Consider the following 57,671-nt stretch of genomic DNA (forward strand, 5'->3'; position numbering starts at 1 on the left):
AACTATTCATTTAATGGATGGAATGCGCAATCGGAAGATGGAGAGGTAAGAGTATTGTTTTGATTAGATTCACGCTTTCGCGAAAGCGAGATAAAAACAAAAGAGCAGCTTTTCTTTCTAGACAAACTGCTCTTTCTATACAACTAGGTAAGACTATCTTTTAATAACCTTTCCAGTATTTTTATTGCCTTGATCATCGGTAATGGTATAAAAATAAATGCCATCTATCTCTCTACTTAAGTCAATTTCCTTGGTAAGATCATCTCCGTGAAACACCACTTTTCCTGAAGAATTAGCTATTGTGAGTTTATAATTTTTGCCTTTTTCAAATCCTGAAAACTTGATTATAGAATTGGTAGGATTTGGATACGTCTTAAATTCTATCTCCTCAAAGTCATAACCATCTGTACCGCATACTGGACCTCCTTTAAATCTGTGGGTTGTAGTATCACTACATGTTTGTGTTCCGTTAGTTCCTGTAACAGTTATTACAGATTGAATCACTCCATTTTCACAATCTACTGGAATTAGATCAGTTTGTGGATTCCCCTCAGAATTTAAATATCCTGAAACATTTAAAACAGTGCCGTCTTGAAAAGTTAACTGAATCGAAATGTTGGTTACACTCCAGCCTGGGGCCAAATCCAAAGGTGCCACAAAAACTAAATTTATATCTGTTAGCAAATTCAAATCCTTTGCTGGTCCAACTTCTATTCCACAGGTGTCTACAGGTATAACTGTGAAAGTCTCACATGATTGAATACACTCTCCATTAATAAAACGAGTAAGTCTCACATTTACACTACCTACGGTTGAAGTCACATTGATGCTTCGAGAAGTATTGGCGCCATCTATTGAAGCTGTGGCATTACAATTTTCAATTGTCCAATAGTAAGCCTGAGCACTTGCGGCAGTGAATGTTCCATTTCCATCATGAGTGATATCGTTTAGTGGATCATCACAATTTGTGCATTGACCGTATGTTATTGAAGTCACTCCTATAAAAAGGAATAGGGTCATTAAAAAAGTGTTTTTTAAATACATAATAAAATATTTCAAATTTCCTACTCATTCGCTTTTCGGTTACCGCGGTAGATAATTACTTAACTACAGGACAAACTTATAGGTTAAGCAAGGACCGGTTTGAGCATATTCAAATTAACCAGTGTTGCTTTCATATTTGGTAATTTTGTTTTCAAAAAAATGAAGTGTCAATATTCTAGACAAACAAAAAAAGTACGTTTTGTAGTCAAGACAATGACACTGTTACCTAAAATAAAGTAATGGTACTAAAAAAAGACCCAGTGGTAAAACCACTGAGTCTAATTAAATAATTTGTAATGCATTAGATAAATTACAAAATGAATTATTTACAATTTGGAAAGGTTAGTATTTCCTAAATTAGATAGAAATGTATTTACGTCAAAGTTGACATAGGAATATGGATTTCCATTGGATAAGTTAGGTCTAGATAATACAATTGCACGATTATTATCTACCGTACTATTGTCTACAATAACTTCTTCTGAGTAAACTGCGCAGCGCTGTGAACGTTTGCCCCTAGGAATATAAATTGTTGGCGTGTCATAAATAAAGGTTCCTAAATTAGAAGAATTAGCATTTAATGGATGGCCGACTGTATATATATCCTCTGGATTTGGAGAGGCTTGAATTACAATTTCAGTATTGTTAAATATTAAATTATTGATTAAAGATAAAACCATTGGAGAAGTTTGAGCACTATCTGTTTCTGGTGCAGGATAGGGAACAGGAGTCTGTCTAGGAGGCCATGGTTGACTGTCTGGAGTTGTAACTGTCTCAAAAATATCTCTACATCCTTCATAATTTATAATTGCATATTGTGCAAGGTACTTATAGTGTCTTAAAAACATACTAGAATTTTGACCTGTAAACAAATCACTCATTAAAACAGAGTTTGTTGAGCTGTTTAGAGAGCTAAATACATAGTTTTTATCGTTACTATCTAATCTCATTAGTTCTCCAACAATAAAAGAATTCCTAGCTAACATTTCTTTATGGTCTTGATAATTCAATAAGATTCCATTATTTGCTCCTCTTTTTGAAACGTTATCTTCAAGAGACGCCTTGTTATCAATTTCTTTTATTTCATCCGTTTCACAGGAGAAAATAAATAACAATGCTATAAGCGGTAAGTAAAATTTCTTTTTCATAACAATTTTTAATATGATAACTAAAATAAAACCTATTTCCTTCAAGAAACTTTTGTTTTCAAATACACAAGAAACACTTTCAAATTTGCAGGAACTCAATTCATTTTTGACATCACTAGTTTTAAAATAGCATCTTTATTTCTTCCAGAAACTGGAATTTCAATTTTATCTTGAAGAATTATGGTTCCTGATTTTAAAAACTTGGTTACGTAATTTGTATTTATAATATAGGATTGCTGACAACGTACAAAATTGAGTTCAGGCAGAAGTTCTACCGCATATTTAAGTGGTTTAGAAATCAATACAGAAGATTGACCATTAAGATAAAATGTAGTGTAATTGCCCTCAGATTTACAATACATCAACTTATCTAACTTCACTAAATGTATGGTGTCAGAGGTTTTTAAAACAATATGTTCTTTTTGTTCTGTCTTATAAAAGTTAGAAGCAACACCAGCCATCATTGTAGAATCAGATTTTGCTTTTGATTTGATATTAGTTAGCGCTTTATTTAAAGCTTCTTCTAGTTCCTCTTCATCAATGGGTTTCAATAGGTAATCTAAAGCACCAAGCTTAATCGCTTTTATCGCTTTATCGTCAAAACCAGTTATAAAGATGAGTTCAAAGTTGATGTCATCTAATTGATCTAATAACTCAAAACTAAAACCGTCTTCTAGTTCTATATCTAGTAGAACAATATCAGGTTGAGTTGACTTAATTAATGCTAATCCTTCTTTGATGGATGTCGCCTCACCTACTACCTTAATTTCTTCATTAAACTCTGCTCTAATCTGTTCTATTAAAAAATCACGGATGTATTTTTCGTCGTCTATTGTTATAAGTGTATATGCCATAATTAGTTGGTCGGTATTTGAAATTCAACAACGGTTCCTGTACTATTTTCTTGATCGAGAAAACTAATGGAAAGCTCGCTACCTGTAGCTTTTTTAATAAAGTTAGAAATCAACTTTACTGAAGCTGATTTCTTAGATGAATCTTTCTTGATGGCATAACCAGTTCCGTTATCCATAATCTTACAAAGCAGCACCTTACCTAATTTAGAAGAGTTATTAGACAATTGAATTTCAATCCATCCACGCGACTCTATTCCTTTAAATCCGTGCTCGATTGCATTTTCTACAAATGGCTGGATCAACATAGGAGGTATTTTGATCGTACTATCATCAATACCTTCATAAAGTAGTAATTGATAATCAAAAAGCTCTGGAAACCTCAATTTTTGTAAATCTAAGTAGTTTTTAAGCACCATTATTTCATCCTCTAAAGGCACGTAATTTTCCATAGAATTTTCTAAAACAGTACGTAATAACCTTGAGAATTTAGTAATGAATCGAGCAGCAGATTTTGCATCATTTCTCACTAAATTTTGAATGCTACTCAACACATTAAATATAAAGTGCGGATTCATTTGCGCTCTTAATAAGCGTTGATGAATTTTCAAATTAGCGATTTCGTGATCCCTTTTCTGTTTAAAAGTAAAAAAGAGGATCCCTAGTAAGCCGATTATTAAAATCGAACCAATAAATAAAACTTTGTTTCTAAAGTTGAGCTTTTCAATTTCGGTTTGTTGTTTTTCTTTAAGTAATTGTTCTGATTTTTGTTTTTCATCGACTAGCAACTCCAGATCTTTAGTAAATCTATTTTGATAAAAAAGATCTTGATCCTTTTGTGTTTTATCAATTAAATCTTCAATTCGTTCATTTGAAATTTGAAGGGCTCTTGCAAGTCTCAATTCATATTTAAAGACACTGACTCTTATATCATTTTCGACCTTTTCTTGTTTAATACTTTTAAAAGAATCAAGATAAACACGAGCTTGCTCATAATCTTCAAGTTCAATATAAGCTTCAGCAATATTGGCATAATCGATAGCAACGGCATTATACTTGCCATCTTGATCTATTTTCTTATTAAGATTTAAAGATCTTTTGTAGTAATCAATTGCATCTTTAAAATTGCCTTGATAAAATTTTTGAATCCCTATTTTAATAAACAGTCCTTGCTGTTGACCAAAATCTAAATCATTTCTTTTTTTAAGGTCGTCAAGTATTTTATTTGCTTCTTCAAGTCTACCTAACTTAAAAAGAATATCACTTTTCAAAATCAACGCGGTTATAATACTACAACTATTTTTATTGTTTTTTAATAAATTATAATATTCTTCGTTTGATTTTAAAGCCTCATTATATTGACCTGAAGCTAAATAAAGATATTGCTCGATATTTATGATAGTCAAAATATGTTCTTCGACTGGCTTTAAATCTTTCTCTTCGTATTCTTTCAGTAAAGCTAGTGCATCGCCATATTCATCCTTCATACGATGAATTCCTATCAAACTGATGTAATATTGAAAATAATCACTAGACTTATTAGAATTACAACGGTCGATGGCTTCTCTGTAGGCATTCTTAGCTTTTTCTAAATCACCATTTTCATAAAATTTTATTCCTTCCTGATAATACTTTTCAGAAATAGGAATACTATCCGTTTGTGAGCTAGCTGGGTTCTCGTTATTTAAAACAGACGTAGCCTTATCACAACTGGATAAACATAAAATACCTAAGAAGAATAACAGAAATTTCAATTTATGAGAACGGTTTGATTGGTAAATCTACAACGCATCACTATTTATAGCAAAATTTGCCTACTGATATAACCTGTGTATTTCATATTCATTTAACAATCCCGCTTTCGCGAAAGTGATAACAAAAGTTAGTTTTTTTAGGATGACGAGATAAACTTTCATCTAATCAGAAACTGTTTTCAAGGAATCAACTCTACCACTTAACAAAGCCTTGTTTAGAAAACCTTAACATAGTTTCATATTAGATTTTTAATAAAGGGGAATGAGGATAATTTATCCTGTCTACGGACTACCCTTAGAAAATCTAATTATGGGTGTTCTTGTTACTAGATTACAAATTTTACCGGTCTTATTTTGTTTTATCCTGACCGTAAGCTACGCACAAAAGGAAGAACAAAAAAAGTTACCAGTACAATTAACTGGTAGTATAGGTTTTAATTATGACTATTATTCCTTTTATCAAGAGAACTACTCCAGTTTCAGACCTCGATTTCCTGAAAATTTACTTCGACTTAATGCTCAAATGAGCATCAATTTTGGTAAACATTTTAGCATTCCTATAAGTGTTAACGTTACAAACCAAGAGGTTCTTTACAACTTACCAAGTGTTCCAGATGAGAGTCCGCTAGATTATATTCAAAATCCAGCAAACAACCTAAGTATCAATCCTAAATATAAATGGGCTCAAGGATTCTTTGGTACGCAAACACCTCAGTACACACCGTTAACAACAGGAGATATCCCCATGTTTGGTTTAGGAATGGAAATAAATCCTGGTAGTTTTATATTATCTGCTGCCTTTGGTACATCGCAACGTGCAATAGAACCTGATATTTCTCTCAACATTCCTGGCGCCTATGAGCAAAGTATAACCATGGCTCGCATAGGAGTAGGAAAACTAGAAGGATCTAAATTTACGGTAAATGTGGTACGTGTAAGGGATCATATAAACTCTGTAACGATCGATCCCATAGGAATTGAACCCATTGAAGGTATAACTGTCTCACCTTATGCAGAATTTAAGCTATTTAAAAAACTCCAAATTAGAACCGAGACTGCTGGATCTATATTCACCAGCGATCTTTTTAACAATGGTACTATTGATGAAGATTATGTTACAGCCGTTGAGGATGTTATCACAATAAATGCCAGTTCTACGGCAGATTTTGCTCACAATTCTCGTATAGACTGGAAAGGAGATAAATTTCAAATAGGTGGTGAAGTGCAGTATATCGGGCCAGGATTTTTACCGGTAGGTTATCGATTTGTAGAACGTGATATATTGGATTATAAAGTAAACACTGGTATGAAACTCTTTAAGGATAAACTTAATCTTACAGGTAGTTTTGGAATACGCACTAATAACTTAAACAATACAAAATTATCTTCTTCTGAACGTGTTATTTCAAATGTGAATGTTTTTGCACAAGTAACAGAGTCGTTTTCATTGAATGTGAATTATAGTAATTTTGGTTTTAATAATGATGCCAATATTTTAAACCAGCGCATTGAATTAATAAATAATTCTATCACGGTTTCTCCTTCTTACACCATTAAAGGTGAGAAATACCTGCATTTAATATCCGGTAATGTCGCATTAAATAGTTTTGAGCAATTTGATGTTGTTAGTAACGCTTTCGCGAAAGCGGAAAACTCCACCTACTCTCTCAACTATAATATTTCCTTCTTACAAATACCATTAAATATAGGGTTACAGAGCATTTATCTAGAAAATCAATTACCTACCGGAGATTTTAACATGCTCAATTATGGCCTAACAGCTAGTTATAAATTGCTAGATAAAAAACTTACTCCTTCTATTGGATTCAATTATGCCCATGTAGATGTTCCAGGATTTACAACCGACAATAGAAGTAATTTCAACTTAAAATTAGGTTATAAACTCACTAAAAAACTACAGTGTAAACTGCGGTATCGATATACGAATTTTAGTTATGGAAACTCAAGACCAGGAGGATTTCTAGGTCAGAACAGAGTTCAATTTTCTATTCAACAACGATTTTAAAATACAGGATTATGAAAAATATATTATTAGTGCTAGTATTTATTACTTCCTGCAACTGGACAGAAGCACAGTTACAAGCAACGCTTAATGTAGATTCAAATCCTACACCAGAATTAAGTGAATGGACTAATCGTAATAACCTAGCGATCCTTACGGTAACTAATCCTTCCGCTGGATCTACTATAGATTATCGCATCAAAGTAAGTTTATTACTAGATGGAGATTTAAAAGTAGTGACAGACGATACCGTGCCATTAATGATGGCTGACTTTGGAACAGAAACATTCCTCGCAGACGAATTGATCCCTTATAACGCCGTACAATTTGTTGACCCTAGTTTTAGAGATCAATTATCTCGTACAGGTATGTTGCCGCCAGGTTCTTATAGTTTTTGCGTAGAGTTAGTAGGTAGTGATGGTCGCAGTCTTACGCAACCAGAACAAATATGTCGTCCTATGATCATAACTGATTATCAAATGCCAGAATTGTTATCTCCTATCGGTGGTATGGAAATAGATCCTTTATTGATTAATAGCCTGATGTTTCAATGGACACCATTAGTCCCAATACCAGACGCTATGACTGGTATTACCTATTTAATCGCAGTTAGTGAAGTTCAAGCTGGACAAACTCCTAGCCAAGCTTTTAGTATCAACTACCCTATTATAGAAGAAGAAGTTACCATAGGAACTCAATTTACATGGCCGCTGGACATTCCTGCACCAGATGAAGACCAGCAGTATGTTTGGGGAATCAAACCTATGACACTTGAAGGCAATACCTATAGAGCTCAAAATAATGGATTTGCGGATTATGGAGTTTTCAACATACGAGGCACAGATAATGGAAATTCTACAACTCGTTCCAGCGAGCAAACAGTAATAAATTGTAATATAAACCCAGTAGACCTAAGCGATGATTTATTTTTTATTGCAAATAGTAGTCTAACTACACTTGATTTAAATGGATTGAGCGTAATGCAAAATAGATTTTGGCTACAAGCAGCTGGAATCATTGATCCTACTAAGTATGAATTGATAACCACTATTAGTTGGGGTTGCAGCCATCAAATGGAATTTATCAATTTCAATACTACATCAATATTACACGATTATAATACAACTCAAGACAGCAGCTTTAATATTCCGCCAAGTATAAGCATTAACATGGAATTGCGTCCATTAATTGCTGGCCTCACTTCCTGTAGTATTGAGGTAGTAAAGGATGTAACAGCAACAACCATATATAATGAAGAATCTTGCAACTTTCCATCTCAAAGTGATTTTGAAAGAACTATAAGCTTTATAAATTCTACCTCAAGTGCTGATCCTTTGAAAATTGAATTAGCTGATGTAGCTGCATTTACCTCGCTGATAGAACAAGAGTTTTTAACTCAAGGAACCAACAGAAGTATTGATACTGAGCTATTAATTAATTACGATAATGGAATTCACTCTACACCACAAAATAGCTTCAATGGAAGCACTATAAATGTGGATCATACCTATACGATTAATTGCTTTGATGGAAGTGAATATCCTACTGAGGTTTGTTTTACCTATGTTACAGAAAGAAGGATCAACGGAGAACGATTTACTTGTGAAAAAACATATTGTATCCAATTACCAGATGAAACCATAATGGCATTAGACGATTTAGGTAATCCTGAAGATGTTGGTGAACTAGATGACACAGCTGATGTTAATCCAAATGCAGGAGAAACAGATCAACAATGTGAATGCTTAGATGGTAATGTGGTATCCATACCGAATCTTGAAATAAGACATACTCAAAGTGTTTCAGATGAAAATAATCATGTAGTTTATATTCCAACTGCTCAAGCGGAATTAGATTCTATTATAGAATGTATGACCACAAAAAAGAATTTTGATGGGATAGAAAATATGGATGGAGATCCTGAATACGGTTTACAATCCCAATTTTTTATTGGGACAATTTCTTATGACTGGCAAACCCAAAATACTACTGATAATTTTTCAAATATTCATACCTATGAAACTAGTAATGGCGATACCAGTGTCATCCCTACTAGCATAACGGTTACCTTCCATATTGTAAATACGAATGCAAATATAGATTGCTATTTCACGCAAGAGGTTGCTGTTCCCACTTTAATCAATTCTACCGATGAGACAGAAAACGTTGAAAGCACGGAAGAAGAAGCAGATTGTGATTGCGATCTTACACCATTAGTGGAGCCCATAATTGAAATTCAACAATTAGAGCCCAATAATTATCCGCGGAAATTAAACCTGATTAATGTAACAGCTTTAAGGGATTATTTAATAGGTTGCAAATCTACGTACAATTCAAATCCTGAAGACTATACTATAGAAACAACGATTAACTGGGATAGTGATCATTCTGAAACTGCTATTCAAGGCAACAATGCGTTTGAACATCAATATAGTGCAATATCCCATGAAATTCCAGAGGAAATTTGTATTACATATACTATTAGCCCTAAACATGGGATTGAGAGAGAAACTTGTGTTAAAGAATTTTGTATTCCTGTCCCTCAAAATTTGCAAGACCTGAATCAAGGAGACACCGAAACTTCAACTGTTGCTGTAGGTGATATTATTCATGCTGGATTCTCACATGAATTTGAAGTAGAAGTGACAGAAGTTTCTGTAGATTCAACAAATCAGTTAACAGGTAAAGGTCATGTTTTTGTCGATTGGATAGCAGCTCGTGTAGCAGTAAAATTTACTGACATTACCGTCGATACTAATAAAAATTTACTGACAGGTAAAATTTTAGGCGAAGTTTACGATGCACCAGCACCGGTATATCCGCAGGCATGGGCAGAAGAAATAGTATCTAATAGCTCACTAGCTAATAACACAGCAAACTCTGTTGCAAACTGGGGAAATGATATCGTAGGAGATGTAATAGACTGGACTAATGATACATCTGGTGACGCCGTAGATTGGGTAAATAACACAGCTGGAACTGCTATTAATGCTCCTAATATCGGACAGCAATCACCGATTCCGACTGGACCATTAAATCAAAATACGTCTCCTGTAAAAATGCCGTTAGGCGTTAATTATGCAAATGGAGATCAGTTTGCCATGACAGAAATAGTCTTCAGACCAAATTTGTCGGAATTTAATCTAGTAGCTGCAAAAAACACACCTCCTAGCTGGCAAGGTCCTGGCGAAGATCCTCAACTTATTGGATTTATCGCAAAGAATATAAAATTTCACCCTACGAATGTTGAAACGCCACCGGGACGTTTAGAATTGTTAGAAAATGTTACAGTAGGTAACATGAATAACAAAATTACTTTTGAGTTTATTAGTCCTGCAAATAATCCACAAGGTGGTTGTTATATAGAATGGGATGAAAACGGTTTCTCTCAATTCGGTATTGAACTAGAGACCACTTTTACTAGAGATTGGTTAGTACCTGTTCCAGATGATGGAAGTTCTCGTACTGCTGCAAATTTTCAAGCAATTGTTCAAGACTGGAACGATATGGTGTTAACTGGAAACCTAGAAGAGTGTGAAATTGTAGATTCTCAAGGAATGACCATTCTCGCAGGTAATATTTCCTTTGACATGTCAGATACCATTAACCCTAATAATCTTCAATCTGCAAGCGATTTTCCTTCTAATTATACGGGAGAAAACACCATCCTGTTCAGAGGTTTTCACATGGAACAGCTTACTGTAGGAATGCCTACATCATGGCAAACTAATTTAAATGGCGTACCTCAACTTTCCATATATGATATGATTATAAATGATACTGGTGTGACTCTAGTTGCTGAGGCAGAAAATGTAGCTGGTTTCAGAGATGCAAGCGTGGCTGACTTAATTGCCAGTATCGATACTGTAAGAGTGGATATAAGAAGTAGTTCTTTTCATGATGCTTATGTAAAAGGACGAATAGGACTGCCTGTTAGTAAAGGAGATTCCATTCAAAATCCATTAAAATATAAAGCCTTATTTACCACAGCGACTTCACCTTCTTCGTTTCAGTTAACCATTGAACCTACAGGACCGATAAATGCAAACTTATTAAAGGGAACGATGGAGTTAACTCCTACTTCAAACATAGTCGCTTTGGTGGATAAGAACAAGAAGACTTTTGACATAGATTTACATGGTAATTTTGTTTGGGATGATGTAAAATTAGGGCCTGTGAAACATGTCAATATGGATCTAGGGTTTCAAGGAATTAAGATGAATTACGATTCTAGTTTATCCAGCAATAAATTTGATTTTGAGCCAGGTACTTGGGCATTTGCGAGTCCGCAAAAATTCTTATCTAATTTTCCAGTGACTATTTCAAATATTGATTTTGAAACTAAAACAAATACAGGTAATCAATTGATTCACGGTGATCTAAAGTTCGATGTTATTTTTAATCTTACAGAAGATATAGGTGGACAAACGAAAATGGCTGTAGAGGTTGCTATAGAAGATAATCAAGGTAACTCAACGAGTAAATTCAAACCTACATATATCAGTACTGGAATAGACGATATCTCTATTTATGCTCATTTACCAGCAGTATCTATTGATGGTACCATACAATTTAGAAACGATGATGCTGTTTTTGGAAATGGATTTAAAGGAACACTTGAAGCCTCTTTCAAAACGCCAAGTATAGGAATATCTGCCTTAGCAGAGTTTGGCAATACAAGTTATCAAAACAATGGTACAACCTATAGATACTGGCGTGTTGAGGCAGCTGCAAAATTTTCTCCTGGATTGCCGTTTTTACCAGGTTTATCATTTAACGGTTTTGGCGGTGGCGCTTACAAAAATATGGAGAGTACTTTAGTCCCGACCGCTGGTGCGGTTCCTGCGCATTACACCTTTTCTCCTAAACCTAGTAATCTTGGTTTCATGGTAGAGGCGACCATCGCTAACTCTGCAAGTCCAGACTCTTTTAATGCAGATGTTGGTTTAAATGGCCAGTTTTCCCAATCTCAAGGATTAATAAATATAGGTTTCACTGGTGATTTTTATATCGGTGGTCCAATAACGCCACAATCTGAAAGAGATAAGGCACAAGTAAAGGGTAGTGTTTTAGCAGACTATAATTTTCCAGATAAACACTTTACATTAAATGTAGATGCAAACGTGAATACAGAGAATATTTATACACCATATCCTGCAAACCTTAATGTGGATATAGACGGTAGTACTAATTTATGGCATTTTAAATTTGGGCAACCTTCTGCATTAAATACCGTAAATGTCTTCGGGATCTCTTTATATGAATATTTGACATTTGGAAATAATATAGAATCTCCAGATGGATTTACTCCAATTTTTAAAAATGGATGGGCAGGAGTTTTTAATGGAGGCCAGCCAGGTATTCCAGTTACTAGTGGTGTCGATGGGAATTCTGCCTTAGGAAAGGGTTTTGCTTTTGGGATAGGTTTTCAATTTGAAAAGAATATTAACAAAAATATCGTAGGCAGCTATGATATCAATCTAGATCTTGCTGCTGGGGCAGAAATTAACCTAAGCATGATGAAAAAACTAGATGTTAATTGTGCTGATTCCAGTAAAGACTTTGGCCTTAATGGATGGCGTGCTAGAGGATCACTTGGATTTTATGCCTCAGTTGATGCTTATGTTTCTAAAAATTCCAGTAGATGGGATTTGTTAAATGTAAAAGCTGGTGGATGGCTAGATGGAAAATTCCCTGGACCTACTTACGTTGTAGGCGAGGTACGTGCAGAAGTGAAAATAGGTGGAATTACTAAACGCGTGCACAATATACAAGGAGATTGTGGAAGATGTAGAAACGATGGTAATCATGTTAATTACCTACATTCATGGTCACATGGAAAAATTGGTAGGCCATTAAAAACATGTCAACACTGGGAAACTATATATTTAGTAAATAGAAGTTTTCAATCTAATTTTGAATGGGGAACAGATTGTAATGGCAGTGTTCCTGTGCCAACTCAATCTTTTGATCAAGAAGATGCCGCTGGAGATCAAGCACAAAGATTGATCACTTACATACATCCTGATCCTCCTACGGTTACTTATAACTTCCCAGTTGATCAGCCTATTGCTATAAAATTTGGTTTAAGCCCTGAAGATGAATTTGATGTTGGGGAACAACAAAGTACAGGTGCTGTTGTGAATAGAACTTTTAAACTCGAACGAGAAGTTAAATTATATATTGATGCTCAAGATAACAATACTTTTGTTGAAGTTCCTAGAGCTAGCACGTTTGGAGGGAATGCAAATCCTACTGGATGGATAAAACATGATAATAATTTAGGAGAAGAACTTTATGTAGTAGGGACTTTATCTGCTCAGTCAGTAAATGGTACCATTAATCAAAGTCTAGCTCCTATTCAAAATTCAGTGATACCTTCAGGAAATTCCAATAATGGAACTTCATCAAATAGTGCGATGCAAGTTGCTAACATGTCCCTAGCAACTATGGGAAGTTCGGGACTTAATACCGGAGCTTTTAGTAATAATACATTAGCGAGTACAAATTCTGGGCCAGCAGTTATGTATCCTGCTCCACCATCTACATCTGGTCCGGCGATCACTCCACCACCATCAGGTGGAAGTTCTGGACCTGCAAATTATGGAACATTACCACCGGCAGCACCACCAGTTACAAATGACCTACAGGTAAACAAGACTTATAAAATAGTAGTCGTAGCAACGTTAAAAGAAAAAATCAATAATAATTGGGTCAACGCTACCGATTCTGATGGCAATGCGGTTACAGAGACTAAAGAAAAAACAGTAAGAACTGGACCTATGCAAGTTGTAAGTGTTACTGCGAGCGCTACTAATTCTAATATGAATGTAATGGCATCACCTGGCGGCACATCTGGACCAACTACTAATTCTACTCCATCTGTATTTTCTAGACCTAGAGCAACAGCGGTAAATAGAAATGTACTCGCTAGAAACAGAGCTATGTTAAGACGTAATTAAAAAGTTCAAAAGATCACAATTTTTCAATTAAAGAAAAAACTATGAAAAAAATTATAATATTATTCTTATTTGCGTTGACTTCATTGCCTTGTCTAGCGCAATTTGAAGAAGAATTAAATCCATCTAGCACCATCAATGTAATAGGTAGATATGTAGATAACGCCGTTGAATTAATTTATTTTCCTGATAAAAATAAAGCGCTCTATCAAGGTTTGAAAAAAGGGTTTGTTATTGAAAGAGCAGATTTTAATGAACTCAATGATACTTTAATCTATAAAAAAATTGCAGAGGTTTTTCCTTATCAGGAAAATGAGTGGTCTAATTTATTAAGTAGCACTACAGAAGATTTGAAAAAAGATGTAACTCTAGCCAAAGAATTCTACGATAAAAGAGATGAAAAACGAGGTGGAAAATTTTCTTTTGATAAAGGTATTAAAGAAATGCAAGAGCAAAAATTCAAAGAAGATTTTGAATACATCATTTTTGTAATGAATGCTGTAAAAAATAATAAGGTTGCTCGCGCTTTAGGATTATCCTATACTGACATAACTGCTCAGGAAAATCAACAATACGTTTACCGCATTTCTTTAAAAGAAAAGATTACAGATTATACCGTAGGTGAAGGTATGTTTCTTATGGAAACCATTAAAGAAAGTCTAAAAACTGAAAGAGACATTTACGTTAAAACTTGGGATAAAAAACTGACTTTCATTTGGGATGAGAATGATATGATCACCGGTGCGCACGTGGAACGTAAGAATAATTCGACTGGTGAATTTGAGTTGTTAAACAGCAAGCCAGTCTTGAAGTCAGACCCTACTTCTACCAGAAATAGTTATACTGATGAAAATCTCATCAATTATACAGAATATACCTACCGTTTTTATGGTTTCAATCCTTTTGGAGAAAAACAATATTTTGGAACAGCAACAGGAATGCCAGTCGACTTAACACCACCAGTAAACCCATCCATAATTAGCGGTAAAAACGATCAACCAGAAGAGGTGAATATTAGGTGGGAAATGCCCGTTATGGAACCAGACTTAAAAGGATTTGTTGTCGCACGATCTATTAAAAACAAAGGTGATTTTAGAGTTTTACATTCTAATTTACTACCTAAAAATACGACCAGCTATACCGATAAAACGTACAGTAAAGAAAAAGACAATTATTATGTGGTGCAGGCGATAGACACTACAGGTAACATAAGTTCTTCAAGTCCTTACTTTGTTACTATCATAGATTCTATTCCTCCAGTAAAACCTAGTTTTTTAAAAGGTAAAATAGATTCTTTAGGAATTGTCACTCTTGATATTGAACTTAATAAAGAAAGAGATTTAATGGGGTATCGATTATTTAGATCTAATGCTGCAGAGCATGAATTTTCTGTAATTAGTGAAGGTTTTCATGAAAAGGATACCATCTATACAAAAGCAATTACCGTTTTTAAAGATACAGTGACTTTAAAATCACTAACACCGTATATCTATTATAAAATCAAAGCACTCGATTATAATTTTAATCAGTCCGATTATTCTGATGTATTAAAAGTGAAAAGACCAGATTATATTGCTCCTGAAACACCAGTATTTAAAAATGTAAAAGTTGGTAAAAAATTCATAGAGTTAGAGTTTATTTTGAGCAGTAGTGAAGATGTCGTGGCACAAACTTTATATAGAAAAACAGATATTAAAGAGCCTTGGGTAAAGTATGCAGAATTACAAAATGATCAAAAGAAATATATCGACAAAAAAGTGATAACCGGAGTCAAATATTATTATAGTTTACAGGCGATAGATGACAGTGATAACCGCTCTAATTTTTCAATTCCAGTGATGGGAAAACCCTATGATGATGGTATGCGCCCTACTGTGCAAAATTTAAGGTTAATTACAGATAAAGATCAGGTATTATTAGAATGGGACTATAAAGAAATGAATGAGCAAACCTATTTTGTAATTTATAAAAAAAATAAAAAAGGACAATTTGTACAGTATAAAAAAAGTGATGTGTTACGCTTTCGCGAAAGCGAGAAAAACAAAAGCACCTATGCTATTAAAGTTTTTACCACTGATGGTGGCCAGTCCAAATTAAGTGAACAAGTAAGCTTTAAATAGTACATTAGTATTTATGTTAAGATTTTGGGTTATAATAGCTTTCTTCTGCACCATTAACTGGTGTGCCTCCCAAACGACCATTAACTATTCTGAAAAAGATGGACTACCTAGTAATCATGTATATAAAATTACACAAGATATACATGGGTTTATATGGATCGCAACTGATGAAGGCCTAGTTAAATTCAACGGGACAGATTTTAAGACATTCACAACTAAAGATAGATTACCTACAAATGATATCTACAATCTATTTCCTGCTAAGGATGGGAAATTGTGGTATGTAGCAAAAAGTACCAGTTTAGGGTATATTTTAAATGATATTGTTTTTGATTTCAAAAACGTTAAAGAAAACATAGGAATGAATCCTTTTTTTCCAGGTTTTACAGGAAACGATCTTATAGCGTCGAGTTCTAATACCTCTCATATTATAAACAATGATAAAAAATGGGAAAATATGGAGTATAATTCTAATGAAGATTATATAAATCAGGCCTATTTAATTCATCCTAAATATAAAGGAGTAGTTGTTCTTAAAAACGATATTAACAAGTTAGCAGTTATTACTAATGAGGATAAGTTTATTACTGTTGATGATGGTAGCTTTAACTATCTGAGTCACTTAAGAATGCAACTTACTGATAGTCTCTTTATAGCGTTTACAAAGCACCATTATGGATTTTTAAATTTAAATAATTTAGAAACAAAAATTTACTCTTATGAAGACCTTTTAGACACATCTACTATTAAATATTGTCGCATTCATTTAGTAAATAATTCTTTGCAATTGTCTGGGGAAAATATAGTAGCCTTATTAGATCAAAATTTAAAAGTAAGTAAGGTGATTAATATTCCTAAAAAATGGAAATCACACTTCTCATTTATCGATCGAGAAAACAATGTCTGGTCGGCGTCATTCACAAATGGTATTTTTAAATATTCTATAAAGGAAGAGTCAATTATTAAGGAATTTAGCGATTCTAAAATAAATGATATTAAACGTGTAGATGATGATATAATTGCTCTTGTTAGTGGTAAAGGTTTTTATAAATATAACTTAAAAATTAATCGTTTTGTGCCTCACATCTCTACCAGTCATTTTCTTCATGACGCTCAATATTTAGAAGAATTAAATTGTTCTTACTTTATTACTAGACAAAAAATTTATAGCAATAATCAAGAAAAGAAAACAAGCCAAACCACGAATGAAGTATTAAGTGAAATAAGCCGTTCTATGGATTATCATCAAGACTATATCTATAGTCATGTTTCTGGTGGAATAAATAAAATAGACCCTAACAATTTAGAAAACAGAAAACTCTTAGAATTAAATAATGTACGTTGTGAAGTGTCATTTCAAGGAAAACTTTTAGTAGGAGTATCCAACGGATTATATGAGCTTGCGGATGAAGAATTTAAAATAGTCCCATCGCTCTCAAATTTTAAGAAACCTGTTATAGATTTATTACCCATAAATCAAAAATCCATAATATTATGTACTGGCGGATATGGTGTTTATATTACCGATTTAAACAATATAGAACTATTAGAAGGAAGTGAGTTTCTCAAAACTAACCATCCTTATTTTGAAGATAATCATCTTTATTTGCCTAGTAATAAAGGAATTTATCATTATGAATATGTAAATGATAAATTCCTACTTAAGAATATATGGAATAATACTAATGGATTGCCTACTAACAAAATTAATGGTGTGGAGAAGTTAGGTAATTTACTACTTATAGCTACTAATCAAGGTATAATACATTTTCCTTTAGATTATCAGCCTGAACAAGGTTTACTAGACATTTATGTAGAAAACATGGTGTATGCAAATAAAAATTTGAATAAAGGCTCTGAAATCAAATATCAGTCAAAAGGTGATTTACAAGTCGTAGTAAAATCTATAGATTTCAGAAGTAATTCAAAATTAAATTACGAGTTTCAATTATCACCTACTCAAAAAAATTGGACTGAAACTTCCTCAGCAAATTTGCGGTTTTCTGACCTGCCTCCAGCAGATTATGAATTAACTCTAAAAAGTGAAGGTATTGTAAACTCCTTTTGCTTTTCGATAAAACCAATGTGGCACCAGTCCTTATGGTTTTATATTCTCCTACTTTTAGGCAGTATAACTTTGATAATTTTTACCACTAAAACAGTGACCAAAAATCTTGAGGAAAAGAAGAACAAGGATGCGTTGCGATCACAACAATTATCAGATCTACAGTTAAAAGCATTACGTTCTCAAATGAACCCACATTTTGTATTCAATTCACTTACTGCAATACAGTATTACATAAATGAGAATGATTTTGAAACGTCCGATATTTATTTAGTCAAATTCTCCAGATTAGTTCGAGAATTTTTTGAACTAAGCAAAGAGCAATGGATTAATATTGAAAGAGAAATTTCATTACTTAAAAACTATCTAGATCTAGAAAAACTACGATTTAAGAACAAATTGAATTATGAAATAATAGTAGATCCCGATTTAAACCTGAAAGAGAAACTACCTTGTATGCTGTTGCAACCCATTGTAGAAAATGCAGTTAATCATGGTGTCTTTAACAAAGATATTCCTGGTAAAGTAACTATCCGATTTAAAAAGTTGAATTCACAGCATATTCAAATTTATGTGCAAGATGACGGAATAGGTTATTCTTTAAATAAAGAAGATCAACGCTATAAATCTTCTACAGTGTTAGAGGATCGTTTAAGATACCTAAATGACTCTAGAGTATGGGAAATAAAAATTAAGCGTAAATCCTTAACCGCAGATGATAAATATCCTGGCCATAAAGTGATATTTGACATTAAAAAAAACAGCAATGAAAATCTATAAAGCGATACTAGTAGATGATGAGCATACTGCACTTCAAAATCTCAAGAATAAAATTGAAAAGATTAGTAATCAAATAGAGATAACAGCTATTTTTCAAGATCCTATAAAAGCTATAAAATCCATCAATGATCTAGAACCTGACATTTTATTTACAGATATACAAATGCCAGGACTTAACGGCTTTGAGTTAATTAATAGGATTGATGAATTAAAATCTCAAGTAATTTTTTGCACCGCTCATGGAGAATACGCATTAGAAGCAATTAAACTTAACGCTGTCGATTACTTGCTTAAACCTGTAGATAATACAGAGCTTAAAGAGGCCATAGATAAAGCTATTTTAAATATAGAAAAGAAGCATTCAGATCAAAATGATAATCTAGTAGAACTTCTCAATAAGATTATTGATCGCGACCATAAACTGAAGGTTCCTACGCAAAAAGGTATTTCTTTTATTCCTCAAGAAGAAATTATTCATTTAGAAGGTTATGATGGCTATACAAAAATTCATCTAGTAGATGGTAAAACGATCACCAGTTCCTATAGTTTAGGAAAATTCAGTAATTACTTAGATGATAATTTCTTCAAGTGCCATAAATCACACATTGTTAATATTAAATCTGTTAGGGCGTTTGAAAACGAGGGTTATGTGGTAATCGGTGATGCGTATAGAGTACCGATTACTAAAACTTATAAACAAGCTTTTCTAGATTTATTTAATTAGTACTATTGCGCTTTCGCGAAAGCGAGAAAAAAACAAACACTGTTAAAAGAATAGCTTTACCTATTTAATTAGGAATTATTCCATAATTTTGGAACATTTCCTAATTAGATGACTTTTGAATTTTAAAGAACAATATTATAGCATTGTAGATATAGAAACTACGGGCAACCGAATGAGCAACAATCGCATGACCGAGATATGCATTGTGCGAATGTTAGGTGATAAAATAGAAGAAAAGTTTACTACTCTTATCGATCCAGAAAGTCTTATTCCAGACTTTATAACTGGCCTTACTGGTATCGATAATGAAATGGTGGCTAGCGCGCCACTTTTTTCTGAAGTGGCAGAAGAAATAGATCGCATGACGCGCGATTGTATTTTTGTGGCGCATAACGTCAACTTTGATTACAACATTATACGTAATGAATTCAAACGCATAGGATTTGATTTTAAACGTAAGAAGCTTTGCACTGTTAGACTTTCACGAGAACTTATTCCTGGAATGAACTCTTATAGTTTAGGAAAGCTTTGTAATTCTTTAGGGATTCATCTTGAAAATCGACATCGTGCGGAAGGTGATACAGATGCAACGGTAACGCTATTTCAAAAACTTCTTGAAATAGATGAAGATGGTGTTGAGTTTGCTAAATTTCTAAAAGGTAGCAGTAAAGAAGGAACCTTTCCACCACATTTGGATCGCAACCTTTTTCACAATTTACCAGATGCGCCTGGTGTTTACCTTTTTAAAAATCAAGCTCGCAAGGTGATCTATGTCGGGAAAGCGATTAGTTTAAAAAAACGTGTGCTTTCTCATTTTTATTCTAAAACGAGTAAGTCCTATCTCATGTGTCAAGAGATTCATCACATAGAACATATTCCTACCGGTAATGAACTTGTTGCCTTGCTTCAAGAAGCAGATTTGATACGACATTACTACCCAAAATTTAATAGTGCGCAAAAAAAACCTCGTAAGGCTTACCAAATTTTGCATTATAAAAATCAGTTAGGTGTGATTCAATTTGCCGTTGGGCTGGTAAAATCTTATGACTATTCGGTAGTAACTCATTACAATCGTGCGCATGCCGTAGAACAATTAGAGCAACTCTGTGAAGACTTTAATCTATGTCCTCGTTACTGTAGTTTTAAAACTCAAGCCGATTGCACTTCTCATTATAAAATAAAAAACTGTAAAGGTGTTTGTAAAAAGGAAGAATTAGTTTCTCTTTACAATATAAGAGCCACTCAAGCAATAGCATCTTTGCACAACCAAAATCCGAATTATATCATTAAACAACCTGGACGTACGGCTGAGGAAAGTTGTTTTGTAATGGTAAAAGATGGTGAATATCAAGGTTATGGTTATGTGGATCAATATGCATCGATTGCTTCCATTTCAGATTGTGAAGATTTTATAGATCGCAAGGTGGCAAATTACCATACTAATCAAATCATAAGATCCTATTTAAAAAAGTATGGAGAGCAAAATGTGATTTTTGAAAACAAGAATGAAGAAGCAATGTATAGTAGTTGATAAGTAAATTCAGATAGCTTAATTAATCGATTAGCCCCATTCATATTTAATAACTATTTGTTTTAAGACAATCGCTTATTTAAATGAATAGAAAATTAATGTGTTAATACCTCAAATCGATAAAACACTCCTTCTTTTACTAGAGGTAATTTACTTTTTAAAAACAATAAACCGTAATTTAAATATTTACATAATTTAGAAATTATTATTATTATTCACCTCAAATAGTACTGATAACTTAACAAAAGCTGCTAAATAATTAAGAATTATTTAAAATACACTATGCGTGCATAGCTTTATATTTACATCAAAAAAAAAGCTCATGGATTTAATAATTTCTCAAAACGGTTACAGCGACTATAAACGTAAAACTATAGAGTCTAATGAGGATCATACTGAGGATTCACAAAATCAAAACTCAAACGTCCCGTATCAAAGTTACTTATAGCGCAAAAAAAAATCCGATCTTACGATCGGATTTTTTTTTATCTCTCTTCTCTTTCTTTCTCCATAAATTCTTGATAATCTTTAGCAAGTTTATCCTTCTCTTTTTCTGTAAGTGCTTTTCCAGCAAGTTGAAACACTTCTTGCTCTTCTTCATCTAAGTGATGCTCTACTTGATGAGCTAGTTCTTTCATGTATACTAGCCACGCGCTGCTACTCATGTCAGTATCTTCTAGTTTTTCAACAAGTTCATCCATTTCATGATGCTCAGCAATGCTGTGTCTTGCTTTTTCTTGAGTGAGATCTTCTTCGATTAATGGTACGTAGAAAAAACGCTCTTCAGCATCAGCATGTATAGCAAGCTCTCTCTTAAGTTTGTTAAACATATTCCTTCTAAGGTCATTATCTCCAGACGTGTTGACTAATTTATCAATTAAAGTTCTCTGGATCTCATGGTCTTCTCGTAATGCTTCAAAAATATTCATATGGTTAGTTTTAAATTAAAAATTATAGTTGTAGACTTCCTGACTCTCCTATTTTTGTCTCGTCTCCTGTTACTTTAGTGTAGGCTAGCTTAGCCAGAGTAACAATTGCGTTAGTTTTTGTATCCCAATAATGTCCTTCACTAGGTGAAAATATAAGCACTATAAGTGTAGGGTCATCCTTGCCTTCAAACCAGTTGTTATCTAGATTATCGTAGTATTTATCAATTAATTCCTTATTCTTAGAGATCACAGTAGATCCATAAACACTTAAAAACTCTTTTGATGAATTATCAGAAAAAATCAATTGCGTTCTATTATCCTTTTCGATATTTGAGTTGTGCTCACTTGTTGATTTACTAAAGAAAATCACATCACCACTATCTAGAATTTTTTTTGATCCCATAGGTATAGCATGAATAGGCGCTTTACCCAGGTTAGTCAGCATCATTGCGGTCTTGATATCTCTAGTCATTTCTAGATATTTTTCTCTGGCCTCTTGTTGTATTAGATTTTTAGTACTCATTTTTTATTTTCAATTTACTTTAATAAAGTAGGAATTTTACTAATTAAATATGAATTAACTTCTTATTCACATAGCGACTGGTAGTATGGAATAGTGTTTAAATTGTTCCGCTTTCGCGAAAGCGGTATAATAACCAGCTGCCTGTATAGTATTTAAGCGTCTACTATATTATTATCATCTGCTTCAAGGATTTCTTCAATATCCTTATCAGTCACTTCACTTCCTTTATCGGTCACGATAAGTTCTTCCTTGTACTTTAAGGCTTTAGAGTTAGGTGTAATACCGTTCCCATATCTGGTAGCATATACCAAAATAAATTCGGCACCATAGAATAAAATCAGGCAGGAATAAGAAACCCAAAGAAGTAGTAAAACAATTAATCCAGCGGCACCGTATGCACTAGCTGGTGAAGACTGTGTGAAATATATCTCTAGTAAAAATTTACCAGTTTCAAATAAAATACCTGTGAGTAATGCTCCTGGCCATACCAGCTTCCATTTAAGGCGTGCATCAGGCAAGTATCTAAACATGAGCCCGAATAGGAATGAAATAATCGTGAGAGAAATTATAAAATTTATGGCTAAGGCTAATTCGCCTAGATATTCTGCAACATTTGCTTGAATCCAGTCTTGTAATACGGCAATTACTGCAGATAGAATAAAACTGATCATGATTAAAAAACCTAATACTAAAATGAATCCAAAACTTTTTACTCGATCGGTAAGCATTTTCCACCATGGAGTTTTAGGGTTGATCTTAAGTTTCCATATCTTATTAAGAGCCAGTTGCAATTGATAGAACACTCCTGTAGCTGCAAAAACCAGTGTAACCATACCTATGATATTAGATATCCAGCTTTCATCATCTAATCTTGCTGCTTGCAACATCTCATTTAAATCTGATGCCGCATCATAACCTATTAACGAGGCTAGACCATTAGTTAATCTACCTGTAGAAATATCTTCTTTCCATACGGTACTGATAACATTGATCATAATAACCATAAGTCCTGGAAGTGCTAAAATTGCGTAGTAGGCAACACTAGCGCCTAATTGCCACACATCATCACTGTTCCATTTTTTTGCACTATCCCATAAAAGAGATGGTAAATGCTTCCATTTAAATGATTCTGTTGGTACTGTAGCCTTCATATATCACGAAGTAACTAAGAAATTAACAATAATTCTAGCGGCTTAATTATAGTTTAACTGTTTTAAAGTTATTTTATCTAAATTTTATAAAATCAAAAAGTCAATAGAGGTTCCCATTCTTTTTTGCGAAAGCATAGAAATAGATGCTTTGTCTAATTGTAGTATTCTAGGATATCCACCTGTTGTTTGTGCATCTTTCATTAAGATAATTAACTGACCACTAGGTGTTAATTGAACGGTTCCTGGCAGTACCGGACTACTTTTTAATTGAAGAAGTAGATTATCTATTTTTTCATTCAATTGAAATGCCATGCGGTTCCAGTTTTTTGAAATAGTAAAACTTGAATTTAAAAGTAGTTCTTGCTGTTTTCTATTCAATAAGTGGAATTCTAGACCAGGAAAACATTTCAGAACGGAACTTTTAATTAATTTTTGTGGCTCAATTTTAGATTCTTTTAAATCTTCACTAGATTGATATGAAATAGTGTCTCCTTTTGTCAATTGTTGTTTTGTAATTCCTTTAAAGTAAGACCTACTTTCTAGAACTTCTGGAACCTCAAAACCACCTGCAATACCTATATAAATAAAGTTACCATCAACAGCCGCTCCTATTTCTAATTGGTCACCAGTTTGTATTTTGATACTTTCATATTGCTCTATTGCTATGGAATTTAGTTTTACCGTAGTTTTTGCTCCAGTGATACAAATAAAAGTAGGTTCAGAAAAGATATAAGTTCCTCCTACTGCTATGATTTCTATAACAGCTGAACTTTTTTCATTCTCCAGACAATCATTTGCATAACCAGCAGAAACCTCATCCATAACGCCGCTGTGCGGAACTCCTAAATGACGGTAATATATTCTACCTAGATCTTGAATGGAGCAATAAAATGCTGGTTTTATAATAGTCATATTACCCATCTATCTGAAAGCTTTTTAGGGTCACACTTTCATTTGCTATTTGGTTTTTCATCGAGCTGTGTTCTTCTTTTGAAATAGCATAAAACTGCACGCGATCTCCTGCCACAAGCAAACTAGGTTGATCATTTCTTATATCAAACATAGGCAACGGACAATTACCTAAAATGTGCCATCCTGCTGGACTTTGGGATGGATAAATTCCACAATATTCATTAGAAATAGCAACTGTTCCCACAGCTACTTGTAAAGCTGGTGTAAATTTACGATGCAATTGAAGACTTGAATCCAAGCCTTTTAAATAAGGGAATCCCGGTAAAAAGCCTATAAAATCAACTGTGAAAATTGTTTCTTGGTGTTTAGAAATAATCTCTTCTTTAGAAAATTCACTCAAAGAATCAACTAATTCGTTTTCTAGCTCATAATAAATAGGCAACCTCCAGGAAATTCCATTTGCCTCATATGTTTTTATGTCAGTCAGAAATTTCTTTAATTGATCAATAACATTGCTATGATGGATTTTCTTTTTCCACAATAATAATATGGAATATGCGCCATGATTAACGATTATATCAGTAAACACCTTTTTAACTTCCATTTCAAAAGCAGATCGTTGAGGAATAATATCTATCGTATTCTCGTTCCAACTTACTAAAACAGAATTCTCATTGTAATTATGAAAGATGACCTCGCTTTTACCCAATGCTGATATGATTTGATTTCAATTGCGCTACTAATTGCGTTAAGTCTTTAGTCAATTCCAAATTATCTCCATGAATACAAATCGTATCTATGCACAAGTTGGTTTCGATACCTTTATTAGACGTTACCTTTTGCTCTTTTACCATCTGCTCTATTTGTCGTGCAGCGGTTTGATAATTAGTAATCAAAGCTTCAGGTTCAGTTCTGGAAACTAATTTACCATCATCATAAAGACGATCTGCAAAACCTTCTTTCCAATATGGAATTCCATTTAACTGACATTTTTGTTCTAGAATAGACTGAGGCGCCACATAAAGAATGGTTTCCGGATAAAACTCTAGCATCAATTCTACTAACCAGTCAGAAAAATCTTCTCTGTTTGCAGTCGCATGATACAACGCACCGTGCATTTTTATGTGATGCATCTTCACTCCTTCCTCTTTAGCTGTTTCTTGAAAAAGATGTATTTGTTGAGTTACGCTTTCGCGAAAGCGAGATCTAGAAATATCCCTAAACACACGACCAAAATTCTCGTGATCTTCAAATGATGGATGCGCACCAGCTTTCACGTTATGTTTCAGAGCCAATTGTAAAGTACGAGCAATGGAATTTTCATCGCCATAATGACCACCACAAGCGATATTGCACGAACTGATGTGTGACATAAGCATCGCATCATTCTTCATTCCTTCACCGAGATCACAATTTAAATCGATCGTTATCATAGTATTCCGAAGACTTTAAAAAGTGTTTTTGCTCCTAATCCTATGGCAATTAATATCACTATAAATGCAATAATGTTTTGCCATAAGTTATTTGAAAACGACCCTAATAACTTTTGATTCACCAGCCAAAGCAGTAAAATCGCAATAATAGGAAGTAGCAATCCGTTTGCGATTTGTGCAAATGTGATGATGTCTAGCGGTTTTAATCCTATACTTGAAAATACGATTCCAACGATGAGAATAAACATCCACACCGCTCTAAACGACCAGCTTTTCATATTTCCTTTCCAGCCTAGACAACCTTTAACTACGTAGGCGGCTGCAAGAGGTGCTGTAATTGCACTCGTGATTCCTGCAGCTAGAATTCCAATAGAAAATACGTAAGTTGCCCAAGATCCATAAATAGGTTCTAGAGCAGTAGCAAGCGCTGCGCCGTTAGAAACCTGTTGACCTTGCAATGCGGTTGCTGCAATTATAATAGACATAGAAACCAGTCCTCCAAGGACAACACTTATAATTGTATCCTTGCGTACAGCACTCAAATCTGTTCTATTATTCCACTTTTCACTGACTAGCGAGGCGTGTAAAAACAAGTTATAAGGAACTACTGTCGTACCTATCAAACCTACGATGGTGAGAATGTTATTGCTATTAATTTCGGGAGTTAAAAGTCCTTTAAAAATTTCTGTGATATCAGGACCTATAGCTACAGCTGTCGCGATAAATGAAACACCCATAATAACTACTAACGATATGAGCACTTTTTCTAATACTTTATAATTACCATAAAAGAGTAATCCAAAAGCGATCAAACCCAACAACAATGGAAAATACCATTGCTCGCCAAAAATAATTTGCAGCCCCAATACGCCACCGCTTAAATTTCCAGCTTCATAAGCGGTATTACCTACCACGATAGCTGCAAGAACTAATATAATAAGCGTGATTCTTATGATCTTATTAGAGATCGCACCACGTAAGATTTCTGGTAATCCTTTGCCAGTAATCAATCCCAAACGCGCTGCCATTTCTTGCAAAATGATAGTAGCAAAAATAGAAAGCAACATTGCCCATAATAGGCTGTAACCATAGTTTGCTCCTGCCAGCGTGCAAATAGTGACCGTTCCAGGCCCTACAAATGCTGCTGCAATTAAAGTTGCAGGACCTATATTTTTAAATAGCTTATTCAGCATTTGACGCATTTTGCAATGCATAAATAGCAAAACTTCCTAACCAATGTCCGCCGGCATAATCATCTGCCACTAGATTGGGTAAGGTGTTTGTGATATGGGCATCGGCTATTTCAGTGAGGTTGTTGTATTCTGGATATTGAGCTGCAAGTCCATAAAGTACCCAAGCACGACTCAGGTTCAAGCCATCGATGTGAACTAGTTTTCCATCGCTACGATCTGATACTTTTCCTATCTCGACATCTAATTTGCCGCTCTCGATTCCAGGTAAAAAATCGTTTACCCATGCATGAAATTCTTCAGCAGTTAAAACACGTCGCATGATATCTATTTCTTCAAGACAAGGTGATAAAAAATCATAGCCGCTAGGTTCCCAAGAAATCGGACAACTGGCATCATTGCTATAAAATTCTTTTGCTTTAATTTCTATAATTGATTGAAGAGCTTCGTTTTGTGCATGAACTGCATAATCATAAGCAAATGCCATCCCAAAAGCTGTATTTGAATGCTCTCCTACTCTTATGGCATAATTCAATTTAGGTAAGTATTCCACATATCGCTGTGCGATCACATCAGTAAGAGGTTGTAAAATCTCAGCAAATTCTTTCCCTTCTTTTGAATCCCAAGTATCTAATTCTTGCTGTAATTTGAGTAACCACGCCCAACCATAAGTTCGTTCAAAAGTTTTGTTATCCTTAGTGTTTAAATACGCAATTTCTACTTTAATATTATCAGCTGTGAGGTTGCGGTTTATTTTTTCAAGTAACTCCTCACGAGCTTCTAACTCCGGAAATTGTTTTAATAAAGTCACCGCGCTCCAGTAACCATGAACTGCACTATGCCAATCAAAACAGCCGTAAAAAACAGGATGTTGTACGCTTGGGCGCTTTTGATCTTCCGGACTTGCAGTAACATGTCCCATTTTATTAGGATATTCGGTCTCGATGCAATGCAAAGGCAGTTGCGCTAAATTATTTGCTTGTTCTAGGGTGAGTTGAGGTGTTGAGATTTGATCTCCAACTACCTCAATTTGCTTTTCATTATTCTCAGGAAAAGATTCTGAATCTACAGTTTCTTTGCTACTTAAAAGAGTAAGTATAGAAAGTGCATAAATAACGTATTTCATATGTAAAGATTGTTAAGTCTCTAAATATAATAGTTTGTCATGGAACTTTTGTGGATTGTTCCGCTTTCGCGAAAGCGAGATACCATAAGATTTAAACTGCAATATCACCTTCTAAAAAATGTGGCTCTTCAGTCTTAATAGATTTAGACCAGATTGCTAATCCAAAGGTTAAAACTCCTAATCGGCCTATGAACATAATGAGAACAATAATTGCTTTTCCCCAAATAGAAAGATCACCGGTAATTCCCATGCTCAGTCCTACGGTTCCTAATGCCGAACTTACTTCAAATAAGGTTTTTTCTAAACCAAAATTATCTGAAAATGTCAAGGCTAATGTAAATAGAAAAATGAGCGATGTATAAAAAATAAAGGATGAAGTTGCAATGTACAGCCGTTCAAATGGAATCTTTCGGCCTAAAAACGTAATGTTTTTAGAACCTTGAAGCCTACTTTTCATAATAGAAAAAACAGCTGTAAGTGTCGTTATTTTAATTCCTCCTGCAGTTCCTGATGGTGATGCACCTACATACATGAGAAAAATGGTAACTAGAATAATCGGTAAAGAATAAGCTCCAAAATCTACTGTATTGAAACCAACGGTAGTCATTGCTGACATCGTCTGGAAAAAGGCTGCATAAAGTCTTTCTGAGCCTGACAATGCGGTAATGGTCGGTTCAAAAAGGTACATAAATAAAAAGCCTGTGCTTAATAAGAATGCAAAACCTATGAAAATAATTTTGGAAGTAAAGCTTAATTGATGCGTACGATCTTTAATCCACATTACTAAATCAGTAACTACTATAAATCCTAAAGAACCAGCGATAGCTAGAAAAGCAATTATAAAGTTTACAAAACCATCATCTACATACTCCGTAAAACCACTATTGAAAAGGCTAAAACCAGCAGTACAAAAAGCACTGACACTATGAAAAACCGCATTCCAGATCGCCTCTCCTACTGGCATTCCATCGGAATAAAATGCCATAAAAAATAAAATTGCACCTATAGTTTCCATTACTAAAGTGAAAATGACAACAGATTTTAAAAAATCTTTGATCTTTATAGTGGTAGGTAAGGTAAACTCTGTATTAAGAAGTCTTTTATGCCAGTGGGTTATTCGCCTAGTTGTGGAAAGAAGCATAAAAGTGGTAAAAGTTAAGTAGCCTATTCCGCCCAGTTGAAATAGTGACATGACTACAAATTGTCCAGCAAAATTATAAGAATCAAAAACACTAACAGTGACTAATCCTGTCGTAGAAACTGCACTTGTAGCAATAAATAAATTATCGATTAAAGAAGTATCTGTTTTTTGCAACCATGGTAGAGACAGTAAAATGAAACCAACTAAAACATAAGTTAGAAAACCATAAAATAAGTTTTGCTGAGGACTTAACCCTAATTTGAATTTGCGGTATCTTAAATTGAATTTTTTGAAATAGGTTTTCATCTGTTGAAATTAACAATACAAAAATTGCTGAATTCTACATCATTAAAGTTAAAAATAAGCTATAATTATGATGGATCGCTACATCTTCTCCAGCAACACTACTCCATTCTTAACCATAACAGTAACTTTTCCATTCACCACAGGCAATTTCTTGATGGTGTAAGCATTGCGTAGACGTTTTGCTTTAGGAAAGACTTTTGTAACATCTATCTCCATCAATCCATCTGGCAATCCGGCTCCTATGAGAACAATATCTTCATGACCGTTTTTATTATAGAATCGAGCCGCCAGTGTTCCTTCTCCTTCATGAGCAAGGGAAAAATGCTCGCCTGCGCCTACAGACTTGTGCTCGTTTCTAAATTTACCTAATTGCTGCCAGTGCTTTAAAACCTCTCGATTCCCTTTATCAAAATCCATTACTGATCTTAAAGTCGCGTCTCCTACAGTTCCTTCCACCACTAATGATCTTGCATTTTCATCTCCATAGTAAATTTGTGACATACCTGGCGATAACATCAACTTTGTAGCAGATTCCATCGCTCGTTCTCTTCTAGGATCAAATGGTTGTCCATCATCATGAGAGCTGATGTAATTCATAAAATAAGCTGGATCATTTGGTTTTTCTGTCAACAAGTTTTTTCTAATGCTATCGTATTGTTTAAAGAGCTTTTGATAATCTTCATTTGCAAAATACTTGAATCCAAAATCGATCATTGCATCATAACCAGAATCAAAGTAATCGACGTCACCACTTGAAAAACCATAAGACCTACCATTCACAGCAGAATAGCCATAAAGTTCTCCAAGGATAAAGAAATTATCATCATGAATGGTTTTAGTAGGATTGTTCTCTTTCCACTGCTCGTAAGCTAGTCTTGCTTGTTCATTAAAAGTTGCCCAGACGGATTCTTCTACATGCTTAACGGTGTCTATTCTAAAACCATCAACACCAGTTTCACGGGCATAATCGGTCACCCATTTTATTAAGTAATTTACAGGAGTTCTTTTCAATCCTGATTTGGAGAAAAACGCATCTAATTCTTTAATTTCTTGCTCATATCTTCCTTCTTCTTTCCATTTTGCCACGAGATGTTCTGGCAAGTCGACCTCTTCTGTACTTTCTGTTTTAATATCAGGTAAATTGTTAGTTAACGTACAAGTAACAGCAGTTGCTTGATCTTGATAAGAACATCCAGGACCAGTACGTACCCATTCTTCGGGCCATACAGGATCTTGATCAGTTACCGGACCAGTATGATTAATTACCACGTCTAGTAAAATTCTGATATCCTTTTCATGTGCCTTTTCTACTAAGGTTTTAAACTCTTCCATAGTTCCATAAGATGGTTCTACTGCTGTCCAGTCTTTTGCCCAATACCCATGAAAGGCGTAAGTAAATCCGGTTCCTTCATCTACTCCACCGTGAATTTGTTCCCATATAGGTGTCAACCATATCGCGTTTACCCCTAAATCCGTAAAATAACCTTCATCTATTTTTTCAATAATCCCTGCAAAATCGCCACCTTCAAAACCTCTTAACTTTCCAGTTTCTTGAGATCGATCGATGATTTTATCGTTAGAAGCATCTCCGTTATTAAACCTATCGGTAAGCAAGAAGTAAACGTTTGCAGCACTCCAGTCAAAGTATGCTTGCTCTTTTTCAATAACCCTTTCTATAGGTTGCTTTTCGTTTTCCTTACAAGAAACGATAGCTATTGCGATAAATAATAAATAAAGGAAATTTTTCATAAAGAGGTAATTTGAACGTAAAAATAAAATAAGAAGTTCATTTTATACCATCATAGAATCCTAATATCATACAACGTTTTCGTTGTGCCGCTTATGTAGTAATTTTACGTTTCTACAAACGACTGAAATACTAATGGAAAAATACGTAGACGTTTTTATCAATTCCTTTAATGGATATGCATCCTACTTATGGAAAGAAATCATGAATCCCTCGTGGACCAATTATTTTTATTGGTTACTAGCGGTTTCGGTATTAGTATTTGCTTTAGAAATCTGGTTGCCTTGGAGAAAGAATCAGAAAGTAATGCGTAAAGATTTTTGGTTAGATTTATTTTACCTCTTTTTTAATTTCTTTTTGTTCTCTTTAATCGGTTACAATGCAGTTTCTGACGTCTTTGTAGAATTATTTAATGATGGTCTTGCAAGTATAGGCATCACAAATCTAGTAGCTATTGAAGTAAGTAGTTTTCCGTTTTGGGTGCAGTTATTAATCATGTTTGTTATAGCAGATTTTATCCAGTGGAACATTCATAGATTGCTGCACAGAGTTCCTTTTTTATGGGAATTTCACAAAGTACATCATAGTGTGAAAGAAATGGGATTTGCCGCGCAGTTCCGTTTTCATTTTATGGAGACCATTGTTTATAAAGCGCTGCAATATTTACCGCTTGCAATGATAGGTTTTGGGATCAATCAGTTTATTGTAATCCATATGATTGCTGTATTAATTGGACATTTGAATCATGCCAATTTAAACTGGGATTACGGACCTTTTAAATATATCTTAAACAACCCCAAAATGCACCTATGGCATCACGCAAGAAAGTTACCAGAAGGTGCTAAATACGGTGTCAATTATGGCCTTTCTCTCAGCGTTTGGGATTACCTATTTGGTACAGCGCATATTCCCTACCATCAAGCCGAATTAGAATTAGGGTTTCCAGGCGATGAAGATTATCCTGATGATTTTGGCAGTCAGTTGTTAGAGCCATTTAAAAAAGATTGATCATTTTCTCGCTTTCGCGAAAGCGGAATAATTTAATCAATCCACATAAGCGCCAGGACTAAATGTTACCTTTCTTAGACCTATCAAATCAGCCAGTTTTTCTGTTTCTTGATGTGCTTTTTCTTTATCCTTTAATTGCTGTAGTAACAATTTTTGATAATGACTTTTACTAAGCAAAGTAATTCTATAAACCATTTCGCGTGAAGAAGCGCTTACTAAAGTCGTATGACTACTTACACTAGTTTTTTCTGTAATTTCTAAAACCGTAATGTGCGGAAACTTATCAAAGGATTGCCATTTACCAAATTTTATAAAGAAAAAGCTGTTGTACTCTTTTAGTTTGTTATTAGTAACGTCTATTAAAACACCTTTAGTAGAAAACACAATGGCAAATCCTATTAATGCAATAAAAATAACCTGAAGACCATTTGTAACGATTCCTATAATACCTATTACAAAAATAAGTACACCTAAAATTCTAGTCATAGGTGGGAAGAAATGGGCTACTTTAAAATTCATACTTATAGGCCATAATGTTTCTTCAACATGTTCTCATACATTTTCTCAGGCAATATTTTCTTGAGCACAATAGAAAACTTTTGCAAAAAGCTTCCTACTTTATAATGAATGCCAGGGTTTTCTTTTTGTAAAATCTCGTAAATCTTTGTGGCAACTTTAATGGGATCTTGTCCATCGTCTACGTGCTCGTCAATTAGCTTTAAAGTATGCGCATAACCAGCTTCATAATCAGACCCAGAAACTACTGGTGCATGAAATCTTCCTGCAGCGATATTAGTAGCAAAATCTCCTGGCGCTACGTTGCTAAAGTGAATGTTTAAATGCGCACATTCCATACGGTAGGCCTCAGTAGCGATTTCTAATGCTCCTTTGCTAGCACTGTAAATACCTCTATAAGGTAATCCCATATAACCTGCGATACTGGTAATATTAATGACACGACCACTTTTTTGAGCTCTCATTTGAGGTAAAACAGCTTGCAAAACGCGCAACGGACCATAGAAATTAGTTTCCATAGCGTTTTTTACCTCATCAATAGGAGTTTCCTCCATAGGTCCCGTAATTCCTACGCCTGCATTATTGATAAGAATATCTATCTGACCTTCTTTTTGAATTAAAGTATCTACAGCTTTTTGAATAGATGCCTGATCTTGAACATCTAGCGCAAGCAGCGCCACTGGACTATCTGGATAACGAGATGGATTTCTACTGGTACCGTAAACGGTGTAATTTTTATCTTGAAGAAATAAGGCGATTGCTTTTCCTATACCAGAAGAACCACCAGTAACTAGAACTACTTTTTTCATAAACTCTTTTAAATCAGTTGATTAGATTTCACTAAAAGGCATAAAAAAAGGCAAGCTACCTACATCACACCGCTACGACCGCTTACCTTTGCTGCGTTCCCGCCCTGGAGGAGTTCAGCAGGAGCTGGTTGTGTAGGACTTGCCCGGTGCAAATATACAGTCTAGTTTTACTTACACAAAGGTTTTTACCATGCTTTTTTATAGCTATCTTTCGCCTTGATAAAATCATATTATGAAATTGAAGTATTCTTTTTTATTACTGATTGCAGCACTCTCATTATCAGGCTGCAAAACCGACATAGAAACGTTTAAAGAAAATTACAAACTAGAAATTACCAATTCAAAATTGAACTGGACCGAAGAGGATACAGTAGTAATATCTTTGGTAGATGCAGCATCTATAGGTGTCGATAGTGTCATATGGACTCAAAATGCTGCTTTTATAAAAGGTGGTGATGAGGTCTCGCTTTCGCGAAAGCTGAAAAATCAACCTTATGGTAACCTAACTTTTAAGGCTACAGTTTATAAAAATGGTATGAATACCACGGTAGCTACCAAAGTTAAAAGAATGCCTAAAGAGAAAGTGAAAATATATAAGTACAAGGTGATCAATACGTATGACCACGATACTGCTTCCTATACTCAAGGATTAGAATTTTATGGCGATTCTCTATATGAAAGCACAGGTCAATTTCGTGAAAGTGATCTAAGAATAACGAGTGTTGAAACTGGTGAGACTTTAAAGAAAATCGATCTACCTGCAAGCCAGTTTGGAGAAGGAATGACCATTTTAAATGATAAAGTATATCAGCTCACCTGGCAAAGTAAAGTAGGTTATGTCTATGATTTAGGTCTTAATAAACTAGACGAATTCAAGTACAATCTAAGTAAAGAAGGTTGGGGACTTACTAATGACGGAACGTATTTATATAAAAGCGATGGAAGTTCTAAAATCTGGAAAATTGATCCTAATACATACGAAGAGCTAAGTTACATTGAAGTAGTGACTAACGATCGTATTGTATCAAAAATCAATGAATTAGAATGGATAGATGGTAAGATTTATGCAAATGTTTATACCACTAACGTAATTATGGTAATCAATCCAGAAAACGGAAAAGTGGAAAAAGCTATAAACATGAGTCATATCGTTAAAGAAATACCGAATTATTCTGAAAATGAAAATGTATTAAATGGTATTGCTTACGACAAAAAGAACGACCGTCTATTTATTACTGGTAAGAGATGGCCTAAGATGTTTGAAATAGAAATTACTCAGTAGTGATTGATACTAAATTACCAGTTTTTGAAAAAAAACGAACTGTTAAGGCTTCAGAAATAGATGATCTCAACCATGTCAACAATGTGGTTTATGTACAATGGGCGGCTGATGTGGCAAGTGAACACTGGCAAACCGTAGGAACATCAGAAATGCTAGACACCTATGGCTGGATCATGCTTAAGCACTGTATTGAGTATAAAAAAGCAGCGGTTCTAGGAGATGAAATTCTTTTACGTACTCAAGTAGGTAGAGCAACAAACGTACGTTATCAACGTTTTATAGAAATATATAATGCGAGCAGCATGGATTTACTTGCAAAAACAACTTCAGACTGGTGCGCGATAGACAAAACTGGAAAACCTGTTAAAATATCTCAAGAGATAAGAGACTTATTTGAAACTTTATGAAATATATAGTTACTGCTTTACTTTGCTTCATCACTTTTGTACTTATTTCTTCTTGTAGAAATGATTTTGAATTTTCTGCAAGTACAGGAGATTTGACGTTTTCTCAGGATACAATTTATTTAGACACCGTTTTTTCATCTATAGGTTCCAGTACTAGAACTTTTAAAGTCTATAATAACAGTAGCGACGATATTGTTATACCTAGAGTAGCACTTGCTCAAGGCACTAATTCTAAATACCGTATCTCAGTCGATGGTGTACCAGGACAAGTTTTTGAAGATGTAGAATTACTTGCAAAAGACTCCATGTTTGTATTTGTAGAAACTACGGTTGATATTATGGATTTCACTTCAGACACTGAGTTTTTATATGAAGACACGATTGAATTTGACTCTGGTGGAAACCTGCAAAAAGTAGAATTAGTAACTTTAATACAAGATGCTGTGTTCCTTTTCCCAGAAAGAGACGCTATGGGAATTCAAGAAACGATACTTCTCGATACTGATGCTGACGGAAATGAGTTAAGAATATCTGGGTTTTTCTTAGATGACAGTGAACTAAATTTTACTAATGAAAAACCTTATGTTATTTATGGTTTTGCTGGAGTGGCATCTAACAAAACACTAACAATTGATCCTGGAGCTAGACTGCATTTTCATAATCAAAGCGGTATTATAGTTGCAAATGAGGCTACCTTAAAAGTAAATGGAGCACTTTCCATGACAGAAGAACTAGAAAATGAAGTGATTTTTGAAGGTGATCGTTTAGAACCTGCGTATGATGATGTTGCTGGACAATGGGCTGCCATATGGTTAACTAGTGGAAGTAAAGATCACGAGATTAATTATGCTACCATAAAAAATGCCAGCGTGGGAATTATTATGGACAATAACAATCCAGCTTCTAATGGTGCCACTTTAAAAATTAATAATTCGCAAATTTTGAACTGTTCTAATTCTGCCTTGATAGGAACAACTGCTTCCATAGAAGCAAGCAACTCTATTTTTCATAATTCAGGTCAGTCTACTATTATCGCTCGTTTTGGTGGTTCCTATAACTTTAATAATTGTACTATTTCCAATTATTGGAATGGCAGTTTCAGACAAGATGCTACTTTATTTCTTTCTAACACCATACCCAATACAGACTTTACAGCAGATTTACTCGCTGCTAATTTTACAAATTGTATTATTTATGGTGATCGCAATATCGAGCTAGCACTTTTAGATGATGGGATTTCTGCTTTTAATTTTAAGTTTGAGAACTCCTTAATCCGTTTTAATGATATCTCAAATAATTTTGACAGTTTACCTAATTACGACTTTAATAATGTCAACTTTTATCAAGAATGTATTCTAAATATGGATCCACTATTTGAAGATGTAGATGCTTTTAAACTAAGAATTGATGATACAGGTGGTGCCAATGGTATCGCAAACCCAACAACAGATACTACTTTAGATATTTCTGGAGTTACAAGAGACCTTACTGATCCAGATGCTGGTGCTTTTGAAAGTACCGATCTTTCTGGAGAATAAAATTACCATACATAATAATCATAAAAAAAGAGCTTATCTGTAACAGATAAGCTCTTTACTCTTATAGGATAAACACCTCTTATTTAATCAGCTCATAACTTCTAGAAACAAATTCTGTTAGCTTTTCACCTTTCAGTAAACCTTGAGATAATTTGGCAAGATCAACAGCTTGCTGTATCAATCCAGATTTTTTCTCTTCATCTTTTTCATTAAAGATAGATTGTACTAGGTCACTGTTACCATTAACAACAAGATTGTACATATCTGGCATATTACCGAAGCCCATCATACCACCGCCACCGGTTGCTTGCATCTCTTTCATACGACGCATAAATTCTGGTTGTGTAATCATAAATGGAGCTGCGTCACTGCTCATCGCTTCTACTTGTACGGTGTAGCTTGTGTCTGCAATTGTTTCAGTGATTGTCTTTTGAAGTGCTTCTTTTTCTTCGTCAGAAAGTTTTGAAATCTGCTCTTCTTCTTTCTTTATCAAATTATCTACATGATCTGCATCTACTCTTACAAAAGAGATATTCTCTTTAGAAGATTCTAATTTTTGCATTAAATGCGATACAATCGGTGAATCTAGCAACAACACCTCATAACCTTTTTTCTTTGCTGCAGCAGTATAAGAGTGTTGTTCTTCTTTGTTAGATGCATAAAGAATCACCGTTTTATCATCCTTATCGGTTTGAGCTGGTTTAATTTTTTCTACTAACTCATCCCATAAATAATAATCGCCATCTACAGTTGGGTACAAGGCAAACTTATCTGCTTTATCAAAGAATTTATCTTCACTCAACATTCCATATTCAATCACGATTTTAATATCGTTCCATTTCTCTTCAAAAGCTTTTCTATCTTCATTAAAAAGACTTTTCAGCTTATCTGCCACTTTACGCGTGATGTAGCTAGAGATCTTCTTTACAGCACCATCTGCTTGTAGGTATGAACGAGAAACATTTAATGGAATATCAGGTGAATCAATTACACCACGCAACATAGTCAAGAATTCTGGAACGATTCCCTCTACATTATCCGTAACAAAAACTTGATTTTGATACAATTGTATGCGATCCTTTTGCACATTTAGATCTTGTGTCATCTTAGGGAAATATAATATTCCCGTTAAGTTGAAAGGATAATCTACATTTAAGTGAATATTAAATAACGGCTCCTCAAATTGCATAGGATACAACTCACGGTAGAAATTTTTATAATCTTGATCTTCTAAATCTGCTGGTTGCTTTGTCCATGCTGGATCAGGATTATTAATAATATTATCTACTTCTTGAGTAGGTGCTGGATCTTCTTCTTTTGCTCCTTCAGGCTTTTCTAAAGTTTCTGTTTTAGTACCAAACTTAATCGGCACTGGCATGAACTTGTTGTATTTATTCAGTAACTCATTAATACGACTTTCTTCTAGAAACTCAGTTTCGTCATCTGAGATATGTAAAATAATTTCCGTACCAAAGTTTTCTTTCTCTGCTGGCTCGATAGTATAATTAGGCGATCCATCACAAGTCCAGTGCACCGCTGGTTCATCTTTAAATGACTTAGTGATAATCTCTACTTGATCTGCGACCATAAAAGCAGAATAGAAACCTAAACCAAAATGCCCTATAATACCACTATCCTTTGCGGTGTCTTTATATTTCTCTAGGAATTCTTCAGCTCCAGAAAAAGCTACCTCGTTGATGTACTTTTGCACCTCATCTTCGGTCATTCCTAGACCTTGATCAATAATATGAAGTTTTTTACCTTCTTTATCGATTTTAATTTCAATTTTTTGATCTCCTAATTCCACACTTGCCTCTCCTATTCTAGCAAGGTGTTGTAATTTAAGAGTCGCATCAGTTGCGTTAGAAACGAGTTCTCTCAAGAAAATCTCGTGATCGCTGTATAAAAACTTCTTAATAAGCGGGAAAATATTTTCTACCGCTACGTTAATGGTTCCTTTTTGTGACATAATATTATTTTGTTCTATTTATAAGGTTAAATATTCCGCTTTCGCGAAAGCGGACTTCTCAATAACATTTCCACCATTTCAAGCCTTATACCAATTAAAGAATAGTGACAAGCTGGCAGCAATTTATTTGTTTAAAACTACCGATGATAGATTCAAATCTACCGATATTCAAATGCAGCTTTAGTAAACTTTTTATACTATTCATATTTGCACTGTTCATTGAAAGTTAAGAAATACAATTTTAGGGGAAGGAGCCGCGGCGAGAAATTGCCCGGCTTTTCTTTCCTTTAATTTAGACATGAATTGGTGAATATTTTTTAAAATTCAAAAGCTTATCGTTTCAAAGCTACCAATCATGGAATGACACTTTTATGAATTGGCAAAAACTAGAACTTTTGTCAGTAATTATGGATAACGTGGTAACAGCGCTCCATGATATTTCTCCTTCACTCATATTGATCTACGAGATCAATTTCAGGTCGAGCCCGAAAAGCCTGTTTCAACGAGTAGGGACCAATTAAAAAATATTTATTATGGCAAATAGTCCATCAAATTACAACCCAGGTCAAGAATTATCTGACCTAAACTTTTCATCTCTTATTGGAGGTCCGTTAGGAGCAATAGTAGATGCTCAGAGTAAAGCCGCATTATCTACTGTAGATTTTGTGAAAAGTGTAGGATTCACTCCAGATAGTGAAGATGAAACAACTGGAGAAATTACACCAGGAGAGCCTATTTATGTGAGTTTTAAATATCCTAAAATGGTACAACCTTATCAACCAGGAGTTGTCGATAAACTTGACGATATTACCATAAAAACTGGTGGAAGTGATTACGAAGTAGGCGATGTATTGAGCGTCTCAGGTTTATCTGTTACAGTTGCCACAATAGACTCTGGAGGTGCAATATTGACAATTTCATATAGTGCCGATGGAACGAATAATATCACAGCAGCTACTGATGTCCCTGGAATAGGAGGTGCAGGAACTGGTGGTGAATTTGATATTACTACCGAAGATATTTCTTCTGTTCCAGCTGTTTTTGAAGAGATGAAGTTAGAAGTTCCTATTCTAACGATGATGCCTATTCCTTTTATCCGCGTTGAGGAAGGTAATATAGACTTCAATGCAAAAATTACCAGTATGGAATATAGTCGCGTGGGAACTCAGTTTAAATTTGGAACCAGTGCCTCAATGACTAATAAGAATACGAATAAGAATTATTCCTTTGCTGGTTCTTTTAACTTCAATGAAAACGTTAATACTGTAAATCTTAAGACCAATATATCTTACCAACGCAATACTCGTCAAGGAAGTAAAGTGGATAAGACCTTTCACATGGGTGTAAAAATTAAAGTGGTACAAGACGAGATGCCTGAAGGAATGGAAAAATTACTAAACATTCTAGAAGGAGCAATTGTAGCGCAACCTTCTGGAAACTAAAACCAACCAACTATGGTAAAGCTTAAAGATTATTTAGGAACATTAATCTCTGGCGTGAACCAAGCGCGTGTAATGGCAGACGTTGAGTCTGCCAAGATCGCGCAGGCTTATGCAAGTGATAACATTTTAAAACACTTCCCTATCCCTAGATTTAGGGCGCAAGATGTGGAACTAGATATACCTGTAGCTATAGATAGTTTTGATGAGCAGGCTGTAGAGGATTATCAACCTATTGATAATAAATCATTTAACAGCAGCACTTACCAAAGTATGAAAGATGCTGCAAAAGTATCTTCCTTTTCACGAGAGACCTCAAGATTTTTGAACTCAGAGATTGCAAAAAAATCAAAAGAATTAGAAAAGGAAATGAAAGCAAACGAATCAAAGGAAATCGCCTTTTTAAAATACGAAGAAAAGATGACAGCTGCTTTTACTGATGCTATTGAGATGGATAAAGTTTCTGTAAACGAGCGTGAAGATATGATTAATAAATACCGTCAAATTCTCAAAAATAAAGTCTATGAAGATGTGAAAACAAGACAAGTAACTAACACATTAGAAAATGCTCAAGTAATTGTCGAGGCGTCCAAATTAAGAGACATACCTAATGAAAATATTGTACGAATCAAGTTAAAACTATTTGAAGACGGCATGGAATGGCATACCTCTGAAGATGAAAATGGAGATAGAACCTCTGTATTAACACCAGAATAATAATAATGAGAAAATCAGTTATAGAACCAGCGTCCCAAATTAAGGAGGAACTATTTAAAGTATCTCTATTTGTTGATAAATTCCAAACACAACATATTGAGATAATTGATTTATGGATGACATTCATAAAAAATCTAGAGGACATGCTCAAAAAGTACGGTTATAGAGAAACAGCTGAGATTTCAGGATATCGTGCTGCAATCTTGAATAATATGAACTCAATTGATAAAAAAAAACGAACAAGCTCAAAAGTAAAACGTCAGGCTGCTCTTGCAACAGTACAACCTATACAACAATTGTTGAGCGACAAACTCAATGAATTGGAGCAAAAAATTGAAACAGTAAGAGCAATGATCAAACAAATCATGATACCTGCTAAGGACGCTGGAATGATTAATTACGATAAGAATAATGACTTTACAGCTTACCTAGAATCATTACTTGCTCAGTTCAAATCTCATGAACAGCTAGCACCTGGAATCAACAGCGCTATTGCAAGCATTGGTAAATATGATGTGCTTAAAATTATTGCTGAAGAAATAGAATTTTAACTTTAAATAGAATCCTTAAATTACACACTCTAATCTTTAAATCAACCCAAATGAAAAAAATTATTTTTAAAACAATTGCAGTAATAGCAGTTATGCTAGCTGTTACATCTTGTGTAGAAAACAATTGTGAAACACTTACACCAGAACAAATTGCTGAAAACTGGGAAAATACTTCCGGACGTATCAATCACAAAGAGGCTAACGAGTTAGAAGAAAACTACGTAAGATTTTTATACCAAGGTTCTCGAGACTCACTTCTTACTGAGTCTGGTGAAGTTTATCAAGACACTAGAGAAGTATGGTTTGACATAGAAGAACTCAAAAACTACATTAACTACGTGGAACAATATGGAAAGGACAAAAAGTATGATAATTTAGGAATACGTGTTTACTTAGGTTCTAAAGCACCTCAAAAAAATGGAAAAGCACAAACGACTGTCTTCTTTTATGGAACAGGTCGTTTTGCTGGAGTTAAAAAATTACAAGGTGACGATGGAGGTGCCATTGTAGAACCTAACCTACCTGGAGCTGATGGGCTAAATAAAGGAAACTCTGGAATGCCACCTAATGGATTACAATACCCATAAAATATGGTTTATGATTATACATATTACTATACCTCTTTGACAATTATTTATTTATTAATTGTTCTAGCTACATATGTATGCATCAATAATTGGCATCACCTTAAAAAAACCAAGGAATGGATTTTTCTACCATTCTTTGGTTTTACTATTATAATTGAAATAATTAGTGAATATTATGTGGAGGTATTAAATAGCAGCCCTGCATACCTTTTAGATATTTATACACTCCTATCAATTATTTTTGCTATCTACTGGTTTTATAGTTATCTTAAATTAAAGGCCTTAGCAAGTATAAGCATCATAATCGTGGTTGTAAGTTACCTGCTTAATCTTTATGATGTTAGCATCTATAATAATGAATTACCAGCATTGGCAATAGCTTCTGCATTAATAATAACGGTAAATGTTTTTATATTCTTTAATCAAATCTTATTGAAGAATAACATTAATAAGTTCAAATTACACAGGCCATTTTGGATAGCATTGGGTTTGTTTGTTTGGCACATTAACTCTATGCCATTTGTTCTATTTTTACCTAATCTCAATAGATTAACATGGCAAGTAAGTGGTGTCTTAGTATTTATAAATGTAATCATGTACGGCTGTTTCATTTATGGTTTGCGCATAAAACAAACGTATGATGACTAATTACAATTATTTTATAGGCATTTTTATTTTTATGTTAGTGATCACCATTGGCATAATTTCTCTATTTCTAACATTCAACAAGAGAAAGAATCAGTTACTACAAGAAAAGCTAGAAGAAAGACTAGCAGCACAAAAAAGACAACATAAAAGTGAGTTAAATGCTTTACGCAGTCAGCTCAATCCTCATTTTGTGCACAATAGTTTAAATGCCATTCAGTACTACATACAACGTAATGAGGTAGAAATTTCAGAGCATTATCTGACTAAGTTTTCAAAACTCATGAGGCTTTTTTTTGATTATTCTCGTAAAAAACAAATTACCCTAGAAGAAGAGATCTCATTTTTAAATAAATACCTAGAAATTGAGAAAATGAGATTTGAAGAAAAACTGAATTACAAAATAACTATTGACCCAGAATTAGACACAGATAATACGGTGATCCCTACCATGCTATTACAACCTATGGTAGAGAATTCAGTTAATCATGGTATTTTTCACAAACCTGAACCAGGATTTATAGAAATATCTTTTGAAAAAGACAGTACTAAAAATGGATATAACTTACATATCATTGATGATGGAATAGGTTTAAAAAAATCTAAAGAGCTCCATGCACAACATAAAACAACTACTAAGGCGCATAGCAGTGAGGTTATTAAAGAAAGGATTTCAATTCTTAACGATAGCAAAGAATGGCATATAAGCTATGACATAGTTGACCGATCCCAAAAAAGCTCTACCACTGGAACGGCAATTTGTATGACTTTTAAAAACCTAGCAGAACAATGAGTATCAAAACAATAATTATAGACGACGAGCCTAAAGCGATTGCTATACTTGCCGATAAAATCAAAAGATTCTGTCCAGAATTAGAGGTAGTAGCATCTATTAGCAAACCTCAAGATGCATTTGATTCTATAAATGAATACCAGCCCGATCTCGTGTTTATAGATATAGCGATGCCTGGCATGACTGGATTTGATATTTTACAACAGTTTACACATCCTAATTTTGAAATAATTTTTGCCACCGCTTTTGATCAGTATGCCCTTGATGCCATAAAGCACTGTGCTATAGGTTACCTAGTAAAACCTATAGATAACGAAGATTTAGTAGAGGCTGTTGTCAATGCTACTCGTAATATAGAGGATAAAAATGCCTTAGAAAAAAATAAGCTGCTTATTGAAAACTTGGGCGTTCAAAAATTTCAAAAGAAAAAAATTGTAATCCCATCTACCGAAGGACTTGAATTTGTGAAAGTAAAAACTATTAGTCATTTTGAAGGCGTAGATGGTTATACAAAAATTCATTTATCAAATAGAAAGGCTATGCTTAGTTCTCACAGTATAGGTCATTTTAAAAAATTATTGAACATAGAAGATTTTTACCACGTTCATAAGTCATATGTCATTAATATGTCCTTTGTAGAACGCTATTTAAACGATGGGTATGTAGTACTTCAAGGTGACATAAGTATACCAGTGAGTAGAGCTAAGCGAGCTGAATTTCTCAATCAATTAAAACAATAAACCGTTGTTTAACTAATAGGCTAAGTATAGTCTCGCTTTCGCGAAAGCGAGATCAAAAACAACAGTTATAACAATATATAAAGTATAAGAAGTTTTAATTTTGCTTAAAAATACAATTAGGTGGACAAGCATTCTGATTTATACGGCAAGGCGCTCATTGACTTTAATAACGGTAATTATACAGAAGATTTACACGTGCTTAGTCCTACCATGGAAGATGATGTTTTACCACTTCCCTATTTATTTAGATTATATGAAGAAATGCCTCCTATTGAAAAAAAGGCATTGTCGTTATGTAAAGGGAACGTTCTAGACGTAGGCGCTGGCGCTGGATCGCATAGCGTTTATTTAGAGAGCAAAAAATTTAATATTACCGCTTTAGACCAAAGTGATGGTGCTATAAAAGTGCTCCATCAAAGACTTCAAAAACCTAATTCTACAATTATAAAAGAAAACATCTGGCAACACAACGGTCGTTATGATACCATTTTGTTGCTGATGAATGGCACTGGAATATTTGAAAAATTAGAGAAAGTACCGCTATGTCTAGAATTGCTTAAAAATATGCTATCTGAAAATGGACAAATTCTTTTAGACAGTTCTGATTTAAAATTTCTTTTTGAAGATCCAGAAGATGGAGGTTTATGGGTAGATTCTAGTAAAGAATATTACGGAGAAGTGAGCTTTTCATTACAATATAAAAAAGTAGAGTCAGAATTATTTGACTGGCTGTATATGGATTTTGAACTTCTTAAAAGTTATGCTGTTGCTGCAGGATTTCAAATAGAATGTGTTTATAAAGGCGACCATCATGATTACCTAGCAAGATTAACTATTGCAATAGGATAATTATACTTGTTAAATTTGAAATAAATCAACTGCTGCGTTACGCATCATCTACTATCTTTAAGACTAAAAGAAGTAGGAATTATGAAAACAGCATTAATTACAGGAGCTAGCAGCGGTATAGGAAAAGAATTAGCAAACATCCATGCTAGCAACGGCGGTAATTTAGTAATTGTTGCTAGAAGCGAGGAAGAACTTAACGAACTTAAATCAAAGCTTGAATCTCAACATAAGGTAAACGTCCATGTGATCGTAAAAGATCTCACGGCACCAGATGCTACACAAGAAGTTTATGACGAGATCAAAGAAGCTGGGATTGAAATTGATTATCTAATAAATAATGCTGGTTTTGGCGGTATAGGTAAATTTCATGAGCGAGACTGGTCCAGCGATCAGAATATGATTTTATTAAACGTTATGGCGCTCACTCATTTGTGTAGGCTTTTTACGCCTGATTTTGTAAATCGCAACTCAGGTAAAATTCTTAATGTTTCTTCTACAGCGAGCTTGATGCCTGGTCCTATGCAAGCGGTTTATTTTGCTACAAAAGCTTTTGTTAGATCGTTGAGCAATGCAATTTCTCAAGAATTATCTGAGACTAATGCAACTGTAACTAATTTAATGCCTGGAGCTACAGAAACCGATTTTGGTAAGACCTCTGGAATGGATAAAACATCCTTATTTGATCAAACTGCTAGTGCTAAAGATGTGGCTCAAGCAGGTTATGACGCGATGCTTAACGGTGATATGGACATCAAAACTGGTTTGAGTTTTTCTCAAAAAGCCATGCTCGCAACTATTCCTTTTACACCTAAAAAAGTATTACTTAAGATGGTGGAAAAAATGCAGCAGCCTAAAGATTAATTATCTTTTACTTACAAATTTAGAAGTGTTTAAATAAAATCGCCAGGGAAGATCTTTGTCTTCATCTGCATAATCAATACCTATTCTTTTGCTTGTGGTGATCTCGCTTTCGCGAAAGCGGAATTCTTCATTCTCTTCGATCCAGACTTTATCTCCTGTTAAAGCAGCTCCATAATGAGATTTGTTTAACGCAAAAGCTTTACTGAAATTTCCTGGTCCAGAGGTAAGTGTTTTATCTAGCTTCTCCTTTTTACGACGTCGCAGCATCACTTCTACTCCATCAAGTGGCTCTACGGCTCTAATTAAAATCGCATCTGCATTATCTTTTGAGTTAGTAATGATGTTAAATAAGTGATGAATACCGTAGCATAAGTAAACATAGGCTACACCACCAGGTTCATACATGATTTTTGTACGGTCAGTAAATCTGCCTAAATGAGCATGACAAGCTTTATCGTCATAACCGCGATAAGCTTCTGTCTCGGTAATAATACCAGAGGTTAGTTCATCATTAATATTTGAAACGATCTTTTTTCCTATCAGATCTTTTGCAATGCTTACCACATCATTTTGTTGATAATAGGAAAAAGGTAATTTTGCCATGTGGTTTTTTAGTTAAATATAAAACATGCAAGGGATACGAGATCAAGGTTTAATAAGGTCTTAATACTTTACCTTTGTAGCTAGAATATTTTTTTATGTCTTTTGAAAAATTAGGTCTCGATCCTGCCCTATTAAAATCCCTTAATGATCAACGATTACTGGAACCTACTCCTATTCAGGAACAGGTTATACCTCATATTTTAAAAGGAAAAGATGTTTTAGGAATTGCCAAAACTGGTTCTGGTAAAACAGCTGGTTATGCGCTACCATTATTGCAAAATTTAAAAGGAATCACCTCTAAAAACAGACACATTAGTGCGCTGGTAATGGTACCTACTCGAGAACTTGCCGTACAAGTAAGTGACGTGATCAAAACATTTTCTAAAGCACTAGACAAGCCATTAATCACTATGCCTATTTATGGTGGTGTGAGCATCAATCCACAAATGATGCAAATGAATACAGTAGATGTACTTGTTGCTACACCAGGACGTTTGATTGAACTGGTAGAATCAAATGCCGTGATTCTTAAAGAGTGTAAAATCCTAGTACTAGATGAAGCAGATAAGATGCTTTCCATGGGATTTAAAGAAGAAATGGATGCAGTATTGTATCATTTGCCTAAGAAAAAGCAAAACCTTTTATTTTCTGCTACACTAAGTAATGAAGTTAAAAACATTCAAGAAGGATTACTTCATGATCCTGTAGTGGTTGAAATTGAGGAAGAAGAACAAGATTACTCGCTCATAAAGCAACTAGGTTATCGAGTTACACCAGAGAAAAAAGGAGTGTTATTGAGACATTTAATCGAAGAACATGACATGCAGCAAGTTTTGATATTTTGTTCTTCTACTTATCAAGTGGAGCATGTAAATGATAAGCTCAACACAAACGGAATCAAATCCAAAGCGATTCATGGTAAAAAATCTCAAGGAGTTAGAAACAAAAACTTAGCCGACTTTAAAAATAGTAAAGAGACTGGTGTCCGTTGTCTAGTAACTACAGACCTTCTTTCTCGTGGTATTGACATAGAATTCTTACCATACGTGATTAACTACGAATTGCCTCGATCTCCTAAAGATTACATTCATAGAATAGGTAGAACTGGTCGTGCAGAAAATCCTGGAACAGCCATATCTTTAGTCACAAAAGAGGAGTCCAATCATGCACGTGTTATTCAAAAGAAGACCAAATTAAAAATTTGGATGGAAGATTTGCCGGAGTGGAATTCTTAGGAAACTGAACTTGAAATCGAACTTGAAGAAAAGTTTAAATAGTGCCAAAATAAATATTTGGTACATCAAATTATAACAACTTATTTTTCAGGTATAACTTTTGATACTATTGAAGAATGAAAAAGCTATCTCAACTTTTTATAATCTTAATATCGCTTTCTAGTATTTCATGCAAACGAGAAGAAATAACTATTGACAAAAATGACTTTGACTATTGTGCTTATTTATTGAAAGATAATGACAAGGTCCCAACTTTTCAATTCCCATTAAACTCGACAGCAAACGAAGTTATTGAAGTGATCGATAACTACACTCAACAAGATTGTTTTGATACCTTTCATTTTAACTATAAAGTAGCTGGATATGAAATTCAAAGTGTGGCATTACAATACTGTCATGAATCGCCGCCAATATCTGACCCAATCATATTTGTAATAAGAATAAATGATAAGGGCATGTTATTAAAGAACAATTCTGGAATGGTTAAGATAGATTCAGTTAAAAAGCAAACAAGGTATTTTCTTGATAAAATAGAAAGAGAACATAAACGTTTTCTTTTACGCTATGAAATTGATAAAAACGTAGATAAAACAATTACCGAAAAAATATTGAAAGATATAATATCAGCTTATCTAAAATTTGCCAAGGACTTGTATCAAAAAGAAAACAATTTACATATTAGCAAAGCGACTAGGAAACAATTGAATGACTTTAAAAGTAAAAATGCGATGAGGATTTTGTTTTACAGTTGGGATCATTTTGAAATTCCGCCACCACCGCCAGCTCAAAAATCGCTTAAAATTCATCAAAAAGACACTATTGACTATGATTTTGATACTGCGCTAAGTGAAAAATAATCTTCAATAACATTTCGAAAGGATCTGGCAGATCCTGAACAAATTTGGAGATCACTATATTTATTCATTCAGAAATACCGAGCCAAATTTTTCAGGAAGACAAATCCAGTTGAACAAATCTGTAGAAGTGTCTCGTCTGTCTCTCTACTCACATTTAAGAGCAAAGCGAATAAATGAAACTGACTACTGCCACTGAAAACTGACACTGTGACTAAGAACTACTCTTCCTTTTTAAATTCCAGACTCAAACTATTCACACAATGCCTGATACCACTAGGCGTAGGTCCATCGTTAAAAACGTGTCCTAGATGACTGCCACAATTAGAACACATAATCTCAGTTCTTATCATTCCATGAGTTGTATCCCTTTTGCGCTCTATTGCTCCTTCTATCTCATCATCAAATGATGGCCAGCCGCAACCAGAATCAAACTTTTGATCAGATTTAAAAAGATCATTTCCACAAGCAGCACAGCTGTAAACACCATCTTCATAATGTGTGTTATACTCTCCAGTAAACGGTCGTTCTGTCCCTTTTTCTCTTAGAACATAGTACTGTTCTGGCGTCAATTTTTCTTTATATTCTTTTTCAGTCATCTTTATTATTATTTGTCAAATTACTGTTTGAAGCTCCGCTTTCGCGAAAGCGGAACAAAAAAAGCTCCTAATATAAGTCAGGAGCTCGTTATAATTCTTACGTTGTTGAGCAACTATTTTCTCAACGCTGGTAATTCTTCTCCTTTTGAGACAAAATTTAAAGCAACTCCATTAATGCAATGGCGTTTACCTGTTGTTTTTTTAGGTCCGTCATTAAATTCGTGTCCTAAATGCGATCCACAAGTATTGCATTTTAATTCAGTACGGGCATAACCTATTTTATAGTCTACATCTCGTTCTACTTGTCCTTCGATAGCACGGTCATAACTAGGCCATCCGGTTCCTGAATCAAATTTATGCTCGTTCTCATAAACAGGCGCATAGCATGCTGCACAAACCAAGGTTCCTGGAGCGTATTGTTTATTCAGCGGACTTGTGTGTGGACGCTCTGTTCCAGCTTCTCTTAAAACATTGTATTCTTGAGAAGTCAATAGCTTTTTCCACTCTTCAGCAGTTTTAGTTACCTCATATTTTTTTTCTTGTTGCATTTCTTCATCAGAAGAATTCATTGCTAGTTCCTTTGAAGTATTTCCACAAGAAACAAATAACAAAGCAATTAAGCTTATTCCTATAAATCTAATCATCATATTTTTCTTTGTTGTAAAATTAAGGTGTATAACCGCTCTTAGGTGTTGCAATTCTGTTAAGTATTATATCAATTGTTTCACAAAATTGTTGATAATAAGGTTTTAGGTAATTAGATGAAATTGAAATAAATTTTGAATGCAAACACAAAAGCGGGATTAATTCTGTAAAATAAAATGAACACCGTAGGCGACAAAATAAATCCACAGCGATGCGTTTCATTTTAAATGATTTTGCTTTCATTTTACAGCCGTTTTACAGTTCCTTTTATTTTTGTTTGTAACTTTACCTCATGAATAAAAAAGTAGCTATAATCATGGGTTCTACGAGCGATCTACCTGTGATGGAAGACGCCATAGACGTATTAAAAAAACTAGAAATTGAAATCCAAGTGGACGTGGTGAGTGCCCATCGCACGCCGGAGAAAATGTTTGAATTTGGTAAAACAGCTCATGAAAACGGTATTGCTGTTATTATTGCTGGTGCTGGTGGAGCAGCCCATTTACCTGGTATGGTAGCTAGTTTATCGCCGCTACCGGTAATAGGTGTACCTGTAAAGTCTTCTAATTCTATTGATGGATGGGATAGTGTTCTATCTATTTTACAAATGCCTGGTGGCGTTCCTGTCGCTACAGTTGCGCTTAATGGAGCTAAGAATGCTGGTATTCTTGCTGCGCAAATTATAGGAGCTACTCAAGAAGATGTACGCGCGAGAATAATTTCTTATAAACTAGGTCTTAAAGAAAAGGTGACTCAAGCTGCAGCGCAAATGCGTGAGAATGTCTAGAATATATCAGCTTTCTTCCCTACTTATTATCGCTTTAACCATTCTATGGTTTACTTATGAAATGATGCTGCGACATTCGGTACAATGGCATTTCTTGACCGCTGGCGGAATCAACTTTCTAGCTGCCGTAATAATCAACCGGCAGTTCACACAAAAGAGGTATAATTATCTAGGCATCATTCATGTGGTATTTATGGTACTGCTTTTTGGCTATGGTTATTTCTTCATTTAATTAATTTGTTTAAGTTTAATGATCAAAAGTTTAACAAAATTGTGATAACTCTTTGATTCTTGACGATTATTTTTACATTGAATATGAATACAAACACAAATCCTTTATTAGTAAATTTTGAAACCTTTCAAGACACAGCACCTTTTTCATTGATCAAGGAATCTCATTATGAGTCCGCTTTCGCGAAAGCGATAGAAGAGGCAAGAAAGGAAATAAACGCGATCACCGAGAACGCTGCACAGCCTAATTTTGAAAATACGATAGAGGCTTTAGACGCATCGGGAGAGTTATTAGGTCGTATTTCTAGCATATTTTTTAATTTAAACAGTGCCGAAACTAACGATGAGATTCAAAGAATCGCAAGAGAAGTAAGTCCAAAGTTGTCCGATTTTGGTAATGATGTAACCTTAAACGAGGAGTTATTTGCGCGTGTAAAAGTGGTTTATGAGAATAGAACTGCTTTAGATTTAACCGAAGAACAAAAAACTCTTTTAGAAAAGCAATACAAGCGTTTTTCTCGTAACGGAGCCAACTTAGACGAAGATAAAAAGAAGCGATTGAGAGCAATCGATAGTGAATTATCACAGTTGACTCTTGCTTTTGGCGAGAATGTTCTTGCAGCTACAAATGCTTATGAGTTGCACTTAGAAGATGACTCCAGACTATCTGGACTACCTGAAAGTGCAAAAGAAGCTGCTGCAGAAACAGCAAAGGCAAAGAATAAAGAAGGATACGTTTTCACACTTGATTACCCAAGTTACATTCCGTTTATGACCTATGTAGACGATAGAGCGCTGCGCGAGGAGCTATCTAAAGCCTTCGGTGCCAAGTCATACAAAGATGAATATGACAATCAAGAAAACGTTCTAAAAATCGCTCAATTGCGTTATGAAAGAGCGCAATTATTGGGTTATGAAACTCATGCGCATTTTATTCTGGAAGAGCGCATGGCCAAAACTCCAGAAACAGTAAATAATTTCTCTCAAGAAATATTAGAGAAAGCAAAACCAGCAGCTCAAAGAGAATTTGATGAGTTGCAAGAATTTGCAAGAAATTATAGCGATAATCCAGTAGAGTCCTTAAAAAAATGGGACGCAGCTTATTATTCTGAAAAGTTAAAGCAAAAGCTGTACAGTCTTGATGATGAACTACTGAAACCTTATTTTAAATTAGAAAACGTAATTAACGGAGTTTTTGAGATTGCCAGTCGTTTGTACGGTTTGAGCTTTGAAGAAACACAAGAAATAGATAAGTACCATCCAGATGTGCTTACCTATGTGGTTAAAAATGAAGATGGCTCGTTAAATTCTATTTTCTATGCCGACTTTTTTCCACGTAAAGGAAAGCGCAACGGTGCATGGATGACTTCTTTTAAAAATCAATGGCACGAGCAAGACGTTAACGTAAGACCTCATATTTCTAATGTTTGTAATTTTACTAAACCTACAGCAACAAAACCTTCTTTACTTACTTTCAACGAGGTAACAACCTTATTTCATGAATTTGGTCATGCTTTGCATGGTATGCTGGCTGATACAAAGTATAGAAGCCTATCTGGGACATCTGTTTTTTGGGATTTTGTAGAGTTACCTAGTCAGGTGCTAGAAAATTGGTGTTATGAAAAAGAAGCACTAGAGATTTTTGCAAGACATTATGAGACAGATGAAGTGATTCCGTTAGAATATATTGAAAAAATAAAAGCGGCTGCAAATTTTCAAGAAGGCTTGCAAACATTGCGACAACTTAGCTTTGGAATGATGGATATGAGCTGGCATGGAATAGATCCTACGGCCATAACAGATGTGAAAGCACATGAAAGAAAGATTTTTAATCAAACAGATTTGTATCCAGATGTAGAAAGCAGTTGTATGAGTACTTCTTTTGCACATATCTTTCAAGGTGGCTACAGTGCTGGATATTATAGTTATAAATGGGCAGAGGTACTTGATGCTGATGCTTTTGAACTGTTTAAGCAAAATGGAATATTTGATAGACCTACTGCAAAGAAATTTAGAGAACATATTCTTTCAAAAGGAGGAACTGAAGATCCAATGCTTTTATATACACGCTTTCGCGGAAGCGAACCTAAAATAGACGCTTTATTAAAAAGAGCTGGATTGGTAGCATAATGAACGCAGAATAACGAAATTTTAGAAACTAGATAAAACGAAAATGCCAGAAGTAAAACTAATACCAGAAAAATGGGTCGATCGCTACGGTGATTACCTCTTCAACTTTACCATAAGTAGGGTCAACGATCCTATAATGGCACAAGATCTGGTATCTGAAACTTTTCTGGCTGGTTTAAAAAGTGCACACCGTTTTAAGGGTAATTCTACAGAACGTACGTGGTTAATATCTATTCTTAAAAGAAAAATTATAGATTATTACCGTAAAATAAACTCTAATAAAGGTAAAGCCGAAGTACGCATGAGCTATCTGCCTAGCAGTGATCAAGATGGCGACTGGATGGAAGAACGTGCAGAAGACCTGCGCAATCCTAATGTAGAAGATGTAATTGAACAACGAGAACTAGGCGAGGCACTTGAAGAATGTATTGCTTGTTTACCTGAGCGATATGCCACTATATTTGTGCAAAAAACCATAGACAATTTGGAAACCGAAACCATATGTAAGGAACATGATATCACGGCGTCCAATCTTTGGGTAATCATTCACAGAGCTCGAGTACAGCTTATGGAATGTTTAAATAAAAAATGGCACAAGAATAGTTAATCTAATGAGTAAATTTTTCATCAACTGCGACCAGGCTAGCATTTTAAGTACTCGTGAACAATACGGCGATTTAAATCCTAAAGAAATATTTAGACATAAACTTCACAGAGGTCATTGTTTTAAATGTCGCTCTTTTCATAAAAACAACGCAAAATTTCAACGCACGTTAAAAGGATTGAGATGGGTTTCCTTAGGAATTGAACAAAAAAAACTTATTAAAAAGGCTTTAAAAGAAGCCATGAGTAAATAATATTCAATGAAATTTTAAAAAGAGCCTTTTAGCTCTTTTTTTATGTTTTAAAATTAAAGTAAGTAGTATAGTCCTAACCACAAAATAGGTATCGCTTCCACAAAAAAACTGGCATAATAATCAGATTTGAATTTATCTGAAAACCAGATGGCGGTTGCTACTAAGACTACAATGAAGTAGTTAATCAGAAATTCATGATCAATTAAAAATCCAAATTGAACGTACTCTATAACGATGTAAATAACGCATATAGAAATTCCAATAATTTTTGTATTGAGAACACCGATAAGTTGAGGCAATGTTTTTAAAGACACTGCATCATACTTTAAATCTCTTATTTCAAAAGGTATACATAACGCAATTATTAGAATAAAAAGTTGAAACATATCTATGATATACAGATAAAAGACAGAATCAATTACTGGCGTCACATCACATCCGTATGCATAGGCAAAATCTACATAACTTGATTTCAGTGGAATAAGGCAAATTAAAATAATCCATGAAACAGCAACTGTTATTAACTTAATAATTGGTATTTGTCTCCAATTACGATGCTTAAATAACGGAAACGCATAGAGTAAAGAATATGAAAACGCCAATAGTACCATTAATACAGTCCATAAATTATCATTAATCAACAGATAAATCGCAATTAATGAAGCTAACGAAGTAAGTATCAAAATTCTATTTTTGAATCTAAAACTCTCCTTTTTCAATACTAGAATCGCATATTTTATTAAATTATACCCTATCAGGACACCGCAAAATATCAAACCGATAATTGAAACATCAATGGTGTTAAAGTTCCAATAATTGAAAACCACAAACAACGCCACAAAGCAAACTGCCACATGCAAACTACTGCGTATATAAAAGTCTAAAATGCTTTTCAAAAACCTCATTGTTCAAATTTACACTGCATAGTTAATAACTCGCTTAAAAAGGTTGAAAAATTGAATCAAATTATACAAACGCTTGTTAGTTTAAATACCTTAAACGACTACTTTTGCAACGAATTCAAGCAGAATTCAATATCTTAAATATAGACCACATAAGTACTATGAATACAGATCGTTTTGCCCTTAGACATATCGGACCACGCAAGGCAGACCTTGCACCTATGTTAGAAACCATAGGAGTTGATTCTATTGATCAACTTGTTTATGAAACCGTTCCTGCAAACATTCGTTTGAAGCAAGATTTACAGTTAGATCCTGCGATGAGCGAGTATGAATTCCTAAGTCATATCAATAAACTAGGTGCAAAGAATAAACAATTCAGATCTTATATAGGTCTAGGATATAACCAGCCTATCACACCAGCTGTAATCCAAAGAAATATCTTAGAAAATCCAGGATGGTATACTGCATACACGCCTTATCAAGCCGAGATTGCTCAAGGACGTCTAGAAGCTTTATTGAATTACCAGACGATGGTGACCGATTTAACAGGAATGGAGCTGTCCAACGCTTCATTACTTGATGAGTCTACCGCTGCTGCGGAGGCAATGACATTACTTTTTTCAGTTCGTGAACGTGCACAGAAAAAGGAGAACATCGTTAAGTTTTTTGTAGATCAAGATACTTTGCCACAAACTAAAGAATTATTAAAAACACGTGCGATTCCGTTAGGGATTGAGTTGGTAGAAGGAAATCCGCAGGAGATAGACATGAGCGCAGGATACTATGGTATTCTGTTACAATATCCTGGTGCGAGTGGAAATGTGGTGGATTATACCGCTTTTGCGAAAACGTGCAAAGAAAACAACATCCGTATAGCCGTAGCTGCAGATATTATGTCTTTAGTGTTGCTCGAGGCTCCTGGACATTGGGGCGCAGACGTGGTTGTGGGAACTACACAGCGTTTTGGAATTCCGTTAGGATATGGTGGACCTCACGCAGCATATTTTGCGACACGTGAAGAATTTAAAAGACAAATTCCTGGACGTATCATAGGTGTTACTAAAGATACTGATGGAAAACGTGCACTGCGCATGGCGTTACAAACGCGTGAGCAGCACATAAAAAGAGATAAAGCGACTTCAAATATTTGTACTGCACAGGTATTACTTGCCGTTATGGCTGGTATGTATGGTGTGTATCACGGGCCACGTGGTTTGAAGTTTATTGCAAATAAATTACACGCACAAACTGCTACCCTTGCAGATGCCGTTGAGAAACTAGGGATTTACCAGACTAACGAGAACTTCTTTGACACATTAAGTTTCAAAGTAGATGCTGAAGCTGTGAAGAAAGAAGCACTAGAACTAGAAATCAACTTCTATTATCCAGATGCAAACACTGTTCAAGTTTCTTTGAACGAGACTACTTCCCTAGCAGACTTGAATGATATTGTTTCCGCTTTCGCGAAAGCGGTATCTAAAGACTTCTCTCCTATCACAGAGTTGATCGAGAAAACACACCTAGGAGAAGGACGCCAGACGGATTTCATGACCTATGAGGTATTCAACTCTTACCATTCTGAAACAGAATTAATGCGTTACATCAAGAAATTAGAGCGCAAAGATTTGGCTTTAAACCACTCGATGATTGCCTTAGGTTCTTGTACCATGAAATTGAATGCCGCAGCAGAAATGTTGCCACTTTCAAATCCGCAATGGGGAAATATTCACCCATTTGTGCCACTAGATCAAGCGCAAGGATATCAAGAAATGTTGACGAAACTAGAAATACAGTTGAATGAATGTACAGGTTTTGCTGGGACATCTTTACAACCTAATTCTGGTGCGCAGGGAGAATTTGCTGGATTAATGGCGATACGAGCTTACCACCAAAGTCGTGGAGATCATCACAGAAACATTTGTTTAATTCCATCAAGTGCTCATGGTACTAATCCTGCAAGTGCGGTAATGGCTGGAATGAAAGTAGTAGTTACCAAAGCCCTAGATAACGGAAACATAGACGTCGATGATTTACGTGAAAAGGCAGAGAAATATAAAGACAATTTGAGTGCGTTAATGGTAACTTATCCATCGACTCATGGAGTTTATGAAAGTGCCATTAAAGAAATCACAGGCTTGATTCATGAAAATGGTGGCCAAGTGTATATGGATGGTGCAAACATGAATGCGCAAGTAGGGTTAACAAACCCAGGAAACATAGGTGCTGACGTTTGTCACTTGAACCTACACAAGACATTTGCCATACCTCATGGAGGTGGTGGACCTGGTGTAGGACCTATTTGTGTGGCACCTCAATTGGTTCCATTCTTACCTACTAATCCTATTATCCCGACTGGTGGCGATCAAGCGATTACACCTATCAGTGCAGCGCCGTTCGGTAGTGCGCTGGCTTGTTTAATTTCTTATGGTTATATCTGTATGTTAGGTGCTGATGGATTAAAACGCTCTACAGAATATGCTATTGTAAATGCAAACTATATCAAGGAACGTCTAGAAGGTAGTTTTTCTTGTCTATATGTAGGTGAAAAAGGACGCGCTGCTCACGAGATGATCATAGACTGTCGCCCATTTAAAGAGCACGGAATTGAAGTAGTAGATATAGCAAAACGACTAATGGATTATGGTTTTCACGCTCCT

Annotated in this window: 50 protein-coding genes and 1 other RNA gene (1 of these 51 running past the window's edge); 29 read left to right on the top strand and 22 right to left on the bottom strand. The window is 34.6% G+C overall.

Features of this window, described 5'->3' with window-relative positions:
• The first annotated feature begins 17 nt into the window (after positions 1-17).
• Positions 18-164 carry a hypothetical protein gene (locus tag A9Q93_RS04045; protein ID WP_303686092.1) on the top strand — a complete coding sequence of 49 codons (147 nt, stop codon included), beginning with the start codon at positions 18-20 and terminating at the stop codon, positions 162-164.
• Here A9Q93_RS04045 and A9Q93_RS04050 read toward each other — a convergent pair.
• The 4 genes from A9Q93_RS04050 to A9Q93_RS04065 all read right to left on the bottom strand — a co-directional run bounded on the left by A9Q93_RS04050 (position 154) and on the right by A9Q93_RS04065 (position 4,797).
• A complete protein-coding gene (locus A9Q93_RS04050) occupies positions 154-1,020 on the bottom strand; it encodes a T9SS type A sorting domain-containing protein (protein ID WP_303686093.1) in 867 nt (288 codons plus the stop codon). The two genes, A9Q93_RS04045 and A9Q93_RS04050, sit on opposite strands and share 11 nt — an antisense overlap.
• A gap of 350 nt (positions 1,021-1,370) precedes the next feature.
• Positions 1,371-2,237: a hypothetical protein gene (locus A9Q93_RS04055; protein ID WP_303686094.1), complete on the bottom strand. Its 867-nt coding sequence runs from the start codon at positions 2,235-2,237 to the stop codon at positions 1,371-1,373.
• 50 nt (positions 2,238-2,287) lie between these two features.
• A complete protein-coding gene (locus tag A9Q93_RS04060; RefSeq protein ID WP_303686095.1) occupies positions 2,288-3,046 on the bottom strand; it encodes a LytTR family DNA-binding domain-containing protein in 759 nt (252 codons plus the stop codon).
• Between the two features lie 2 nt (positions 3,047-3,048).
• Positions 3,049-4,797, bottom strand: coding sequence for a histidine kinase (locus tag A9Q93_RS04065; protein WP_303686096.1), 1,749 nt, complete (start codon positions 4,795-4,797; stop codon positions 3,049-3,051).
• A gap of 262 nt (positions 4,798-5,059) precedes the next feature.
• Between A9Q93_RS04065 and A9Q93_RS04070 the strand changes: the two genes are divergently transcribed.
• From A9Q93_RS04070 to A9Q93_RS04100, 7 genes are all read left to right on the top strand, one after another.
• Positions 5,060-6,823: a hypothetical protein gene (locus tag A9Q93_RS04070; protein ID WP_303686097.1), complete on the top strand. Its 1,764-nt coding sequence runs from the start codon at positions 5,060-5,062 to the stop codon at positions 6,821-6,823.
• An 11-nt stretch (positions 6,824-6,834) separates the two neighbouring features.
• A complete protein-coding gene (locus tag A9Q93_RS04075; RefSeq protein ID WP_303686098.1) occupies positions 6,835-13,782 on the top strand; it encodes a hypothetical protein in 6,948 nt (2,315 codons plus the stop codon).
• A 41-nt stretch (positions 13,783-13,823) separates the two neighbouring features.
• Positions 13,824-15,899: a fibronectin type III domain-containing protein gene (locus tag A9Q93_RS04080; RefSeq protein WP_303686099.1), complete on the top strand. Its 2,076-nt coding sequence runs from the start codon at positions 13,824-13,826 to the stop codon at positions 15,897-15,899.
• 13 nt (positions 15,900-15,912) lie between these two features.
• The gene (locus tag A9Q93_RS04085) at positions 15,913-18,744 is read left to right on the top strand and encodes a histidine kinase (protein ID WP_303686100.1); all 2,832 of its coding nucleotides are present in this window, start codon (positions 15,913-15,915) and stop codon (positions 18,742-18,744) included.
• Positions 18,731-19,468, top strand: coding sequence for a LytTR family DNA-binding domain-containing protein (locus A9Q93_RS04090; RefSeq protein WP_303686101.1), 738 nt, complete (start codon positions 18,731-18,733; stop codon positions 19,466-19,468). The genes A9Q93_RS04085 and A9Q93_RS04090 overlap by 14 nt, the downstream gene beginning before the upstream one ends.
• Before the next feature lie 115 nt (positions 19,469-19,583).
• Positions 19,584-20,999, top strand: coding sequence for an exonuclease domain-containing protein (locus tag A9Q93_RS04095; RefSeq protein WP_303686102.1), 1,416 nt, complete (start codon positions 19,584-19,586; stop codon positions 20,997-20,999).
• 322 nt (positions 21,000-21,321) lie between these two features.
• The gene (locus tag A9Q93_RS04100) at positions 21,322-21,447 is read left to right on the top strand and encodes a hypothetical protein (protein WP_303686103.1); all 126 of its coding nucleotides are present in this window, start codon (positions 21,322-21,324) and stop codon (positions 21,445-21,447) included.
• A gap of 37 nt (positions 21,448-21,484) precedes the next feature.
• Here the strand turns inward: A9Q93_RS04100 and A9Q93_RS04105 are convergent, their stop codons facing one another.
• The 10 genes from A9Q93_RS04105 to A9Q93_RS04150 form a co-directional block, all read right to left on the bottom strand.
• On the bottom strand, positions 21,485-21,928 hold the full coding sequence (locus A9Q93_RS04105; protein ID WP_303686104.1) for a hemerythrin domain-containing protein: 444 nt from the start codon (positions 21,926-21,928) through the stop codon (positions 21,485-21,487).
• Between the two features lie 22 nt (positions 21,929-21,950).
• Positions 21,951-22,451 carry a pyridoxamine 5'-phosphate oxidase family protein gene (locus A9Q93_RS04110; protein WP_303686105.1) on the bottom strand — a complete coding sequence of 167 codons (501 nt, stop codon included), beginning with the start codon at positions 22,449-22,451 and terminating at the stop codon, positions 21,951-21,953.
• Between the two features lie 152 nt (positions 22,452-22,603).
• Positions 22,604-23,602 (bottom strand): YihY/virulence factor BrkB family protein, encoded by a 999-nt coding sequence (locus A9Q93_RS04115; protein WP_303686106.1) that lies wholly within the window; start codon positions 23,600-23,602, stop codon positions 22,604-22,606.
• Between the two features lie 84 nt (positions 23,603-23,686).
• A complete protein-coding gene (locus A9Q93_RS04120; protein WP_303686107.1) occupies positions 23,687-24,514 on the bottom strand; it encodes a biotin-dependent carboxyltransferase family protein in 828 nt (275 codons plus the stop codon).
• Between the two features lies 1 nt (position 24,515).
• Complete coding sequence (locus A9Q93_RS04125) at positions 24,516-25,223, bottom strand: allophanate hydrolase subunit 1 (protein ID WP_303686108.1); 708 nt, start codon at positions 25,221-25,223, stop codon at positions 24,516-24,518.
• On the bottom strand, positions 25,216-25,947 hold the full coding sequence (locus A9Q93_RS04130; protein WP_303686109.1) for a LamB/YcsF family protein: 732 nt from the start codon (positions 25,945-25,947) through the stop codon (positions 25,216-25,218). The genes A9Q93_RS04125 and A9Q93_RS04130 overlap by 8 nt, the downstream gene beginning before the upstream one ends.
• Positions 25,944-27,140 (bottom strand): Nramp family divalent metal transporter, encoded by a 1,197-nt coding sequence (locus A9Q93_RS04135; protein WP_303686110.1) that lies wholly within the window; start codon positions 27,138-27,140, stop codon positions 25,944-25,946. The genes A9Q93_RS04130 and A9Q93_RS04135 overlap by 4 nt, the downstream gene beginning before the upstream one ends.
• Positions 27,130-28,263 carry a DUF2891 domain-containing protein gene (locus tag A9Q93_RS04140; RefSeq protein ID WP_303686111.1) on the bottom strand — a complete coding sequence of 378 codons (1,134 nt, stop codon included), beginning with the start codon at positions 28,261-28,263 and terminating at the stop codon, positions 27,130-27,132. The genes A9Q93_RS04135 and A9Q93_RS04140 overlap by 11 nt, the downstream gene beginning before the upstream one ends.
• A gap of 91 nt (positions 28,264-28,354) precedes the next feature.
• Positions 28,355-29,710, bottom strand: a complete 1,356-nt coding sequence (locus A9Q93_RS04145; protein ID WP_303686112.1) for a TrkH family potassium uptake protein — start codon at positions 29,708-29,710, stop codon at positions 28,355-28,357.
• Positions 29,711-29,788: 78 nt separating this feature from the next.
• Entirely contained in the window at positions 29,789-31,459 is a 1,671-nt protein-coding gene (locus A9Q93_RS04150) for an alpha-amylase family glycosyl hydrolase (RefSeq protein ID WP_303686113.1), read from the bottom strand.
• 133 nt (positions 31,460-31,592) lie between these two features.
• Between A9Q93_RS04150 and A9Q93_RS04155 the strand changes: the two genes are divergently transcribed.
• A complete protein-coding gene (locus A9Q93_RS04155; RefSeq protein ID WP_303686114.1) occupies positions 31,593-32,465 on the top strand; it encodes a sterol desaturase family protein in 873 nt (290 codons plus the stop codon).
• A gap of 36 nt (positions 32,466-32,501) precedes the next feature.
• Here the strand turns inward: A9Q93_RS04155 and A9Q93_RS04160 are convergent, their stop codons facing one another.
• From A9Q93_RS04160 to ffs, 3 genes are all read right to left on the bottom strand, one after another.
• Complete coding sequence (locus A9Q93_RS04160) at positions 32,502-32,984, bottom strand: hypothetical protein (protein ID WP_303686115.1); 483 nt, start codon at positions 32,982-32,984, stop codon at positions 32,502-32,504.
• A gap of 2 nt (positions 32,985-32,986) precedes the next feature.
• Complete coding sequence (locus A9Q93_RS04165; RefSeq protein WP_303686116.1) at positions 32,987-33,790, bottom strand: SDR family oxidoreductase; 804 nt, start codon at positions 33,788-33,790, stop codon at positions 32,987-32,989.
• Between the two features lie 45 nt (positions 33,791-33,835).
• Positions 33,836-33,935, bottom strand: an RNA gene (ffs, locus tag A9Q93_RS04170) — signal recognition particle sRNA small type.
• Between the two features lie 87 nt (positions 33,936-34,022).
• Between ffs and A9Q93_RS04175 the strand changes: the two genes are divergently transcribed.
• The 3 genes from A9Q93_RS04175 to A9Q93_RS04185 are packed head-to-tail and all read left to right on the top strand — an operon-like array spanning position 34,023 to position 37,017.
• Positions 34,023-35,072, top strand: a complete 1,050-nt coding sequence (locus A9Q93_RS04175; RefSeq protein WP_303686117.1) for a glutaminyl-peptide cyclotransferase — start codon at positions 34,023-34,025, stop codon at positions 35,070-35,072.
• Positions 35,072-35,479: a thioesterase family protein gene (locus A9Q93_RS04180; protein WP_303686118.1), complete on the top strand. Its 408-nt coding sequence runs from the start codon at positions 35,072-35,074 to the stop codon at positions 35,477-35,479. Before A9Q93_RS04175 ends, A9Q93_RS04180 begins: the two co-directional genes overlap by 1 nt.
• Complete coding sequence (locus A9Q93_RS04185; protein ID WP_303686119.1) at positions 35,476-37,017, top strand: hypothetical protein; 1,542 nt, start codon at positions 35,476-35,478, stop codon at positions 37,015-37,017. The genes A9Q93_RS04180 and A9Q93_RS04185 overlap by 4 nt, the downstream gene beginning before the upstream one ends.
• Positions 37,018-37,096: 79 nt before the next feature.
• Here the strand turns inward: A9Q93_RS04185 and htpG are convergent, their stop codons facing one another.
• Positions 37,097-38,986, bottom strand: coding sequence for a molecular chaperone HtpG (gene htpG / locus A9Q93_RS04190; protein WP_303686120.1), 1,890 nt, complete (start codon positions 38,984-38,986; stop codon positions 37,097-37,099).
• A 533-nt stretch (positions 38,987-39,519) separates the two neighbouring features.
• Between htpG and A9Q93_RS04195 the strand changes: the two genes are divergently transcribed.
• The 9 genes from A9Q93_RS04195 to A9Q93_RS04235 all read left to right on the top strand — a co-directional run bounded on the left by A9Q93_RS04195 (position 39,520) and on the right by A9Q93_RS04235 (position 46,168).
• The gene (locus A9Q93_RS04195) at positions 39,520-40,428 is read left to right on the top strand and encodes a DUF2589 domain-containing protein (protein WP_303686121.1); all 909 of its coding nucleotides are present in this window, start codon (positions 39,520-39,522) and stop codon (positions 40,426-40,428) included.
• Between the two features lie 12 nt (positions 40,429-40,440).
• Complete coding sequence (locus A9Q93_RS04200) at positions 40,441-41,142, top strand: hypothetical protein (RefSeq protein WP_303686122.1); 702 nt, start codon at positions 40,441-40,443, stop codon at positions 41,140-41,142.
• Positions 41,143-41,147: 5 nt separating this feature from the next.
• Positions 41,148-41,693, top strand: a complete 546-nt coding sequence (locus A9Q93_RS04205) for a hypothetical protein (protein WP_303686123.1) — start codon at positions 41,148-41,150, stop codon at positions 41,691-41,693.
• A 50-nt stretch (positions 41,694-41,743) separates the two neighbouring features.
• A complete protein-coding gene (locus tag A9Q93_RS04210; RefSeq protein ID WP_303686124.1) occupies positions 41,744-42,280 on the top strand; it encodes a hypothetical protein in 537 nt (178 codons plus the stop codon).
• A gap of 36 nt (positions 42,281-42,316) precedes the next feature.
• Positions 42,317-42,928 carry a hypothetical protein gene (locus A9Q93_RS04215; protein ID WP_303686125.1) on the top strand — a complete coding sequence of 204 codons (612 nt, stop codon included), beginning with the start codon at positions 42,317-42,319 and terminating at the stop codon, positions 42,926-42,928.
• Complete coding sequence (locus A9Q93_RS04220) at positions 42,918-43,718, top strand: sensor histidine kinase (RefSeq protein WP_303686126.1); 801 nt, start codon at positions 42,918-42,920, stop codon at positions 43,716-43,718. Before A9Q93_RS04215 ends, A9Q93_RS04220 begins: the two co-directional genes overlap by 11 nt.
• On the top strand, positions 43,715-44,458 hold the full coding sequence (locus A9Q93_RS04225; RefSeq protein WP_303686127.1) for a LytTR family DNA-binding domain-containing protein: 744 nt from the start codon (positions 43,715-43,717) through the stop codon (positions 44,456-44,458). Before A9Q93_RS04220 ends, A9Q93_RS04225 begins: the two co-directional genes overlap by 4 nt.
• Positions 44,459-44,578: 120 nt before the next feature.
• The gene (locus A9Q93_RS04230) at positions 44,579-45,307 is read left to right on the top strand and encodes a bifunctional 2-polyprenyl-6-hydroxyphenol methylase/3-demethylubiquinol 3-O-methyltransferase UbiG (protein ID WP_303686128.1); all 729 of its coding nucleotides are present in this window, start codon (positions 44,579-44,581) and stop codon (positions 45,305-45,307) included.
• Positions 45,308-45,388: 81 nt separating this feature from the next.
• A complete protein-coding gene (locus tag A9Q93_RS04235) occupies positions 45,389-46,168 on the top strand; it encodes an SDR family oxidoreductase (protein ID WP_303686129.1) in 780 nt (259 codons plus the stop codon).
• On the opposite strand, the gene A9Q93_RS04240 is transcribed toward A9Q93_RS04235, so the two are convergent.
• The gene (locus A9Q93_RS04240; protein WP_303686130.1) at positions 46,169-46,771 is read right to left on the bottom strand and encodes a DNA-3-methyladenine glycosylase; all 603 of its coding nucleotides are present in this window, start codon (positions 46,769-46,771) and stop codon (positions 46,169-46,171) included.
• Between the two features lie 95 nt (positions 46,772-46,866).
• Between A9Q93_RS04240 and A9Q93_RS04245 the strand changes: the two genes are divergently transcribed.
• Entirely contained in the window at positions 46,867-48,006 is a 1,140-nt protein-coding gene (locus A9Q93_RS04245) for a DEAD/DEAH box helicase (RefSeq protein ID WP_303686131.1), read from the top strand.
• Positions 48,007-48,122: 116 nt separating this feature from the next.
• A complete protein-coding gene (locus tag A9Q93_RS04250) occupies positions 48,123-48,863 on the top strand; it encodes a hypothetical protein (RefSeq protein WP_303686132.1) in 741 nt (246 codons plus the stop codon).
• Positions 48,864-49,081: 218 nt separating this feature from the next.
• Here A9Q93_RS04250 and msrB (A9Q93_RS04255) read toward each other — a convergent pair whose 3' ends face one another.
• A complete protein-coding gene (gene msrB / locus A9Q93_RS04255) occupies positions 49,082-49,459 on the bottom strand; it encodes a peptide-methionine (R)-S-oxide reductase MsrB (protein ID WP_303686133.1) in 378 nt (125 codons plus the stop codon).
• Positions 49,460-49,572: 113 nt separating this feature from the next.
• Positions 49,573-50,103, bottom strand: coding sequence for a peptide-methionine (R)-S-oxide reductase MsrB (gene msrB, locus A9Q93_RS04260; RefSeq protein ID WP_303686144.1), 531 nt, complete (start codon positions 50,101-50,103; stop codon positions 49,573-49,575).
• A gap of 293 nt (positions 50,104-50,396) precedes the next feature.
• Here msrB (A9Q93_RS04260) and purE point away from each other — a divergent pair, with 293 nt between their 5' ends.
• The 5 genes from purE to A9Q93_RS04285 all read left to right on the top strand — a co-directional run bounded on the left by purE (position 50,397) and on the right by A9Q93_RS04285 (position 54,109).
• The gene (gene purE / locus A9Q93_RS04265; protein ID WP_303686134.1) at positions 50,397-50,891 is read left to right on the top strand and encodes a 5-(carboxyamino)imidazole ribonucleotide mutase; all 495 of its coding nucleotides are present in this window, start codon (positions 50,397-50,399) and stop codon (positions 50,889-50,891) included.
• Complete coding sequence (locus A9Q93_RS04270; protein ID WP_303686135.1) at positions 50,884-51,123, top strand: hypothetical protein; 240 nt, start codon at positions 50,884-50,886, stop codon at positions 51,121-51,123. The genes purE and A9Q93_RS04270 overlap by 8 nt, the downstream gene beginning before the upstream one ends.
• An 83-nt stretch (positions 51,124-51,206) precedes the next feature.
• Entirely contained in the window at positions 51,207-53,252 is a 2,046-nt protein-coding gene (locus A9Q93_RS04275) for a M3 family metallopeptidase (RefSeq protein ID WP_303686136.1), read from the top strand.
• A 43-nt stretch (positions 53,253-53,295) separates the two neighbouring features.
• The gene (locus tag A9Q93_RS04280; RefSeq protein ID WP_303686137.1) at positions 53,296-53,859 is read left to right on the top strand and encodes a sigma-70 family RNA polymerase sigma factor; all 564 of its coding nucleotides are present in this window, start codon (positions 53,296-53,298) and stop codon (positions 53,857-53,859) included.
• A gap of 4 nt (positions 53,860-53,863) precedes the next feature.
• Positions 53,864-54,109, top strand: a complete 246-nt coding sequence (locus tag A9Q93_RS04285; protein WP_015363098.1) for a hypothetical protein — start codon at positions 53,864-53,866, stop codon at positions 54,107-54,109.
• A 53-nt stretch (positions 54,110-54,162) separates the two neighbouring features.
• Here the strand turns inward: A9Q93_RS04285 and A9Q93_RS04290 are convergent, their stop codons facing one another.
• Positions 54,163-55,005, bottom strand: coding sequence for a hypothetical protein (locus A9Q93_RS04290; RefSeq protein ID WP_303686138.1), 843 nt, complete (start codon positions 55,003-55,005; stop codon positions 54,163-54,165).
• Between the two features lie 167 nt (positions 55,006-55,172).
• On the opposite strand from A9Q93_RS04290, the gene gcvP reads away from it, so the two are divergent.
• A protein-coding gene (gcvP, locus tag A9Q93_RS04295) for an aminomethyl-transferring glycine dehydrogenase (RefSeq protein WP_303686145.1) crosses the window boundary here: on the top strand, positions 55,173-57,671 show its 5' portion. 339 nt of this gene lie beyond the right edge of the window; the window shows 2,499 of its 2,838 coding nt (coding positions 1-2,499); it begins with the start codon at positions 55,173-55,175; its stop codon lies off the right edge, out of view.

Source organism: Nonlabens dokdonensis, assembly GCF_002162835.1.
Lineage (GTDB): Bacteria > Bacteroidota > Bacteroidia > Flavobacteriales > Flavobacteriaceae > Nonlabens > Nonlabens dokdonensis_B.

Coding starts and splice junctions, on each gene's coding strand:
- A9Q93_RS04160 (WP_303686115.1), bottom strand. CDS start 32,984: ATGAATTTTAAAGTAGCCCATTTCTTCCCACCTATGACTAGAATTTTA.
- msrB (WP_303686133.1), bottom strand. CDS start 49,459: ATGACTGAAAAAGAATATAAAGAAAAATTGACGCCAGAACAGTACTAT.
- A9Q93_RS04110 (WP_303686105.1), bottom strand. CDS start 22,451: ATGAGTACTAAAAATCTAATACAACAAGAGGCCAGAGAAAAATATCTA.
- A9Q93_RS04235 (WP_303686129.1), top strand. CDS start 45,389: ATGAAAACAGCATTAATTACAGGAGCTAGCAGCGGTATAGGAAAAGAA.
- A9Q93_RS04275 (WP_303686136.1), top strand. CDS start 51,207: ATGAATACAAACACAAATCCTTTATTAGTAAATTTTGAAACCTTTCAA.
- A9Q93_RS04115 (WP_303686106.1), bottom strand. CDS start 23,602: ATGAAGGCTACAGTACCAACAGAATCATTTAAATGGAAGCATTTACCA.
- A9Q93_RS04145 (WP_303686112.1), bottom strand. CDS start 29,710: ATGAAAACCTATTTCAAAAAATTCAATTTAAGATACCGCAAATTCAAA.
- A9Q93_RS04100 (WP_303686103.1), top strand. CDS start 21,322: ATGGATTTAATAATTTCTCAAAACGGTTACAGCGACTATAAACGTAAA.
- A9Q93_RS04090 (WP_303686101.1), top strand. CDS start 18,731: ATGAAAATCTATAAAGCGATACTAGTAGATGATGAGCATACTGCACTT.
- A9Q93_RS04060 (WP_303686095.1), bottom strand. CDS start 3,046: ATGGCATATACACTTATAACAATAGACGACGAAAAATACATCCGTGAT.
- A9Q93_RS04185 (WP_303686119.1), top strand. CDS start 35,476: ATGAAATATATAGTTACTGCTTTACTTTGCTTCATCACTTTTGTACTT.
- A9Q93_RS04225 (WP_303686127.1), top strand. CDS start 43,715: ATGAGTATCAAAACAATAATTATAGACGACGAGCCTAAAGCGATTGCT.
- A9Q93_RS04135 (WP_303686110.1), bottom strand. CDS start 27,140: ATGCTGAATAAGCTATTTAAAAATATAGGTCCTGCAACTTTAATTGCA.
- A9Q93_RS04210 (WP_303686124.1), top strand. CDS start 41,744: ATGAAAAAAATTATTTTTAAAACAATTGCAGTAATAGCAGTTATGCTA.
- A9Q93_RS04175 (WP_303686117.1), top strand. CDS start 34,023: ATGAAATTGAAGTATTCTTTTTTATTACTGATTGCAGCACTCTCATTA.
- A9Q93_RS04130 (WP_303686109.1), bottom strand. CDS start 25,947: ATGATAACGATCGATTTAAATTGTGATCTCGGTGAAGGAATGAAGAAT.
- A9Q93_RS04105 (WP_303686104.1), bottom strand. CDS start 21,928: ATGAATATTTTTGAAGCATTACGAGAAGACCATGAGATCCAGAGAACT.
- A9Q93_RS04245 (WP_303686131.1), top strand. CDS start 46,867: ATGTCTTTTGAAAAATTAGGTCTCGATCCTGCCCTATTAAAATCCCTT.
- A9Q93_RS04155 (WP_303686114.1), top strand. CDS start 31,593: ATGGAAAAATACGTAGACGTTTTTATCAATTCCTTTAATGGATATGCA.
- A9Q93_RS04200 (WP_303686122.1), top strand. CDS start 40,441: ATGGTAAAGCTTAAAGATTATTTAGGAACATTAATCTCTGGCGTGAAC.
- A9Q93_RS04195 (WP_303686121.1), top strand. CDS start 39,520: ATGGCAAATAGTCCATCAAATTACAACCCAGGTCAAGAATTATCTGAC.
- A9Q93_RS04140 (WP_303686111.1), bottom strand. CDS start 28,263: ATGAAATACGTTATTTATGCACTTTCTATACTTACTCTTTTAAGTAGC.
- A9Q93_RS04120 (WP_303686107.1), bottom strand. CDS start 24,514: ATGACTATTATAAAACCAGCATTTTATTGCTCCATTCAAGATCTAGGT.
- htpG (WP_303686120.1), bottom strand. CDS start 38,986: ATGTCACAAAAAGGAACCATTAACGTAGCGGTAGAAAATATTTTCCCG.
- A9Q93_RS04280 (WP_303686137.1), top strand. CDS start 53,296: ATGCCAGAAGTAAAACTAATACCAGAAAAATGGGTCGATCGCTACGGT.
- A9Q93_RS04205 (WP_303686123.1), top strand. CDS start 41,148: ATGAGAAAATCAGTTATAGAACCAGCGTCCCAAATTAAGGAGGAACTA.
- A9Q93_RS04250 (WP_303686132.1), top strand. CDS start 48,123: ATGAAAAAGCTATCTCAACTTTTTATAATCTTAATATCGCTTTCTAGT.
- A9Q93_RS04150 (WP_303686113.1), bottom strand. CDS start 31,459: ATGAAAAATTTCCTTTATTTATTATTTATCGCAATAGCTATCGTTTCT.
- A9Q93_RS04080 (WP_303686099.1), top strand. CDS start 13,824: ATGAAAAAAATTATAATATTATTCTTATTTGCGTTGACTTCATTGCCT.
- A9Q93_RS04045 (WP_303686092.1), top strand. CDS start 18: ATGGAATGCGCAATCGGAAGATGGAGAGGTAAGAGTATTGTTTTGATT.
- A9Q93_RS04050 (WP_303686093.1), bottom strand. CDS start 1,020: ATGACCCTATTCCTTTTTATAGGAGTGACTTCAATAACATACGGTCAA.
- A9Q93_RS04270 (WP_303686135.1), top strand. CDS start 50,884: ATGTCTAGAATATATCAGCTTTCTTCCCTACTTATTATCGCTTTAACC.
- A9Q93_RS04165 (WP_303686116.1), bottom strand. CDS start 33,790: ATGAAAAAAGTAGTTCTAGTTACTGGTGGTTCTTCTGGTATAGGAAAA.
- A9Q93_RS04070 (WP_303686097.1), top strand. CDS start 5,060: ATGAGGATAATTTATCCTGTCTACGGACTACCCTTAGAAAATCTAATT.
- A9Q93_RS04220 (WP_303686126.1), top strand. CDS start 42,918: ATGATGACTAATTACAATTATTTTATAGGCATTTTTATTTTTATGTTA.
- A9Q93_RS04085 (WP_303686100.1), top strand. CDS start 15,913: ATGTTAAGATTTTGGGTTATAATAGCTTTCTTCTGCACCATTAACTGG.
- A9Q93_RS04285 (WP_015363098.1), top strand. CDS start 53,864: ATGAGTAAATTTTTCATCAACTGCGACCAGGCTAGCATTTTAAGTACT.
- msrB (WP_303686144.1), bottom strand. CDS start 50,103: ATGATTAGATTTATAGGAATAAGCTTAATTGCTTTGTTATTTGTTTCT.
- purE (WP_303686134.1), top strand. CDS start 50,397: ATGAATAAAAAAGTAGCTATAATCATGGGTTCTACGAGCGATCTACCT.
- A9Q93_RS04075 (WP_303686098.1), top strand. CDS start 6,835: ATGAAAAATATATTATTAGTGCTAGTATTTATTACTTCCTGCAACTGG.
- A9Q93_RS04240 (WP_303686130.1), bottom strand. CDS start 46,771: ATGGCAAAATTACCTTTTTCCTATTATCAACAAAATGATGTGGTAAGC.